General features: G+C 51.7%; 52 protein-coding genes (1 of these 52 running past the window's edge). 39 read left to right on the forward strand and 13 right to left on the reverse strand.

Annotated features, from left to right (window positions below):
* From VF575_00175 to VF575_00190, 4 genes are all read left to right on the forward strand, one after another.
* Positions 1-2,543, forward strand: a 2,543-nt coding sequence (locus VF575_00175; protein HEX8181998.1) for a hypothetical protein, incomplete at its 5' end; no start/stop codon positions are given.
* A gap of 102 nt (positions 2,544-2,645) precedes the next feature.
* Positions 2,646-6,971 (forward strand): hypothetical protein, encoded by a 4,326-nt coding sequence (locus VF575_00180; protein HEX8181999.1) that lies wholly within the window; start codon positions 2,646-2,648, stop codon positions 6,969-6,971.
* 123 nt (positions 6,972-7,094) lie between these two features.
* Entirely contained in the window at positions 7,095-7,862 is a 768-nt protein-coding gene (locus VF575_00185; protein HEX8182000.1) for a ParA family protein, read from the forward strand.
* Positions 7,862-8,752, forward strand: coding sequence for a ParB/RepB/Spo0J family partition protein (locus tag VF575_00190; GenBank protein HEX8182001.1), 891 nt, complete (start codon positions 7,862-7,864; stop codon positions 8,750-8,752). Before VF575_00185 ends, VF575_00190 begins: the two co-directional genes overlap by 1 nt.
* Before the next feature lie 59 nt (positions 8,753-8,811).
* Here VF575_00190 and VF575_00195 read toward each other — a convergent pair whose 3' ends face one another.
* A complete protein-coding gene (locus tag VF575_00195) occupies positions 8,812-10,038 on the reverse strand; it encodes a hypothetical protein (protein ID HEX8182002.1) in 1,227 nt (408 codons plus the stop codon).
* A 152-nt stretch (positions 10,039-10,190) separates the two neighbouring features.
* Positions 10,191-10,928, reverse strand: coding sequence for a signal peptidase I (lepB, locus tag VF575_00200; protein HEX8182003.1), 738 nt, complete (start codon positions 10,926-10,928; stop codon positions 10,191-10,193).
* Positions 10,929-11,149: 221 nt separating this feature from the next.
* On the opposite strand from lepB, the gene VF575_00205 reads away from it, so the two are divergent.
* The 3 genes from VF575_00205 to VF575_00215 all read left to right on the forward strand — a co-directional run bounded on the left by VF575_00205 (position 11,150) and on the right by VF575_00215 (position 15,133).
* Positions 11,150-12,853 carry an LCP family protein gene (locus VF575_00205; protein HEX8182004.1) on the forward strand — a complete coding sequence of 568 codons (1,704 nt, stop codon included), beginning with the start codon at positions 11,150-11,152 and terminating at the stop codon, positions 12,851-12,853.
* Positions 12,828-13,598: a hypothetical protein gene (locus tag VF575_00210; GenBank protein HEX8182005.1), complete on the forward strand. Its 771-nt coding sequence runs from the start codon at positions 12,828-12,830 to the stop codon at positions 13,596-13,598. The genes VF575_00205 and VF575_00210 overlap by 26 nt, the downstream gene beginning before the upstream one ends.
* A gap of 182 nt (positions 13,599-13,780) precedes the next feature.
* Complete coding sequence (locus VF575_00215) at positions 13,781-15,133, forward strand: trypsin-like peptidase domain-containing protein (protein HEX8182006.1); 1,353 nt, start codon at positions 13,781-13,783, stop codon at positions 15,131-15,133.
* A gap of 14 nt (positions 15,134-15,147) precedes the next feature.
* Here VF575_00215 and VF575_00220 read toward each other — a convergent pair whose 3' ends face one another.
* The 5 genes from VF575_00220 to VF575_00240 all read right to left on the reverse strand — a co-directional run bounded on the left by VF575_00220 (position 15,148) and on the right by VF575_00240 (position 19,997).
* Entirely contained in the window at positions 15,148-15,990 is an 843-nt protein-coding gene (locus VF575_00220; protein ID HEX8182007.1) for a HemK/PrmC family methyltransferase, read from the reverse strand.
* A gap of 83 nt (positions 15,991-16,073) precedes the next feature.
* Positions 16,074-17,132 carry a peptide chain release factor 1 gene (gene prfA, locus VF575_00225; GenBank protein HEX8182008.1) on the reverse strand — a complete coding sequence of 353 codons (1,059 nt, stop codon included), beginning with the start codon at positions 17,130-17,132 and terminating at the stop codon, positions 16,074-16,076.
* A gap of 84 nt (positions 17,133-17,216) precedes the next feature.
* On the reverse strand, positions 17,217-17,591 hold the full coding sequence (locus VF575_00230) for a four helix bundle protein (protein ID HEX8182009.1): 375 nt from the start codon (positions 17,589-17,591) through the stop codon (positions 17,217-17,219).
* 79 nt (positions 17,592-17,670) lie between these two features.
* Complete coding sequence (locus VF575_00235; GenBank protein HEX8182010.1) at positions 17,671-18,039, reverse strand: type B 50S ribosomal protein L31; 369 nt, start codon at positions 18,037-18,039, stop codon at positions 17,671-17,673.
* A gap of 221 nt (positions 18,040-18,260) precedes the next feature.
* Positions 18,261-19,997 (reverse strand): hypothetical protein, encoded by a 1,737-nt coding sequence (locus VF575_00240; GenBank protein ID HEX8182011.1) that lies wholly within the window; start codon positions 19,995-19,997, stop codon positions 18,261-18,263.
* A 246-nt stretch (positions 19,998-20,243) separates the two neighbouring features.
* Between VF575_00240 and rpsB the strand changes: the two genes are divergently transcribed.
* Entirely contained in the window at positions 20,244-20,981 is a 738-nt protein-coding gene (rpsB, locus tag VF575_00245) for a 30S ribosomal protein S2 (protein ID HEX8182012.1), read from the forward strand.
* Between the two features lie 296 nt (positions 20,982-21,277).
* Positions 21,278-21,874 (forward strand): translation elongation factor Ts, encoded by a 597-nt coding sequence (locus VF575_00250; GenBank protein HEX8182013.1) that lies wholly within the window; start codon positions 21,278-21,280, stop codon positions 21,872-21,874.
* 65 nt (positions 21,875-21,939) lie between these two features.
* On the opposite strand, the gene VF575_00255 is transcribed toward VF575_00250, so the two are convergent.
* Complete coding sequence (locus tag VF575_00255; protein HEX8182014.1) at positions 21,940-22,911, reverse strand: hypothetical protein; 972 nt, start codon at positions 22,909-22,911, stop codon at positions 21,940-21,942.
* A gap of 216 nt (positions 22,912-23,127) precedes the next feature.
* On the opposite strand from VF575_00255, the gene frr reads away from it, so the two are divergent.
* The 7 genes from frr to VF575_00290 all read left to right on the forward strand — a co-directional run bounded on the left by frr (position 23,128) and on the right by VF575_00290 (position 30,311).
* Positions 23,128-23,691: a ribosome recycling factor gene (gene frr / locus VF575_00260; GenBank protein ID HEX8182015.1), complete on the forward strand. Its 564-nt coding sequence runs from the start codon at positions 23,128-23,130 to the stop codon at positions 23,689-23,691.
* Positions 23,692-23,741: 50 nt separating this feature from the next.
* On the forward strand, positions 23,742-24,491 hold the full coding sequence (gene uppS, locus VF575_00265) for a polyprenyl diphosphate synthase (GenBank protein HEX8182016.1): 750 nt from the start codon (positions 23,742-23,744) through the stop codon (positions 24,489-24,491).
* Positions 24,492-24,493: 2 nt separating this feature from the next.
* Positions 24,494-25,663, forward strand: coding sequence for a M50 family metallopeptidase (locus VF575_00270; GenBank protein HEX8182017.1), 1,170 nt, complete (start codon positions 24,494-24,496; stop codon positions 25,661-25,663).
* Positions 25,664-25,691: 28 nt separating this feature from the next.
* Complete coding sequence (locus VF575_00275) at positions 25,692-26,483, forward strand: CPBP family intramembrane glutamic endopeptidase (GenBank protein ID HEX8182018.1); 792 nt, start codon at positions 25,692-25,694, stop codon at positions 26,481-26,483.
* Between the two features lie 292 nt (positions 26,484-26,775).
* Positions 26,776-28,035: an aminoacyl--tRNA ligase-related protein gene (locus tag VF575_00280; GenBank protein HEX8182019.1), complete on the forward strand. Its 1,260-nt coding sequence runs from the start codon at positions 26,776-26,778 to the stop codon at positions 28,033-28,035.
* Between the two features lie 98 nt (positions 28,036-28,133).
* A complete protein-coding gene (gene greA, locus VF575_00285; protein ID HEX8182020.1) occupies positions 28,134-28,604 on the forward strand; it encodes a transcription elongation factor GreA in 471 nt (156 codons plus the stop codon).
* Positions 28,605-28,787: 183 nt separating this feature from the next.
* Positions 28,788-30,311, forward strand: a complete 1,524-nt coding sequence (locus VF575_00290) for a lysine--tRNA ligase (GenBank protein ID HEX8182021.1) — start codon at positions 28,788-28,790, stop codon at positions 30,309-30,311.
* A 3-nt stretch (positions 30,312-30,314) separates the two neighbouring features.
* On the opposite strand, the gene VF575_00295 is transcribed toward VF575_00290, so the two are convergent.
* Both VF575_00295 and VF575_00300 read right to left on the reverse strand, forming a co-directional pair.
* Positions 30,315-30,836: a hypothetical protein gene (locus VF575_00295; protein ID HEX8182022.1), complete on the reverse strand. Its 522-nt coding sequence runs from the start codon at positions 30,834-30,836 to the stop codon at positions 30,315-30,317.
* Between the two features lie 147 nt (positions 30,837-30,983).
* The gene (locus tag VF575_00300; GenBank protein HEX8182023.1) at positions 30,984-31,697 is read right to left on the reverse strand and encodes a hypothetical protein; all 714 of its coding nucleotides are present in this window, start codon (positions 31,695-31,697) and stop codon (positions 30,984-30,986) included.
* Positions 31,698-31,904: 207 nt separating this feature from the next.
* Between VF575_00300 and VF575_00305 the strand changes: the two genes are divergently transcribed.
* Both VF575_00305 and VF575_00310 read left to right on the forward strand, forming a co-directional pair.
* A complete protein-coding gene (locus tag VF575_00305) occupies positions 31,905-32,207 on the forward strand; it encodes a DUF427 domain-containing protein (protein ID HEX8182024.1) in 303 nt (100 codons plus the stop codon).
* Positions 32,208-32,284: 77 nt separating this feature from the next.
* Positions 32,285-32,518: a hypothetical protein gene (locus VF575_00310; GenBank protein ID HEX8182025.1), complete on the forward strand. Its 234-nt coding sequence runs from the start codon at positions 32,285-32,287 to the stop codon at positions 32,516-32,518.
* Here the strand turns inward: VF575_00310 and VF575_00315 are convergent.
* Positions 32,471-33,268 carry a helix-turn-helix domain-containing protein gene (locus tag VF575_00315; GenBank protein ID HEX8182026.1) on the reverse strand — a complete coding sequence of 266 codons (798 nt, stop codon included), beginning with the start codon at positions 33,266-33,268 and terminating at the stop codon, positions 32,471-32,473. The genes VF575_00310 and VF575_00315 overlap by 48 nt on opposite strands.
* A 168-nt stretch (positions 33,269-33,436) precedes the next feature.
* On the opposite strand from VF575_00315, the gene msrA reads away from it, so the two are divergent.
* The 20 genes from msrA to VF575_00415 all read left to right on the forward strand — a co-directional run bounded on the left by msrA (position 33,437) and on the right by VF575_00415 (position 55,289).
* Positions 33,437-33,919, forward strand: a complete 483-nt coding sequence (msrA, locus tag VF575_00320; GenBank protein ID HEX8182027.1) for a peptide-methionine (S)-S-oxide reductase MsrA — start codon at positions 33,437-33,439, stop codon at positions 33,917-33,919.
* A gap of 30 nt (positions 33,920-33,949) precedes the next feature.
* On the forward strand, positions 33,950-34,573 hold the full coding sequence (locus VF575_00325) for an HAD-IA family hydrolase (protein ID HEX8182028.1): 624 nt from the start codon (positions 33,950-33,952) through the stop codon (positions 34,571-34,573).
* Positions 34,574-34,648: 75 nt separating this feature from the next.
* Positions 34,649-35,932, forward strand: coding sequence for a TRAM domain-containing protein (locus tag VF575_00330; GenBank protein HEX8182029.1), 1,284 nt, complete (start codon positions 34,649-34,651; stop codon positions 35,930-35,932).
* A gap of 79 nt (positions 35,933-36,011) precedes the next feature.
* Complete coding sequence (locus VF575_00335) at positions 36,012-36,968, forward strand: hypothetical protein (protein HEX8182030.1); 957 nt, start codon at positions 36,012-36,014, stop codon at positions 36,966-36,968.
* A gap of 6 nt (positions 36,969-36,974) precedes the next feature.
* A complete protein-coding gene (locus tag VF575_00340) occupies positions 36,975-37,562 on the forward strand; it encodes a hypothetical protein (protein ID HEX8182031.1) in 588 nt (195 codons plus the stop codon).
* A 41-nt stretch (positions 37,563-37,603) separates the two neighbouring features.
* The gene (locus VF575_00345) at positions 37,604-38,395 is read left to right on the forward strand and encodes a PD-(D/E)XK nuclease family protein (GenBank protein ID HEX8182032.1); all 792 of its coding nucleotides are present in this window, start codon (positions 37,604-37,606) and stop codon (positions 38,393-38,395) included.
* Positions 38,396-38,454: 59 nt separating this feature from the next.
* Positions 38,455-39,807: a serine--tRNA ligase gene (gene serS, locus VF575_00350; GenBank protein HEX8182033.1), complete on the forward strand. Its 1,353-nt coding sequence runs from the start codon at positions 38,455-38,457 to the stop codon at positions 39,805-39,807.
* Between the two features lie 220 nt (positions 39,808-40,027).
* Complete coding sequence (raiA, locus tag VF575_00355; protein HEX8182034.1) at positions 40,028-40,408, forward strand: ribosome-associated translation inhibitor RaiA; 381 nt, start codon at positions 40,028-40,030, stop codon at positions 40,406-40,408.
* Positions 40,409-40,511: 103 nt separating this feature from the next.
* Positions 40,512-43,118 carry a preprotein translocase subunit SecA gene (secA, locus tag VF575_00360; GenBank protein HEX8182035.1) on the forward strand — a complete coding sequence of 869 codons (2,607 nt, stop codon included), beginning with the start codon at positions 40,512-40,514 and terminating at the stop codon, positions 43,116-43,118.
* 90 nt (positions 43,119-43,208) lie between these two features.
* Positions 43,209-44,501: a pitrilysin family protein gene (locus VF575_00365; protein HEX8182036.1), complete on the forward strand. Its 1,293-nt coding sequence runs from the start codon at positions 43,209-43,211 to the stop codon at positions 44,499-44,501.
* Between the two features lie 88 nt (positions 44,502-44,589).
* Positions 44,590-45,408 carry a hypothetical protein gene (locus tag VF575_00370; GenBank protein HEX8182037.1) on the forward strand — a complete coding sequence of 273 codons (819 nt, stop codon included), beginning with the start codon at positions 44,590-44,592 and terminating at the stop codon, positions 45,406-45,408.
* A gap of 65 nt (positions 45,409-45,473) precedes the next feature.
* Complete coding sequence (gene prfB, locus VF575_00375) at positions 45,474-46,556, forward strand: peptide chain release factor 2 (GenBank protein HEX8182038.1); 1,083 nt, start codon at positions 45,474-45,476, stop codon at positions 46,554-46,556.
* A 172-nt stretch (positions 46,557-46,728) separates the two neighbouring features.
* Positions 46,729-47,499: a hypothetical protein gene (locus VF575_00380; GenBank protein ID HEX8182039.1), complete on the forward strand. Its 771-nt coding sequence runs from the start codon at positions 46,729-46,731 to the stop codon at positions 47,497-47,499.
* Between the two features lie 64 nt (positions 47,500-47,563).
* Positions 47,564-48,433, forward strand: coding sequence for a cell division ATP-binding protein FtsE (gene ftsE, locus VF575_00385; GenBank protein HEX8182040.1), 870 nt, complete (start codon positions 47,564-47,566; stop codon positions 48,431-48,433).
* On the forward strand, positions 48,430-49,374 hold the full coding sequence (locus tag VF575_00390; GenBank protein HEX8182041.1) for a permease-like cell division protein FtsX: 945 nt from the start codon (positions 48,430-48,432) through the stop codon (positions 49,372-49,374). Before ftsE ends, VF575_00390 begins: the two co-directional genes overlap by 4 nt.
* Before the next feature lie 362 nt (positions 49,375-49,736).
* Positions 49,737-50,915 carry a CHAP domain-containing protein gene (locus tag VF575_00395; protein ID HEX8182042.1) on the forward strand — a complete coding sequence of 393 codons (1,179 nt, stop codon included), beginning with the start codon at positions 49,737-49,739 and terminating at the stop codon, positions 50,913-50,915.
* 94 nt (positions 50,916-51,009) lie between these two features.
* Complete coding sequence (locus VF575_00400; protein HEX8182043.1) at positions 51,010-52,257, forward strand: S41 family peptidase; 1,248 nt, start codon at positions 51,010-51,012, stop codon at positions 52,255-52,257.
* Positions 52,258-52,356: 99 nt separating this feature from the next.
* A complete protein-coding gene (locus VF575_00405) occupies positions 52,357-52,983 on the forward strand; it encodes a hypothetical protein (protein ID HEX8182044.1) in 627 nt (208 codons plus the stop codon).
* Positions 52,984-53,219: 236 nt separating this feature from the next.
* A complete protein-coding gene (locus VF575_00410; GenBank protein ID HEX8182045.1) occupies positions 53,220-54,842 on the forward strand; it encodes a CTP synthase in 1,623 nt (540 codons plus the stop codon).
* Between the two features lie 36 nt (positions 54,843-54,878).
* Positions 54,879-55,289, forward strand: coding sequence for a response regulator (locus VF575_00415; protein ID HEX8182046.1), 411 nt, complete (start codon positions 54,879-54,881; stop codon positions 55,287-55,289).
* Positions 55,290-55,410: 121 nt separating this feature from the next.
* Here the strand turns inward: VF575_00415 and VF575_00420 are convergent, their stop codons facing one another.
* Together VF575_00420 and VF575_00425 are read right to left on the reverse strand one after the other, a co-directional pair.
* Positions 55,411-55,683 (reverse strand): 50S ribosomal protein L27, encoded by a 273-nt coding sequence (locus VF575_00420; protein ID HEX8182047.1) that lies wholly within the window; start codon positions 55,681-55,683, stop codon positions 55,411-55,413.
* A 13-nt stretch (positions 55,684-55,696) separates the two neighbouring features.
* A complete protein-coding gene (locus tag VF575_00425) occupies positions 55,697-56,923 on the reverse strand; it encodes a hypothetical protein (protein HEX8182048.1) in 1,227 nt (408 codons plus the stop codon).
* Between the two features lie 115 nt (positions 56,924-57,038).
* On the opposite strand from VF575_00425, the gene VF575_00430 reads away from it, so the two are divergent.
* Positions 57,039-57,671, forward strand: partial view of a lysylphosphatidylglycerol synthase transmembrane domain-containing protein gene (locus VF575_00430; GenBank protein HEX8182049.1) — the 5' portion only. Its footprint extends 426 nt past the window's final position; 633 of the gene's 1,059 nt are visible here — the first part of the coding sequence; its start codon is at positions 57,039-57,041; the stop codon falls past the right edge of the window.

Below are 57,671 nucleotides of genomic sequence, written 5' to 3' on the forward strand. Positions count from 1 at the left end.
ATCTCTACGTCACCATGAATATTGGTGGTACCACCCAAACAGCTACTCCGTCTTACGACGGTGAAATGAATCCTCGGCTCAGCCTCACCGCTGTGCCGTATGCCTTCCAGGCAGGACAGTTGGCGCAGTTTAATGGTACGACCAACTTTACGAGCAACCTGACTCTCGCTGCACCAACTGGTGGCAACCAGACCTTTGTGGTGCAGGACCAGGGAGCGGCGGGGACGTATAATTTGTTGACACAGACGCAGGCAAATAGCAATTATCTACAGTTTGCGCCAGCAACTGTCCAGGCTGATGCCAGTACGCGGACAACAATAAATATTAATAAAACGTCATTCGCCCCAATTATAGAATTTTCATATCAGTCAGTTGCTGTATGGAGTGTCGATGCCTTTGGGCGGACAACAATCCGGCCGAGTACCGATAATGGTACTGCGTTTCGGGTATCGTCTCGGACAACCAATATAGATGTCCTGAGTGTCGACACCACTACGGAGCAGGTGCAAGTCAGAAACCTGGTGAGTACTTCGGGTATAACAACCGGTGGTGCGCTGGTGTTTACTGGCACGAGTGGTACTTCTAACTTTGTTACACCGCTTGGCGGCACGGTGCAGACAAAGATTAATATACCGTTACAAAATCCGGGCAATTTCGGCCAGCTTCTCGCTCTCGGCGTGCCAAGCACAGCTAGTGCGACGGCGCGCGTTATTAATGTATTCGACGCCAGGGCTGCTGGCCATCAGCCAAGTATAGCTGTCACGAGTCCTGACCAAAACCAAATTTTCGGACTCAGCTATGATGGCTCAAATACCACAGGTTACCTGATGAATAGTGCCGCCAGCATTCGACTGCAAGCAGGTGCAAGCAATATACTGACTGCAACCAGAGATTCTTCAACCCTAGGTACTGTTACAATCGGTGTAGGCGGTACCAATGCAGGCCGTCTGGAACTGGCTAATGCAACGAATAGCTTTGGCGTGTATCTGCAAGCCGGCGTTACCGCTGCCAGCTACGCACTGCAACTACCAACTGCCATTGGCGGCGCCGGCCAGTGTCTGACCATAGCATCTGTTGCCAGTACGACGGCGCAGCTCGGCTATTCTACATGTAATACAGCACCCGGCGTCTCACTACAAGCCAGTACGCCCGGTACTGCCGACACCGGCAATTTCAACATCTCTGGCAGAGGCATTGCCGCTACGCTACAGGGAACCACTAGTGTGCAGACATCACTGCTTGATACGGTCGGTGCCACTACTCTAAATATAGGTACAACTAATGCAACGCAGATTAATCTTGGTTCAGCTGTAATAAATACGAGCGTACTAGGTAACCTAGGTGTGGGTACAACAGCGACAAACCGCTTTAACGTCAACACTCCAACCACTGCCGTAACCGGTGCAGACGCAGTTATTACCGCCAGTTCGGCTACTAATGTCGGTCTTGTGATTCAGACTGCACCCAGCGCCACCAGTAACGCCTTCCAAGTTCGAAGTTCGGCTGGCGGTGTGCAGGCAGGTATAACTGGCAGTGGTCGCATATTTGCTGCCAGCACCGCACCAGTCGGTAATGCCGTATTGTCTGCATCAACCGGGTCGGCATCTAACTCGGGCATCGGCATTCTAGGTTCAGCGGGTCAAACTGCTAACCTAATTGACCTTAAAGATGTCAATAGCAACGTGAACGCTTCATTTGGACCTCTCGGAAATCAGCTTACTCTCGGCCGGATTGCTGCGAGCGGCACCGTAACACAAGGTCAGATCGTCCTGTCGGACGGCACGACCAGTAATTTTGGGATAACTTTACAGTCGGCCGCGCTGACTGCCAGCCGAACGATCATTTTGCCAAATGAAAGCGGCACAATACTGACTGACACGAGCGGTGTAAAATTGCAGGGATTTACCCCAGGGACTGCTCAATCAGGTAGCCTCAATATCTCTGGTACGGCGATTGCGGGAACACTACAGGCCGGAACGACTACCAACGGCGTGAGCTTGTCGGCCACTGGTGTTGTCCTGACAGGTACGGCTCGGAATGCGCAGACAATTTTACTTACGGCTGAATATGCCGGTGCCGTACTAGATGCATCGGGGACAAATAACACTGGCTCAATGACAAGCGGTTTCAATATGACGAACCGCATGAATTACTACAAATGGACTACGGCTCAGACTGGTGCGTCGCAGAGTTATGATGTCGTCACGCAAGTGCCAATACCATCAGACTTTAGTGCCTGGTCGGGCGGTGGGGAACCGTCGATATCTGTCAGCACGTATACGACAAATACGACTAACAGCAAACTGAGCATTGGAGTTCTTGACACGACCGGTGCCGCCACGAGCTGTGTTGCCGATGGCGGCACACCGACATTTATCACACCTGGTTCGACATCAACATGGACTACAATGACACCGTCGTGCGGGACTGGCGGTACGTATACGGCGGGCGGATACATAACGCTCCGCGTGCGCATGACTGCCCAGAGCGGCAGCGTGGCGCAGGTCGGTAATATCACGCTGAATTATCTTAGTAAGTATTAGTCACGCGTCAAGCACTGGGCGGAATCTGCATGGACGCGGCTGTACTACATCCGTCAAAGAGTTTATGCTAAAATATAGATACATCAGAAACTATACATACAGATGAATACAAACTCGCACGCACGGAAAGTTACAAGGGTACTACAATCCGCTGGCCGCCACGCCGGCTATATCGGTCATGGCCGCTTGATACGACTCGGCATGGCGTCGCTAATACTTGTGACCGCCTTGGCTCCGGCGGTTATCGAAATACAAACGCAGCGCTCGTATCTGCTCGATGCCGCTACTAGGAAGCTAGTCGGTACTACCAATCCAAATTTAGCTGATAAAATCTCCTACGACGCCCAAAACGGCCGGTGGCAATTCAACAAATCTGCCATCCCAGCTGATACTGGCACGAATCCTGCTTCTAATGTACCGGCTCCGGCGGCAGCTGCACTACAGGCGCAGATGGGCGGGGGAGGCAGTAAAGATACGAGCTTGTACGCTGTCAATATGCCTGTCGACGGCAAAAAAGGAATTGAATATTACGACGCCAACACTGATCTGTCATTTGGCCTGGTTCCGCAGTTCGCAGTCGGCCAGGGCATAGAGCGAAACGGGCAACTGATCTACGCCATGCCAGATGGCATGAAAATTGTTTATAGTGCCAAGAACAATGGCATGAAGGAAGATATTGTATTGTCGCACAATATCGGCAACGATGTGCAGTTTGCATACAACATGGATTTGCCGGAAACGCTGGAAGCAAAGCTGGAGGCGGATGGTTCGATAGGCGTATACTCGGCTGACCCTGTGCTGTTTACCAACATTACCTTCGGCAGTGACGACGATCAAGCGAAGGTGGAACACGCCCGCAAAGTAGCCGCCAAAGACCATATGCTGTTTAATGTACCGGCTCCAGTTATTGTGCAGAGCGGTGACCGTACGCATGCTGCCAGCGCAAGATTTGAGCTCGACGGGGAAATACTGCACATCCGGGCAAGCGGTATGGACACACTGACATATCCTGTCAGCATAGATCCGACGGTGGTCGTGACCAGCTCCTCGGATTTTACGGCTGGCAATAACGAGGGCAATGTCAGCTACCCTGCAGGACAAATTAGTCGTGGCACTCTATCGGGCGGTACGCTCGCGGCCTGGCCGGGCAGTCCGACGAGCTACTATACGACGCCAAGAGACGGTAATAACGTTATCGCCTACAACGGCTATATGTATAATCTTACAGGCTACAGTAGTACGTATCTAAATGATGTCAGGTATGCAGCCATTAACACAAACGGTACTGTTAGTGCAACTTGGAGCGCTGCGACAGACGTACTGACGGCGCGCAGATACGGTAATGCCGTGACGTATAACGGCTATATGTACCTCTTGGGAGGCCGGACGGCCAGCGGTGTTACGAATGCAGTCGAGTATGCCAAGATCAATAGTGACGGCACGCTCGGTACCTGGGCGGCCACTACGAGTTTTGCGACTGGCCGTGAGTTTGCCAGTGCAGATGTCTATAACGGCTATATATACATCAGTGGTGGAAACGACGGTACGAATGCTATGAGCGACGTGCAGTACGCCCCGCTCAATGCCGATGGTACCGTTGGAACATGGGCAGCAACTACGCCATTGCCTAGTGCGCGACATACCCTCACGACTAGCATGTATAACGGCTATATGTATCTCGTCGGAGGAATGACGGACAGTACTACTGGTACGGCGACAACCTATTATGCCCGCGTTAATACCAATGGCACACTTGATGCTTGGGCGGCGACCAGCAGTCTGCCAGCTGTTACCTTTAGAAACGGCATTATTGTCAGTGGAGGCTACATCTATACTTTTGGCGGTACATTTGCCCATACTAATACCGTTTACTATGCGCCGCTACTGGCAAATGGCGCAATTGGCAAATGGCAAACGACTAGTAGCTTTCTGACGGGACGACGTGAATCGGCTGCCGTTGCCTATAATGGCTACGTATATATTGTCGGTGGTATTCATCCTGCAACTGATCAGGCCTGTACGAACGCCGGCGTCAACACCACATATTGTTCGGACATACAATATACGTCAGCCAATGCCTCTGGTGTGCTCGGAAGCTTCAGTAATACTACCGTTCTGCCTACTACACTGACCCGGCTCGGAGGGACTGTATATAATGGCTATATATATGCAGTCGGCGGCGCCACGGCCGCTAACTTCGGAAGTTCAACGACGCTTGTTCGGTATGCGCCATTAAATGCCGATGGCAGTATCGGCACGTGGACGGTGCAGGGCACGAATAATCTGCCGGTAGCTACTCGCGATGTGACGCTGGTGGCCTACCGGGGAATAATGTATCAAGCGGATCCTGGCGTAAACTACATGCGCTACGCGCCAATAAACAGTAATGGTAGTCTGGGAGGGTTTGTCAACGGCGTGCAGTACAAACCTCCGGGTCCAAACCGGTTTTTTGCCGCATACGCGGCTTACAACGGCTATATGTACATGTCTGGCGGCTACGATAATACCGCTAGCTTAATCGAATACAAAGATGTGCAATATGCCAGGATCCAATCGGAAACCAATGGTTCGCTGGTGGAATGGCTGACGCTCGGCGACTTCAAAAATATAGGAATGCGGGCCCATCAAATGGTTGCAATTGGCGGCTATATGTATATCATGGGGGGCATAAATGAGATTGATGGCGCAGAAAGACTTGTCTACTTTGCCGCTATCAACGCTGACGGTACGCTAGGCACCTGGAATCTGACCACATCCATGTTAATAGACCGGTTTTACTATACTGCCGGTACATATAACGGCTATATATATGCAATTGGCGGCTCAACCGCTATTGGTCAAGCGCTCACGACCGAATATGCCAAACTCAACAGTGACGGCACTATAGGGTCATGGACTAATACTAATAGTTTGATCGCAGCTCGCAATTATCATGGAGGTGGCATATACAATGGCTATGTCTATGCATTGGGAGGAACTAATTCTGGAGGCGCACAAATAAATACCACTGAGTACGCCTCACTCAATGCCGGCGGCTCCGGTATGATTGGTGCCTGGACGACGTCGCCAGCTAGTATTACCACGGCACGGTCCGGCCACGGTACAATCGCCTACAAAGGCTATCTCTACGTACTGGGCGGCAAGAACAGTTCTAATGTTGCGCTGAGCGACGTGCAGTATGCACCTATCAATGGCATGGGAGTTGTCGGCGCTTGGACAACACTCAGCGGGGCGTCGCTACCGGTGGCGCTGTACGGCGCCGGATTTGCTGTCCGTAACGGCTATATATATGCAGCGCAGGGAACGAGTACATTTGTTGGTGCTAATCCAAGCGCAGGTACAAATGCATCGTATTACGCCCGTGTCAACGCTGACGGTACGCTCGGCACCTGGCAGACGGGCACAGCCATGCTGGGAGATGATAATCCGGGCAATGGCCTGCATGACGGCAAACTGGCGGTATACAAATCATATCTCTACCATATCGGCGGTAGCTCTTGTACCGGTAACTGCCCGACCAGTCGCATCCAGTACGCCTCGATTGGTAGCGACGGCAGCATTGGCGCCTGGGCAGCGACAACTTCGCTGCCGGTCGCTACCGAGCAGATGCTAGCTTTTGCTGCCAATGGTTATCTCTATTCTATTGGAGGCTTGGACGCCGTCGGTACCGTGCTGTCGAGTAGCTCGTTTATCGCCATAAACAGCGATGGCACACTGGACGCTACATGGAAAACGGCGCCGAGGTTGCCACTGGGCCGGTACGGTACTATTGGCGGCGTATCCAACGGCTATGTCTATGTGTCTGGCGGTTATGTCGGCCTGCCGTCTTCGGCGCTTACCAATATGACGTATTACGCCGAATTATTGCCCTTTGGCTATATCGGCTCATGGCGCATTTCGCCGTCTGTATTTACGAACCCGCGCCAAAATGCCGGTGGTGCGCTGCACGAGGGCTACATGCATATGACAGGAGGCTCTAATGCGTCAACGCAGTATGCGAGCGTCGAGAGTACTCCATTGTCGTCATCCGCCCGTGTCGCTAAATATTCAAAAGTTATTGATCTCGGCGGGGATTATGCCTTGACGTCTCTATCGTACAACGGCTTGCTGGCGGATGGAGATGCCGCGGTGTCTGTGCGTACTGCCAATGGCAGCGGCGTGTTTGGATCGTCTCAATGGTTGTCAGATGTTGCCGCACAGGGCGCTTTGCCCGTTAACTGTATCAACAACGCTGCTGTGCGATACGTTATGGCAATATTTGATATGGATGACAGTCAGGTCAGCTCAGTGATAGATACGACAGTGGCCAACGTTACCGATTTTACGGTGACATACAATCAGACTCGTGCCAGCCCGGACATCAGGCTTCGCGGCGGTAAATTCTTCGCAACCGAGATTCAGCAGCCGCTTGATACTTGTAATCTATAGGCCGCAGACTGCATCCAAATGCGTAGCCATGAAATAGTCGAGATCGCAAAGCCTGCGGCCGCAGCCGATTCTAGATTGGCGCCAAAAATAGCTAATGGTATACTGTGAATTAAGCAGGGAACTATGACACCAAAAATAATCGCAGTTGCAAACCAAAAAGGCGGAGTGGGCAAAACAACCACCGCGGTTAATGTAGCCGCCTATCTGGCAGACAGCAAGCATCCGGTGCTGCTGGTAGATCTTGATCCACAGGGTAATGCCACCAGCGGCCTGGGGCTCGAAAAGGAAAGCACCGCGACGACCTACGAAGTGCTGCTCGGCTATGCAGAGCTGGCCGATGGTATCGCCGAAACGCACATAGACGGTCTGTATATCTTGCGGGCAAATCCAAATTTAGCCGCCGCCGAGCTGGAGCTGGGGCCACTCGAAAAGCGTGAATTCCGGCTGCAGCAAGCATTGCGTACGGCAGCATATGAATATATCGTTATTGATTGTCCACCGGCGCTTGGCCTGCTGACAATCAATGCCCTCACGGCCTCGACGCACGTATTTATACCAGTACAGACAGAGTATTATGCCCTCGAGGGCTTGGGGCAGTTGCTAGGTACAGTGCAACGAGTCCGCGAAGCAACGAATCCTCGGCTCGATCTGCTCGGTGTCGTCCTGACGATGTACGACAAGCGCACGTCGCTGTCGGAGCAAGTAAAGGCCGAGATCAAAACGCACTTTGGAGATAAACTTTTCGCAAGCGTCGTGCCGCGAAATATTCGGCTTGCAGAAGCGCCGAGCTTCGGGAAAACAATTTATGAACACGATAAATGGTCCAAGGGCGCACGGGCGTACAAACAGGTAGCAAAAGAAGTACAAAAACGAACAGGAGGAATTGGATAATGGCGCTTGGCAAAATGGGCAAAATGACCGGACTCGGCAAGGGCTTTGATTCGCTGCTGCCGCAGAACTTCGATACCAGTATATTGCTGACGGACGACGACCGCATACAAAAGGTTGCTATCGCCAAGGTCGTGCCAAATGCCAATCAGCCACGGACGCATTTCGATGATGAATTGTTGGCACAACTGGCTGATTCCATTAAACGCTACGGGATCCTACAGCCGCTCGTTGTTACACCGCTCGGTAGTGGTGAATACAGTATTATTGCCGGCGAACGCCGCTGGCGTGCTTCGCAACTAGCGGGTCTCGAGACGGTGCCGGTCATTGTTCGGACGACCAAAGAGCTCGAACAGCTCGAAATAGCCCTGATTGAGAATGTCCAGCGGGTTGATCTGTCGCCTATGGAGCAGGCGGTCTCTATCGAGCGGCTGCATCAGCAGTTCAACATGAATTATGACAAAATTGCCGAGCGCCTGGGCAAAGCGCCATCAACGATTAACAATACCGTCCGATTATTACAATTGCCGGCACCGGCCCGCGAAGCACTGCAGGACAAGCAGGTATCCGAAGGTCATGCCCGTGCTATTCTAGCGCTCAAGAAGCAGCCTGAGCTGCAGGCGGAACTTCTCCAGTTAATACTTGCAGAAGGCTGGTCAGTACGCCAGGCAGAGCGCTTTGTAACCAGTCACAAAGACGGCGTGAAGGACAAAAAATCAGTCAAAGCCCGAGTGGAAACAGAGACGCCGCAAACCAAACAGTTATCAAAATACATTGGTGCGCCCGTGGCGATACGGCGTACGGCGAAGGGCGGGCGGCTGGAAGTCAGTTTTGCGTCTGATGATGAGCTGGATCGACTCATTGAATTGCTTGAAAAACTTCGAAGCGAGTAAACGGCGAAAATTGAGAAAGCAGGAGTTTTTTGTTTGCCAGGACGTTCCTGCTAGATGCCTTAGGTTATACGCAGGGTAATTGGATTGCCGTTGTCTTCGTACACATTACCGGTCGTGGAAACATATTTGAAGCCGCTCGACAAGAAGGTAACTGTTGTATCGCCGCCAGATGCCTTATAGTACTGTCCGCGTCCGAATTTGTTGTTGGTAATAGAACCGATCGTGTTGCCAATTACGTCGCCCTTGGAAGCCATATTAAGCGTACCGCCGCCGCCGTCGCACCAGTTGGAGTCGAATATCAGGTTCGTTACCGGCCCGACGTTTTGGGTCACCTGCAGGACTGCGTTTGCGGTCACCGATGGATGGTAAACGTTGTAGCCACCTTGGGCATTTCTGTTGGTCGACGTATACTGGGTATCTCCAACCGTCGTCGAGAAGAAGCCCTGGAAGTTATTCCAGCGAATATCAGTGTTTGAGTTGCCTTGCAACTGAACACAGTCGTTATGTGTCTTTGATACGGGTGTATCACTGGCGTGATTTGGATCGGGAGAGTAATACGTCAGATCGTGCACGTAGTTAGCGTACAGCTTCACATTATTTGGAGCGCTTCGACTTGCAATGTTATAGATCCCGAATCCGTCGACGGTGTGGTAGACATTATTGCGCTGCGCCGTGTAGTCGTGACCGATCATACCATTCCACCAGACGGATGGATGGTCGGGTACCAGCAGGCAATCCTCGACGATGCAGTTCACGACTGCCGCATTGTTGCAGTCGACTAGCGCGCTGTTGTTGGCCAGCGTCGCATTGCCGCGTACCCGGCATTTGCGTATGGTTATATTTGCCGCTCGGATGACAATGCGGGCTGGTATGTCGAAGCCGCTGATGGTCACTCCGGCAGTTGCTAGCGTCAGTGTGCCGTTCACAATGGCTCCGAACTGGCCGCCGTAGGGTGTTAGTGTTATGCCGTATGGAGCATAGCCGGTCGTCGCAGATGACGGCTTGTAGCTCCCAGGTGTGGCTGGAACATAATGAGTAGTAGTAGTGTCCTGCCCGAATTTGATGGCTTTGTCGCCTGATGCTGCCGTATCAGAGACCACCGTTGCGCCATTTGTGGGTGTTCCGGTGTCCGGCTCGGTACTGACGAATGGGGTAGCTGCATAGGATGAAAGCTCGCGGAGTAGTCCGGTAACACCGAATAGCGATACGCATGCTAGCCCAATAACTCCCAAAAATTCTTTGCGGGTTAGCTCTTTATCAAGTAGTCGTTGTAACTTTTTATTCATACCACTTATGATTAACCTATTAGTATATGCTAACACATTATGTAGCTGGCATACAGCTTAAAATATTAACAAGCCTTATGTTTTGACAATTATTGCACAGCGGCCATAATTCAGTATCGTACAAACATTTTCTGTCCCCAGATCGGCCTGATTTAAAACTTTTGAATCTCACTGAGAGGCAGCAGCCGCAGCGCTAATTTGCCGACGATCTGGTGGGCTTCAATCGGACCGAAGGTACGGGAGTCGAGCGAATCGGGACGGTTGTCACCGCAGACAAACAGCTGATCTTTGGCTAGAGTAACATCGAGATTATGGGTATCATTCGACTCGTCGATAACTGAGCCATAGCTCATGGTTTTGTCAGGTTGGAAACCTTCAGGATGTTCGCGGTTATAAACAGTTAGAACGCTATTAGCAAGTACAACTCGTTCGCCTGGCAGGGCGATGACTCGTTTGATGAGTTGCTTGTCATTTTCCTGCCCAAACTGAGCCAAGCCGCTTTCGACAAAGATGATAACGTCACCGCGGTTGGGAATCCAGCTCTTATGTGTGACTCGGGCCACAGTACGGGGTACTTTCCAGACTATCAGGCGGTCATTGTTCATAAGCGTCGTCTCCATGCTTGGGCCTTCGACTTCATATGATTGAAACACCCAGGCGATGAGCCCGAAGGCAACCGCCAGCGCGGCCAGCAGTACGCCAATGGTTGAAATAATCTCTCGGACTGTTTCGTGCCGCGACGGTGGAGATACGTATGGCTCTGGTGCCCCGCCTGAAGTTGGTGCGGGCGAGTACGGAGCGCTACCCGGCATACTATTTGACGAGCCTGGACTCGGTGAGTCTGGAAATTGCGGGCCAGGGATATTATCAGGATTTTGTTGTGGATTCATTCGTGCTCACTATAGCGTATTTTGACCGATGATGCACATGTTTTATCCTGTCTGTACCTTGTATATAGTGAGAAAATTGCTTCAATACTACAATTTAGAAGCAATTAAGCTGACTAAAAAATGTATGCAATAATTTAACTAACTGATGTAAAATGTGACCAAATAATCATAAGAAGGTTTACGGTCATTAGCATTAACGCTATACTGATTTGGACTGAGTTATGGATATACAACGAACACGCACCCGACCACCTGAGCAAAGCAAAGCAATCGATGGATTCTTTGTAAATACAAATCACACAAGGCGTGGTCACACAGCCGCACCGCGGGCTGCCGTCCGCACACCACATACCGGTACGACGAATGCCGGGCAGCGCCGGATCAATGATTTTGGACGGGCAGACGGATTTCATGCCGCACCGCGCCGCTCAGCCGGGAATATGTTCTCTCCAGCACCAACAACATCGCCAAAGACACAAGCGGCTGCTATGCCGTCGACTGAACCAACTCCCAAGCGCGCTAGCATAGGTCGGCGCAGTCGTTCCAAATCCCGGACGCAGCCCGTCAGTAAGTTTCGCCGAAGTTTGAAATGGGCTGTTCGTGGCACGGCAGTTGGTCTCGTGGTCCTGCTGGCGGTCGGCGGGTTATTGTTTGGCAAAGGATATTTCAAACTCAAAAAGGTATTTGACGGCACTGGCAGTGCAGCTGCGCTGCAGGCTGAAGTTGATCCCTCCTTGCTAAAGGGCGAAGGCGACGGCCGGATCAATGTGTTAATGATGGGCATTGGCGGCTCGGATCACAGCGGTGGCGACCTAACGGATACCATCATGGTTGCCAGTATTGACCCGGTCAATAATCAGGCGATTTTACTCAGTATACCGCGTGATCTGTGGACCAAAATGCCAAATAACTTTATCTCGAATTATCAAAAGATCAATGCAGCTTACGAGAGCGGTAAATACAAATATCTCGGCAAGCAGGACAGCACAAATAGCAACAAAAAGGCGATTGAAGCCGGGTTCCAGGGTGCTGACAGCGTAGTCGAACGGGTGACGGGCGTACCGATTCACTATAATGTCCTGGTTGACTTCAAAGCGTTCCGTCAAGCCATCGATACAGTCGGCGGCGTCACCATCAATGCGCCGGAACAACTGTATGACCCAAGTATGGCTTGGGAAAATAACCGCAGCCCGGTGCTCGCGAAGCTCGGTATCAATAATTTTGACGGCAAGCAAGCGCTGAATTACGTTCGCTCGCGCGAAACCAGCTCTGACTTTGCCCGGTCGGAACGCCAGCGCGCAGTGCTAATGGCGCTCAAGGACAAAGTATTGAACAAAGGGACGCTGACTAATCCCGTCAAGCTGTCGCAGCTGATGAGTGCATTTGGTGATAATGTTCAGACCGATATCAGTCTAAACGACATGACACGTATGGCGACGCTGGCTAAGAAAATTCCGAACAATCAGATTCAGTCTGTTGGTTTGGCGGACCCGCCCAATAATTTCCTGACAACTGGTACTATCAACGGTTTGTCGGTTGTCCAGCCACGCGCCGGACTGGAAGACTATTCCAAGATTCAAGCCTTTGTCCGCTCAAAGCTCAAAGACGGCTATATCACCAAAGAAAATGCCAATGTCACTGTACTGAACGGCACCGTTGTGCCAGGTTTGGCGACAGAGAAGGGCGACGAGCTCAAATCCTATGGCTACAATGTCGGTACCGTCGACAATGCGCCGACACCTGATTACGACAAGACGACAATCATCGACTTTACGAACGGTGCCAAAAAGTACACGCTCGGCTATTTGAAGACCCGCTACCACGTCCAGACAGTATCCAAACAGCTTCCGGCCGGAATAGTGCGCGGAAACGCAGATATTGTTATAATACTAGGACAGGATGCGTCCACTATTACACAAAATTAAACCAGCAGCAGGCGTCGCGCCTCTCTTGCACGTCGCTTTTCGTATAGCATTGCCGATAGCGGTCTTCGTGCTGTCGTCGCTCAGCATTGGAATTTGGTTGCCGCTGCTCGTCATATTCCTCAGTAAATGGCGTATATTTGCCGTCCGGCCAAGGTTTTGGCTCGCCAATCTGCGGGCTAATGCTGTCGACATCATGGTTGGCATCGCCATTGTCGTAGCCATGGCGCAGACAGACAGCCTGAGTATACGGCTGATTTGGGCTGTTGTGTACGGTGTTTGGCTGCTATTTATCAAACCCAAGTCTGGCACGTTGCCAGTATCGATCCAATCGGCGATTGGCCAACTAGCAGGGCTGATGGCACTGTTTATAGCCTGGCCAGAAGGCCCGCTGCTCGGCCTAGTGCTGGCAACCGGCCTGATCTGCTACCTAGCTGCCCGGCACTTTTTTGACAGTTATAGTGAGCCGTATGCCAAAATGCTGTCCTATCTGTGGGGATATTTCGGTGCGGCTCTCATGTGGGTGCTCGGGCATCTGCTGGTGGTTTATCCGGGCCGCGACGGCCCGATTGCCCAGCCGACGCTGTTTTTGTCTATTATTGGCTATACACTGGGCGCTACGTACTATCTCGAACACTACGACAAATTATCACTGACAATACGGCGTGAGCTGATATTTGTATGCGCCGGTGCGATGATCATATTGCTCGCCTCACTGTTTTACGAGGGTCTGCACCTCATTTCTTAAATCGAAGAAACCGTAGCATGCGGGCAGGGCTACCGATATTCAAATAGCATGCAGGCCACGGCAAGAGTTCAGGTATTTTTCATTAAATATGATTATAATGGTATCTATCGTTACGTATATGCTTCACGGCATACGTCTCAATACTTATGTAAAACATGGTCAAATTAATGGGAGGAATCTGTATGGCTGAGGTGCCAACCACATCAACGAACGACGACAATAAAAATGCTGGCTCGGCTAATCCTGAGACTGTAGAGACAGCTGCGACGCACGCGGCCGCTATGGATGCGACACCACCATCGACGAATCCTTCGACCGTATCGTCACGCCGCAGCTCGGGTGCACCGAGGAGTGATCGATCGCCAGATAGTCTGCGGCGCTTCAAATTCCTTCTCACCGCGCTCGTCCTGATAGTCAGTCTAGCGACTGGTTTTCTCGGAGGTTGGCTCGGTGCATCCGGCCGGCAAGACACTGCCATGCTGAATGGGACAACAGCCAGTCAGCGCAATCTGGCGGCAAGTGAAAGCCAGCTTATATCATCCATCGCCAAGACAGTCGGCCCAAGCGTAGTGTCTGTCAATGTCGTTAGCACGACATCAGCCGGTCCAACAGATTTCTTTGGATTTTCCGCACCGCCGCGGAGCCAGGAAGCCGCTGGCACCGGTATTATCATATCTTCTGACGGACTTATCATTACCAACCGGCACGTGGTACCGGCTGGGCTGACAAGCGTTAGCGTGACGCTGTCTGACGGCACTGAGTTCGAAGATGTCAAAGTTGTCGGCCGCACTGGTGAGAGCGACAGTCTGGACATAGCCTTCCTGAAAATCTCCGACACCAAAGGCCAAAAGCTTGTCCCGGCCGAAATTGGTGATTCCGGCAAGGTCCAAGTCGGCGATATTGTCGTCGCTATTGGCAATGCGCTTGGCCAGTTCAATAACACCGTAACCTCTGGAATTATCTCCGGCTTCGGCAGGTCAGTCCAAGCTGGCGACGAATCTGGTTCATCCGTTGAAAATCTGAATGATCTATTCCAGACCGATGCAGCCATCAATCAGGGCAATTCCGGCGGCCCGCTCGTCAATAGCAGCGGTCAGGTCATCGGTATTAATACCGCAGTATCGGGGCAGGGCCAAAACATCGGCTTCGCCATACCGATCAATGATGTGAATGGTCTGATCAAGCAGGTGCTCAAGAATGGAACCTTCGAACGGTCATATCTAGGCGTCCGCTATATCCCACTGACACCGGGTGCCGCCAGAGAACTCGACCTTGATGTCACCAGCGGGGCTTATATCGCACCGGCCGAGGAAGGCGGCCAGCCGTCAATCATTGAGGGCAGTCCAGCTGACAAAGCTGGACTAAAGGAAAAGGACATCATAACCGCTGTCGATGGAACGAAGCTTGATCAAAGCCGCAATCTGACGTCACTGGTTGGTCGCAAAGCGGTCGGTGAAACCACTAAGCTGACCGTAATCCGTGACGGTAAGACGATTTCTGTCAATGTAACGGTCGGCGCAGCTCCGCAGAGTTAGGCTACGTGCGTTCTTCAGTTGGCTGCAAACACTTGAATAAAGTCATCAGTCATACTGACATCATACCCGTATCGCGCTGCCAAAACTGACAGCGCCGCATGTTGGGCGGGCAGCGACTCAGTGATAATGTGGTTTGGCTGCCATTCGCGCTGCTGTAGCTGTTTGAACAATGCACGGTAGTGATCCAGACCGTCGCTGCCCCCAAAGATAGCCAGCTTTGGTTCTCGCGTTGCTGCCTGATTGATATGAAACGTGTCAGGTACGTAGGGCAGGTTGCAGAGCAAAACTACTGGATCAGGCCGCTGATTATCAAGTGGTGCAAGCAAATCGCCCGTCAAAAATGTTATCTCAGCCTGCATACGGTCGGCATTTTGCTGGGCAAGCCTTACGCAGGCCGGGTCGATATCAATTGCCGTTACGTCAGACATTGGCAGCTCCAGCTTGGCGGTGATGGCCAGTGCGCCGGAACCAGTGCCAACATCAATAATCGAGACAGGATTTACCGGTAGACTGCAGCCAGTGTAGGCGGCAGCATACAGCTTTTTGAGCACTTCTATGATAGTTTCAGACTCTGGGCGCGGTTCGAGCGCATTTTTATTAACTTCAAAATCTCGACCGTAAAACTCGGTTTTACCCCTGATGTAGGCTAGTGGTTCGTGCCCGCAGCGCCGCTTAATTTGTTCGTCGAGTACAGCAATGTGTTCAGCTGTCAGCTCAGTTTCTGGATAAGCCAGTATTGTTGCTCGGTCTGCACTCAGGCAGTCTTCGAGTAGTACTAGGGCATCCAACCGGGCCGTTTCAATACCAGCGGCACGCAGGCTCGCAGTTGTCGATTTGAGCCAGGCATCTGTCGTCATTATCATAATTTTACCATTTAGAGATGGTCCGGTTTAGTTTACTAGTTAAATCGCTAAGACTATTGTGCAGCTCGTACGGCACGTTACGCCTCGCCGCTGAGCAGCTCGTGTTCGTAGGCAAGTAGCTTTTCAATCATGTCGTCAATGTCGCCCGCCAAGGCGGCTGGTATGTTGCTACGGCTGTAACCAATCCGGTGGTCAGTGATGCGATCCTGCGGGAAATTGTAGGTCCGGATCTTCTCGCTGCGATCACCTGAGCCGATCAGCTTGTTGCGGGCATCAGACTGCTGCTTTTGTTCCTCTTCAATCTTTTGGGCCAGCAGGCGGCTGCGCAGCACGCCCATGGCTTTGGCTTTGTTTTTTATTTGTGATTTTTCATCCTGGTTGCTGACGACAAGGCCAGAAGGGAGGTGGGTGATACGCACCGCCGAGTCAGTGGTATTGACGGACTGGCCGCCGTGGCCACCAGAGCGGTAGACATCGATCCGCAGGTCCTGATCGCGGATCTCAATATCGGTTTCTTCGGCCTCTGGCAGTACTGCGACAGTAACTGTGCTAGTGTGGATACGGCCCTGGCTTTCGGTGGTAGGGACACGCTGAACGCGGTGGACGCCAGCTTCGAACTTCAACTGTTTGTAGGCCTCGACACCACGCAGTGCGTAGGTGATTTCCTTGTAACCGCCGACTTCGTTGGGACTTTCGGTAATTAATTCGATTTTGAAACCATGTACTTCGGCCCAACGGGCGTACATGCGGTACAGTTCGCCGGCAAACAGGCTGGATTCGTCGCCACCAGCGGCGGCCCGTATTTCCATGATGACGTCACGTTCGTCATTTGGGTCCTTCGGTGTCAATGCTTCAGATAGGCTGGCGTCGTTGTCGGCAATTTGAGCCGTTAGCTCGGCAAGTTCCAGATTGGCCATCTCGCGCATTTCGGGATCACCCGACTCGTATAATTCCTGGGCCTGAGCGCGCTTACTGCTGAGATCGGCACGCGCGTCGAACAGGCTGACAATGCGCTCGGCTTCAGCTCGGCGCTTAGCGAGCTTCGGGTAGTTTTTGTCGCTATAAATATCTGGATCCTGCAGCTTGCGCTCCAGTTCAACCAGCTCAGTGCGGTAAGTTTGTTCTTTTTGTTCCATCAGTAATTAGTTTACAGGATTAGTCTAGTAGAGATAAATGAATAGTAATCCCAGAGGAGTAGCTGCCCATGTGTACGTGGTTTGTTATACGGCTTTGCTGGACGCTGCGTGTTCCAGTCGCTTAGCCATGCCGGCCAGCGCAGTCTGAATATCATTGGTTTCTGCCAAGAGGTCATCGACGGATATTGTCTGATAAATCTGCTGAATTATAAGCAGTAGAGTTTCTACTTCGGCGCAGGCCTGACGTCCGGATAAACAGGCTGCGCGAAACCCGCTACGACCGCCTTTGGTGCCGCTGGCAATTGTTGTCGGTATGCTAACGGCAGCTTGCTGCAATGTCGCACCGAGTCCAAGACGTTCGGTGGCGGGCAACTGCGAAGTTAGCTGATAAATATCGACGGCAAGTTGCATGGAACGTTGCCAAATCGGCATGTCTTTGTATGAGGGGGTTGTTGGCATGTCTTCACTATACCTTATTGTCTGCTGATGCAAAATTGCTCACGCTTGAAATAGATGCGATATCGAGAATTGAAACCAGTTACTGGGCTTCTGGAGACGGGGCATCAATCTTAGTTTGAACCTGGTCGGCAGCCTTGGCAGCCTTGGCTTCAGCACGCTTAGTAAGTTTCTGGGCAGCAGCAGCGCGGCGGTCTTTGGCGGCGGCACCAGCGGCAGCGCGAGCTTTGAATTTGTCAACGCGTCCTTCGATGTCCACAATTCGCTCTTCGCCAGTAAAATAGGGGTGCGATGTACGTGAAATGTGAACTTTCACGAGAGGATATTCGACGCCGTCGATGGTAATTTTGTCATCGGCAGCGACAGTTGAACGAGTAATAAAGTTGTCGCCGTTGTTGAGGTCTTGGAAGACCACTTGGCGGTAGCTGGTGGGGTGTAATGCTTTTTTCATAATCCAAACAATAGTATCACATCTGTTGCGGAGCCGTCAACGGCAGTTCGCTTGAATTCCAAAACCTACCCATGAGCCTCGTCAACCTGTCCGCCCCTAAAATTTTTTATCTTTAGGATAAAACAATTTTGGGTCTGCCCCGCAGGTTGCCACTCAAGGCAGAGGTTTTAGATCTGACTTACGCCCTTACGCCAAGTGATGCCCGGAATGACCAGTTCAGCTTAGGTGTCGCTATTTGGCGGCCGATTTGGCTCACTAGCAGGCCGTGGCGGTACTGCCGAATAGTCGTTGCTCGGTGCAGGCGGCGCGTATCCACCGGGCTGGCGCGGTGCCAGGCTTTGAGGAGATACCGGGTTCTGGCTTTGGTTTCTACGAGCCTCGGCTTCTTCGGCCATGCTTCGTAGCACCATTGTTTTGAGCGATTCACCGATGTGGGATGCCTCGACAGGCGCCGCTAGTCCGGCTGAGCTCTGTACGTCAGATCGGTGCGCTTTGCGCTTAAAAATTTTTGATGTATTCGTAGGACCGGCGGCAGGCAGCAGTGCTCCGTCGCCAGCTCCAGCAGCGGCCGAGGTTGCGTTATTCAATGGTTGCGGCGGAAAGGCTAGGCGCGCGCCAGGCGTCTGTTTTGGACGCCGCCGCCTTCGCAGCATAACGATGATGAGCATGACGGCCAGCAGCAGCCCGGCTAGCCCAGCCCAGATAAACCATGACACGCTACGACTATCAGGTTGCGCAACAGGCTTGTTGGCGCTGACGGCAGTCAGCTTGTCAGTATTGATGACAGTGCGCAGCGTCACTGGGGAAGTCGACATGGCATCAGCTTCGCTGGCGTCACTGACTGCCGCATTAACTGTTTGTACGTAGTCTCGTCCGCTATTGCGGAAGGTCAGTTTGTAGGTACCAGCCGGCACGTCCTTGAATGACATTAAACCATCTTTATCAGAAGTGCTGGATGCTTTGAGATTGCCCAGCTGTCCTTTGATACCGGCGACTGGTTTGGACTTATCGTTTGCAAACAATACGGCGATGTTAAAGCCCTGAGTCGTAAAGCTGGCCGTCGTCGATGGTACTGTCTTAGTGTTGTTACTGCGGATGATTTGATAATAATAGGTCGTCCGCGGCGTGAGCCCGGTGAGAAGATGGATCGTATCAGTTCCATTGGTGTCGATGTCTGGACTTGTCTGATCTAGGGCAGTCGCACTACGGCTGTAAACGACGTGCACCTTGGTAGCATTGCCAGCCGGGATTTTTAGCTGGACGGCCAGCGTACCAGCGGTCACGGCAGCATCGGCATCGGCGCCAGGGTCTGCTGGATTTACCGGCGTCGGAGCTGTCGGTATAGGACGAGGTACGGGCCGCGTTACCGGACTCGGCGTCGGTGCGGGGGCAGGCGCCGGTGCAGGCGACGGAGCTGGAGCTGGTCTGTTTGCCAGACAGGCAGCTGGCAGCGTCGCCGTTCCGCCAAAGGTAGCTTTGCTGGTATCGCCGTCCAGGCCACTCGACCGGTTGACGCTGAGCGCCGTATTGGCACCTGGACCGACATTTTCGGCGACACCGGCAACCGTATAGTTTCCACCCTTAAAGAGGTTTGGCAATTGCGCCCGGAATCCATAGGTACCAGGCTTCGGGTCGCCAGGCTTAAAGCTGTCGATATATTTGTGGACGTAGAAATCGCGGTAATTCGCCCGGTTTGTCGCTGCTTTACCGGCGACACCACCGGCACTAATCGTGACATTCGGCAGCGCGAGCGAGCCGGCATTTGGATCGCTGGCCCAGCCGTAAATTGTCGTGACATTGTTCTCCAGTGCGCAGTAGTCGATAGCACCGTAGGGGTTAATGGTAGCTGCGAAGCTGGCATTGAGCATCTTGACGCCGATAAATGCAAACAAGCCCATACCGAGTACTGCGAAGACGATATTGAGTACTGTATGTGACGGTGATATAGATCGAGGCATTGGTGTATACAAAATTTATTATATTTAGGCTAAGGTATATTGCTTATGTTATCTAATAATTAGTATAGCCTACCCATCGATATTTTAAGAAGGGGTAGTGTACTTGTCTGCCGCCGCCGTATCTGTTATAATGAGGGTGTAATAACACGAAGCAGGTAGGGATATCGACCTCTTTGTCATCACCCGTGCAGGGTCGGCAAAGCTCCCACACCGAAGAACAAGGCCGAAGGAAAGGACATATTAATTATGGCTGCAGTACCTGTAGACATCAAGAAATTACTCGAAGCTGGAGCGCACTTTGGTCACCAGACCAGCCGCTGGCACCCCAAGATGGCGCCGTACATTCACAGCAAACGCGGTACCATTCACATCATTGACCTGGCTCGTACCGTCGAAGGTTTAGAGCGCGCACTCGACCTTATCAACCGCCTGACATCCGAGGGCAAGCCGATCTTACTCGTCGGCACCAAGCGCCAGAGCAAGGACATCGTCCTCAAGCTTGCTGAAGACACCAAGCAGCCATTTGTCGTCAACCGCTGGCTCGGCGGCATGCTGACCAACTGGCCAACCATCAGCACCCAGATCAAGCGTCTCAAAGACCTTGAAACCAAGATGGAATCCGGCGAACTCCAGAGCAAGTATCAAAAGCTCGAAGTCCAGCGTTTCCAGGAAGAGATCGATGACAAGAACTTTATCTACGGCGGCATCAAGAACATGCCAGCTCGTCCAGGTGCAGTCTTTGTATTCGACATGGTACAAGAAGTAAACGCTGTCCGTGAAGCCCGCAAGCTCGGCGTCCCAATCATCGGACTTGTAGACACCAATGCCGATCCGTCACTGGCTGACTACCCGATCCCATGCAACGACGACGCCATCAAAACCGTCGAACTCGTCGCTGACTACGTCCGCCAAGCTATTGAAGCCGGCCAAGCAAAGCGCGAGAAAATCGCACCAGCACCTGACAAAGACGCAGTAGCTGCATAAGCAAACACCACGCTAATAGGCGTAGGTATATAGAAGTAAATGAAGTAATTATGCACAGTCCTAATTTTGAGCGAAGAAGAGTTTTCTCTGTAAAAAGTGAATACGCTGAGGATATCCGGCAGATGTATGCGAAGGACAAACACCGAGCACTTGTTTCGGTCGACAATACTTCCTGTGACCCCACACATCGCCCATATTTAAACATGGGGCTCGAAGTTATACATTATACTCTTGAGGCGCCCGGACCTGCACCCGACAATGTCACCTATATGTAAATGTAAACAAGGAATATAACTATGGCAGTAGACATAGCAGAAGTAAAAAGACTCAAAGATTTAACTGGTGTCGGCTTGACTGACGCCAAAGCAGCCCTCGAGGAAGCAAACGGCGACTTTGATAAAGCGCTTGAAGCCATGCGCAAAAAGGGTATGACCAAAGCCGACAAGCGCGGTGAGCGTGAAGCCCGCGAAGGCGTCATCGGCAGCTACCTGCACGATAACCGCATCGGTGTGCTCGTCGAGATCAACTGCGAAACAGATTTTGTTGCCCGCAATGAGATTTTCGCAGCCCTCGTCAAAGACGTTGCCATGCACGTTGCAGCTAGCAATCCACAGTACCTCAGCTCTGATGAAATCCCAGCTGAAGACCGCGATAAAGCTGCGGCCGAATTCAGCGAAAAGCTGAAGGCAGAAGGCAAGCCGGAAAACATGGTTGGCCAAATCGTCGAAGGTCAGCTCAAAAAATATTTCGCAGAACGCTGCCTGCTGGATCAGCCGTTCATCAAGAACCCTGACCTAACCGTTGGCGATTACGTCAAAGAGCACAATGCCCGTCTCGGCGAGAACATCGTCGTCCGCCGGTTTAGCCGCCTGGCTCTCGGTGAAGTAGCCTAAGCACGACATCTCAAATAATAAACCGCCGCATACTCGCGGCGGTTTTATTATGATGCAAGAGCGAACTATGCCGGTAACTGCCGGGATGCAAACGACCTTGCGCCCTTATAGATGTTCAAAATGTTTGGAAAGCTCGGCTGCCGTGGAACTGCCGCGTAGCCGGGCTGCGGATCCGGATATTGAACATTGGTCCACGCGTCCTGTATCGTTTCAACAATCCGGCTTGCTTCGCTGCCGTGACTCGGCGCATTGTGGCAGGCGCAGCCTTCATCGATGATATGGTAACCATCTGTGAACGCATGCGACAAATCGCGCTGCCCCATCAATTTGTCATTGGCAAAATCAATACCGTATAACGACGTGCCATTTTGTTTCATTTGCTTGAGTGTTGGCGCGATGTGCGCGGTCAGGGCATACAAGCCTTCAGATGGAATCTGAACCGGATAATTGCGTAGTTTGTCTTTCATGTTTCCGGTGCCACCGCAAGCGGAGCTTTTGGCACGCAGGGCTACCGGTACTATGTCGCGGCGCCGGAAAAATCCGGACGGAGCCAAGGCTGTTAAACGGCTAATATCAAAGCTCGGCTCGTTTTTGTACAGCTGCGCCGCATCAACCGTACCAAGGCTGTGAGAAATTATTGATAAGCTATCAACGCCAAATATATGGCAGGCTGCTTGGCCAACAACTTGAGCAGACCGAGCCCGCAGCTGTCGGATAGACATCGGATTTGCTTCGCGAATATGAGTCCCAATATCTTTGCGGATGTTTGGGCGAGGAAGGCGCGGTTGTTGCAGTACGATTGCGGCTAGGCCCTGGGTTGCGCTGACCAGCTCAGTAGCAAATGGATGAAGTGATTGCGGTTTCGCCATCCAACCTTGCAGCAGCAGGGCGACTGACGTTACGTCAGCCGGATGGCCGCCGGTATATACTTTGGCTGCGACTTCAGCTTTTCCAATATCGCATGAAAACGTCGGCTCAAAATCTGAGAGGTGTCCGGTCATTTCTGCCGGAGAGACAGTCGTTCTGCGAAATTTCATTACGGAATCAGATAATTAAATTTAATTATATTATACATAAAAACTGCGTAAAGTCAACATTGAGCAATCCGGTCAATGTATCAGTGAGAGCAACAAAGGCAGATAAAATCTTGTCTAACGTAAAAAGGGCAAGGCATTATCAATAGCAACGGCGTAGCTACAGCCAATTTTCGTGTTTTCGTGTAGAATAATAGTATAACTTCAAGAGGTATTACCGTGGATCCAAATCAGTCCGTCAAAGACGCACAAACCAAATTCAATCAGGCGCTTGAACATTTTCAGGGTAATCTGAAAAGCTTGCGTACCGGCCGTGCCAGTTCGGCTATGCTTGACGGCGTTGTAGTCGAGGCATATGGTACGCCAATGCCGCTCAACCAGGTCGCAACCGTGACTGCACCAGAGGCACAACTAATCCAAATTTCGCCGTTTGATCCCAGCAACATCCAGGCGATCGCGACAGCCATACGCAACAATCCGGCGCTCGGTATGAACCCATCGGACGACGGACGGGTCATTCGGGTTCCGGTACCAGCTCTCACTGAAGATCGCCGGCGCGACATCGTCAAGCAGGTCGGGCAAAAGCAGGAAGAGTGTATGATCAGCTTGCGCGGTATTCGTCATGATGCGCTTGATACGATTGAAAAGGCCAAAAAATCCAAAGACATTGGCGAAGATGACGCCAAACGGCTCGAAAAACAGGTTGATGATGCCCTAAACGGCGTCAAGGCGAAAGCTGAAGCTGCGGCCCGGGCCAAAGAAACCGAAATCATGACCGTATAAAGCGCTTATATTCATCCGAACTACAGTAAACATTGATATACTACATCCACATGTCTCATACACCGACCGCTGCCGCACCTGCGGTTACATTGATACGAAAAGGCAATGCCGCCCAACTGACCGTGCCACGGCATTTGGGCTTAATTCTGGACGGCAATCGTCGCTGGGCCCATGAGCACAATCTGCCGCCAATGGAAGGGCACAAACAAGGCTATGAAAACCTGCGCACTATATCCGACGCCGCCTTTGCAGAGGGTGTAGAGTATGTGTCGGCTTACGTCTTTTCAACTGAAAACTGGAACCGGACAGCCGAAGAAGTCAGGTACCTGATGAAATTGCTGCTTTGGGTGCTCAAACACGAAGTTGATAATTTTAACAAACACGGCATACGCCTCCGTACGCTCGGCTCCAAACTACGTCTCGGCAAGGCTCTCGTCAAAGCCATTCATGAAGCCGAGGTCAAAACTGAAAACAACACCGGTGGAACACTATTGCTGTGCCTCAACTACGGCGGCCAGCAGGAAATCGTCGATGCGATGAAACGAATTGTTGAATCCGGCACGCCGGCATCGCAGATCACGCCGGAGCTGATTGCCGAAAATCTGTATGCCCCGGGCGTACCACCGGTTGATCTGATCATCCGGACATCTGGTGAGCAACGGCTCAGTAATTTTATGCTGTGGGAAGGTGCCTACAGCGAACTGATGTTCACGCAGACGCACTGGCCGGATTTTGGCACAGCTGAATTACAGGAAATGTTCGTAAAATATAGTAAACTACAGAGAAGATTCGGGAGTTAGACGTGCTGTTATTAATCGTGGGACTTATATTATTCATTGGCCTGGTTGTCGTACATGAGTTCGGCCACTTCATTATGGCCCGGCGCAATGGTGTCGACATCGAAGAGTTCGGCATAGGTTTTCCGCCGCGCATCTGGAAAAAGCGTATCAAAAGCCCGAAGGGCGATTATGACTTCACGATAAACCTGTTACCGCTTGGCGGCTTCGTCCGAATGAAGGGCGAGCATGATAGCGACACAACACACGGGACGTTTGGTGCCGCCTCACTAGCCGCCAAATCCAAGATTATGGTCGCCGGAGTCGTCATGAACTTGATCACGGCCTTTTTGCTGCTAACGTTCTTAGCATTAATCGGTATTCCGAAAATTGTCGAAAATCAATTTACCGTGGCAAGCGATACTAAGATCGCCAGAAGCGAGATCATTATCGGCGGCGTGGAGAAGGGGTCACCGGCTGCCAAAGGCGGTATTCAGCAGGCTGATCATATAGTATCGCTCGGCCAGTCAGGCCGTGAGCAAAAGATAACATCGTCCAAAGAATTGACGGCTGCAACCAGCAAGAATGCCGGACAGAAAGTCTCAATTACATATACCCGCAAAGGCGAAGTAAGGCAGGGCACAACGACAATCCGTAGTACCAGCGAAGTCGAAGCCAGCAAAAAAACCGATAATCCCAAAGGCTACCTCGGCGTCTATCCAACGGACTACGTCATCCAGCGCTCGACTTGGTCGGCACCGATTGTTGGCGCCGGACTCATCAAACAGTTTACTGTCCTGACATTCCAGGGGCTGGGCAATGCGCTCAAGGGGCTTGGTGGGCTAATTGCCGGTGCGGCGACAGGCAACAGCGAGGCTCGCAGCAACGGCCAGAAAAACGCCTCGGAGCAGGTATCAGGGCCGGTTGGCATCTTTGTCATTCTACGCGACGGCAGCTCACTCGGCTTCCAGTTTGTGCTGATGATCATTGCAATTATTTCGCTGACGCTGGCCATCATGAACATCCTGCCAATTCCGGCGCTTGATGGTGGTCGTTTGTGGCTGACACTAGCTACACGTGGCCTTGGCAGGCCAATTTCACAGGAAAAGGAAGAGCTGATCAATGCCAGCGGCTTCTTGCTGCTGATGCTGCTCATCGTCCTGATTACGATTGTCGACGTCAAACGTTTCTTCTGATACCTAAACGACATGATGGATTAACATAATGCAACAATCACATCCTTCCGATACATCTGATCCGCGCGCGAACAAACTACCGTGGACGCCAATCGTCGCAGTACTTATAGTGCTCGGAATATATTTCGGATCGATGATTATTGGACAGTCGATCGTCAGTATATATCCGGTGCTGCAGGGCTGGTCGGAATCGCAGGCCAACTCCTGGCTGTCCGGATCAGCGGCGATTCAGTTTGGCTACGTGCTCATTGTCGAAGTTGTGACGCTGCTGCTGCTCTATTTTGTGCTGCGCCGCCGCAAACTTGGCTTCAGGCACCTCGGACTGATCCGGCCGCGCCTGCATGACCTTGGAGTCGCGCTGATATCCTACCCGCCGTATTTTGTGCTTAATGCTATTGCCACGCTGGCAGCGACGGCACTATTCCAGCTTGATCAAACCCAGCAGCAACAGACTGGATTCGAGAACGCCACGAGCGGTACAGACCTAATCCTGACATTTTTTAGCCTAGTCGTATTGCCTCCGATCGTGGAGGAGATTGTCATGCGTGGGTACCTGTTCGGCAGCTTGAAATCAGGTATGTCGGTTGTTCGGGCTGCATTGCTGACGAGCGTTATCTTTGCCGTTGCCCACTTGCAGTTCGGCAGTGGGGCACCGCTGCTGTGGGTTGCCGCCATCGATACCTTCATACTGTCGCTCGTCCTGTGCTATATGCGCCAGAAAACCGGCAGCTTATGGCCCGGCATCGGCCTGCATGCTCTCAAGAATTTTTTGGCGTTTTTCGTATTGTTCCTGCTGCCGTATATCCGCGCGATGTCATAAGTACCTGAATCTAAAAACCTCTCCATGAGCCTCGTCAACCTGTCCGCCCCTAAAATTTTTTATCTTTAGGATAAAACAATTTTGGGTCTGCCCCGCAGGTTGCCACTCAAGGTAGATGTTTTTAGATTCAGGCCAAATTACATAGTCTAATCGCGCCATCTCTGCTACAATATTGGGCAATATGACATTGTCACACTTCGCTTTCGCACCACAGATCCCGGCTTGCCGGATTATTATGCATAGCTAATTTACAGACGTATTCCACGAATTTAACAGAGAGAAGGTGACGAACATGAGACTGTCCAATCTATTTACAAAAACCAGCAAAACCACACCTGGTGATGAAACTTCCCGCAATGCCCAGCTGCTGATACAGGCCGGCTATGTTTACAAGGTAATGGCCGGTGTTTACGCCTACACACCGCTCGGTTTGCAGGTACTGGAAAACATCAAGCAGATCGTCCGTGAGGAGATGAACGCCATCGGCGGTCAGGAATTGATTATGAGCAGCCTGCAAAAGCGCTCAACCTGGGAGGCTACTGGACGCTGGGACGACGAAATGGTCGATGTGTGGTTTAAGTCTAAGTTGAAAGATGGCACCGATGTTGGCTTCGGCTGGACACACGAGGAGGCTATTATCGAGATGATGAAGCAATATACCGCAAGTTACAAAGACTTTCCGGTAAATGTCTACCAATTCTCTACCAAATTCCGTAACGAACTGCGCTCCAAATCCGGCATCATGCGTGGCCGCGAATTTGTGATGAAGGACATGTATTCCTGCAGCCTCGATGCAGAGCAGCATGATGCATTCTACCAGGCGACGATAGATGCCTACATGCGTATATATGAGCGACTCGGTATCGGCGACGACACGTACATGACATTTGCCAGTGGCGGGGCATTTACGCAGTTCAGTCACGAATTTCAAACCGTCTGTGATGCGGGCGAAGATGTCATATATCTCGGCACAGACAAAGACGGTAAGACGATTGCCGTCAATGAAGAAGTCGGCGACGATACGACGCTTGCTGGTCTAGGCGTCAAACGGGAAGATCTACGCAAAGTCAAAACTGCCGAAGTCGGCAATATATTCAATTTTGGTACTCAAAAAAGTGAAGATACCGACTTCTGGTTTACCAATGAACAAGGTGAAAAACAATATGTTCATCTCGGCTCGTATGGCATAGGAATTACGAGGGTGATGGGCGTTATTGTCGAGAAACTGGCCGATGACCGCGGTCTGGTCTGGCCAGAAGCGGTTGCACCTGCTAAAGTATATCTGGCTCGCCTCGGCGATACCCCGGATGTTACCGATGTTGCAGATAACATTTATAGGGAATTGACAACCAAAAACGTTGCTGTATTATACGATGACCGAGACGTTCGCGCCGGAGAAAAATTCGCCGACGCAGACCTGCTAGGGATTCCGTATCGAGTAGTGGTCAGTAGCAAAACCGTCGCAGCCGGCACATACGAATGCAAGGCTCGCACGGCACAGGACAGTGAGTACATTAGCAGACAAGAGCTCATGCAAAAGTTCGGTATGTAGAAAACTGTCAGGTATATCCAAGCCTCCGACGCCACATTATGAATTTGTATTAATATCACCGACTGCAAGATAGTCGATAGAAAGAAAAGGGGAGAGACATGAAAAAATTGTTTCATCTGACAGAAGAGGGAGTAAACGAACTGAAGGCTGAGCTGGCACGATTGATCGCTGCCCGCTCTGAGGTCGCGGAGCATATCAAAACCGCCCGCGAATTTGGTGACCTTTCAGAAAATGCCGAATATCAGGTCGCACGGCAAGAGCAAGAGCGCAACGAAGCGCGTATTAGCGAAATCGAGCACATTGTCGGTAATGTTGAAATTATCCAAGCCACCAAGGGCGGAACCAAAGTTCGTTTGGGTTCAAAGGTTACACTCGAAGCGATTAGTGCGCACAGCAAATCTGCCAAGGCATTTCAGGTTGTTGGCACTGTTGAAGCTGACCCGCTGGAAGGCAAAATCTCCGATGAGTCACCAATTGGCAAAGCACTGATGGGCAAAAAACTTGGCGAAGAAGTCGAGATCAAAACGCCTGCTGAAACAGCTGTTTACAAAATCGCGACTATTGGCTAAACCCAGATAATAATTCCAGCGAGCCCGTTCACGCGCGGAGGGTACGTCGCCTGAGCTGCTAGTGTATAGCATCTCCGCGACATACCGCACCGGCTCCACTTCGGCTAAGGCTTGCTATAGTCGTCTGGATTTAACCGAACCAAGCTGTACGAATGAGCAAAACTTGCGTATTATTACTACAACATGGCAACACTCAAAGAACTCCGTGACGAACGGCTGCGAAAATTAGATGATCTGCGCACGCTCGGTATAAACCCGTATCCAGCGGAATCTGGTAGGACGCATGATACGCAGCATATCCAGGTAGAATTCGAAAAGCTGGAAGGCAGTGATGTTACAACGGTTGGTCGTATACTCAGCATCCGCAAATTCGGAAAAATTGCTTTTATTGTTATTGAAGACGACGGCGATGAAATCCAGCTCGTTTGGAGATATGATGTTGATGTAAAGGCTGACCGCTCGAATAGCGAGCTGTTGCTTACAGATATAGCACTGCTGGATGCTGGTGATTTTGTTGAAGCAATGGGAATGGTTATGCGTACGCAAACAGGAGAGAATTCTGTTGAGATCAAACGGTTGCGTCTCCTGACGAAATCCCTGCGCCCGATGCCGACGCGGCAAGAGGGATTTACGAACAAGGAAGAGCGTCTGCGCCGTCGCTACGTTGATATGACTGTAAATCCGGAGATTCGCCAACGTTTTATACGGCGCAGTAAATTCTGGCAAGCGACACGTAATTTCTTGAATCAGAATGGGTTTTTGGAAGTTAATACCCCCGTGCTGGAACATACCACTGGTGGTGCCGACGCTAATCCGTTCGTCACGCACATGGACGCGCTTGACCAGGATTTTTATCTGCGGATCAGCCACGAATTGCCGCTGAAGCGGCTGCTCGGCGCTGGCTTCGAGCGGGTCTATGACATCGGACCGCGCTTCCGGAATGAGAACTATTCTGACGAGCATCTGCCGGAGCATGTCGCCATGGAGTGGTACGCCGCTTATTGGAACTGGCGGGACGGTATGAAATATATGACTGAACTATATCGCCATGTCCTGCAAACTACCTTTGGTACACTACAATTTACACTTAAAGATAAGCAGGGCAATCCGATGGAGGTTGACCTAGCTAAAGATTGGGAGGAATGGGATTATGTGGAAACTATTGAAAGTCGCTATGGTATTAATCCCTTGGATTGTACGATTGAACAAGTTAAGAAAGCGCTCGCGGACAACAGGCTAGAGGTAGAAAAAACCGAAAACATTGCCCGTGGCATCGACAAGCTCTGGAAAAACATCCGCAAAGATGTCGTCGGTCCGATCTGGCTTGTGAATACGCCGCTCTATATCAGTCCACTTGCCAAGATAAACCCTGATCGGCCACAGACAACACAGCGCTTCCAGGCAGTTGTGGCGGGCAGCGAGCTGTGCAATGGCTTTAGTGAGCTGAATGACCCACAGGAACAATTACAGCGGTTTGTAGAGCAGCAACAGATGCGGGCGGCTGGCGACAGCGAGGCCATGATGCTCGACATCGATTACGTTGAGATGTTGGAATACGGTATGCCGCCCGCCTGCGGTCTCGGCTTTAGCGAGCGCGTCTTCTGGATATTCGAAGGCGTCACCGCCCGTGAGGGCGTACCATTTCCACAGCTGCGCTCTGAAATCGACGAAGTAACGAAGACGATTTATCCCGATTTGAAATTTTGATACTTACTCAGTCGCTATGGCTTGTTGCAGATAATGACGGACGCAGCCTGCGCCGATTGCCAATACTTGTCTATAGCCTCCTTGGTCGCGGGAGTCGTTAGCATGTTCTCTCAAATCAGGCACTTCTTGTACGATGTCCAAAAGAGAGTTGAGGTGGGAATCGAGAACATAACTTATCTGATAGGCTTCAGGTACTCCCAGTTCAAGGGCTCGCTCGGCGCCGGTTAATAAACTCCGCGAGTCTACTTCGTGATAGTAGCCAGTCTCATGATAGGCCGCCATGCCAAACGCCGCTCCCATTCGAAGTGCTCTTGAAGGCCATAAACCCTCGTGCGATGCCGCATTAAGTGTTTCGCCTAGTGATGACACATAGCGTGCAAGCGGTCTCTGGGATGCCAGTAAAATAGATAGACCTTCCTTGGCAACGGGCATGACGCCGAGCTCCAATACCTTTCCGACTATTACTTCTTCTGCCTCGGCAGTTACTTGTGGCGGAGTTGTTTCAGCGATCCATATGTTGTTCATAATTTAGTTGATTAAGAATTGATAGTATTGTTTTACGCCAAAAATCTGACTAATGCAAGCTTCTTTATAACGAATAAATATAAATACCCTCCACAAACACAAAATCGTGGAGGGTATTGCTGACCAAAAGATTCAAAATGAAAAACTTTAAGCAGACAAAGCGCGCTTGGTGCGGATCAGAAAGCCGACATATCCGGCGACGCTGGCTACGGCAGCGATAAGTGACGTAGATGCAGGGATGCCGACGCTCGGAAGTACTTCTGGCTGTGCGACAATCTCGGCCGCACCGTTACCGGCAGGCTGCACGGGCGCTGGAGGTGTAGGCGTTACGACGGCTGGCGGTGTAACGACAGCGGGGACTGATACTTTGACAAGGGCGTCGTCACAACCTCTTTGCGGGTTGTCCTTGACGACGCTGTCAGCAGTAAAGCAGGCTTTGTTCAGGATTACGGCACCGTCAGTCGTGGACGTTACCTTGACCTGGTAGTGGATGCTCTTGGACTGGCCGGGCAAGATGGTACCCATTTCTTCTTTGAGCTCACGGGTGCTCGTATTTGTAACTAAGACGACGCCGGCTGGCAGAGTGTCGGTAACAGTCGTGTAGGCCAGATCGTTGTAGTTGTTGGTTGCAGGAGCAGCAACGTTGCTGACGACGATGACGTAGTTGAGGACGTCACCGGGCTTGGCGGCAATGGCAGTTTCAGCCTTGTCAGCCGGCAGTACTGCGCCGTTAGCAGACACGTTTTGGACTGATTTTGTAATCATTCCTTTAGGGTGCCAAGCGTAGACAGGTGCTACGATTGATCCGGCTACGAGAACGCTTAGGGCGCTTGCTGCGCTAAAAGATATAAGTTTATTCATCAGAATCACCTCTTTCTTTGAGGGCTCTCACACGCCTCAAAACTTATCAACCTATACATATTACCATAATAATGTAAATATGTCAATAAAGTAGTATAAATTTAGTATCACGTAGTAAATATATTGTTCAAATGGCCCATGAGTCGCATACTATTTCGTTCTAACACCCCTGAGCGGTATACTCATATATGAAAGAGGAGCAAGACTATGAAAGCAATCTGGAACGACCAAATCATCGCTGACGCACCGAAGGAAGATCTCATATACATCGAAGGAAACTGGTATTTTCCGCCCGCGAGCGTCAATCAGGAATTTCTGCGCAAGAGCGACACGCCGTATACCTGTCCATGGAAAGGTGAGTGTCAGTATTACGATGTCGGTGCGGCAGAGCAATGGAGTGGTGACAATGCCTGGAGCTACCCAGAACCCTATCCATCGGCCTTTGAACGCGTCAAAAAAGATTTCTCGGGTTATGTGGCGTTTTGGCGTGACGTGACTGTTAGTGAATAGCGTTGCGGTGCACTAGCATGTCTTGCTTATTAGGATAAGTATACACCGCTAAACATGGGTGCTAATGGAGGCAACAAATGAGTTATGAATCTGAATTACCATTACAGGCTGAAATTATAGACACTACAAACACGGTGCTGGGCGGGATGGTCCACGAAATATGTGGCTCAGGTTATGACAGCCTGGTCACTGCGCCGATACCCGGCCCAAATGACATACCTGAGATACCGGCGCATCGCCGGGCGCTCGAAACGCGTACCATATCAGGCTTTGGCGCTGTCGCTCGCCGAACTGGCTTGCGCGAGGATTAGTTGCCAGACATGGCGCTGCTGCGTGGCAATCGCTTTATTTATAACTTCCAGACCGTAGACTTGGCCATGCTGCGATAGAAAATAGGCAACGACATCATCGTAGATCACCATACTATGAGTCAGTGGCAATGGCGTTCCATGAATAGTTTGAATGTTCCAGTTTTCCGGTACTGCGCCGCAGCTGCCATTGAGCCAAGTTGTGGATGTGGCTGCACCATCAGTTAGCCAGTCAAAATGCAGTTTAGTATCGTTGATGGCTGCAACCCAACCAATGTAAAAAGCCTTGTCGGCAGGCATGTGCATGTCTGTCTGCATGGTTCCCAGTACGGCGCTCCGCGCTTTGGTTATATTCCACAGAATCTGCTGCAGTCCAGTGTCGCCTTGATATGTCTGCGCCCGTACACCGGCCGTGCTGATGCTGTTACGGGCTAGGACTTGCTCTACCATCTGCAGCTCATCCTGAAGGCTGCGGAGCTCTTCGGCGCGCTTCTCTATCAGTATACGCAGATTTGCTACTGGAGCGGGCTTGAGAATAGCCCGTTTGTGCTGTGTTTCAACCTCCAGGAGGCCGCTCTCCATAAGCTGGTCTATCAAGCGGTAAATACGTGTCCGTTCTACGTGGGAACTGCGCGAAAGCTCGGAAATCGTCTGTGGGCCATATGTATGCAGGGCGTAGTACAAGTCGGCTATTTCCGCTTCTAAGCCAAGCTTGGCAAGGTAGGTTCGAATTGCGATCAGTGTTGTTTCCATAGAGCTAGTGTATAATGTGTGCACTTTTTGCACAACTGTTATTCTTGTTTGTGCACAGGCCTAAATAGTATTGTGCATACTTGCGCACAATTGCATATATTAACGTAATGTATGGAGTGCAAAAATATTTCACTTTTGCTGACAAACGGGTCTGGTACACTGGTGAGTATGGAACAAATTATCTTTGCAGCAGGTTGCTTTTGGGGTGTTGAGTATTACTTCGATCAGGTACCTGGCGTTATATCCGTCACCTCCGGCTATACTGGCGGCATCATCGAGAATCCCACGTACGAAGAAGTCTGCACGCATACGACTGGCCACGCCGAAGCCGTGCTGATTGAATTCGATCCCGACATCGTCCCGCTCACGACGCTTGCCAAGCACTTCTTCCGCATGCACGACCCAACCCAGTTGAACCGCCAGGGGCCGGATATCGGCGACAGCTACCGCTCGGCAGTCTTTTATTTCCAGGACGAGCAGCGCGAACAAATAGAGCGCATCCGTGATGAAGCTCAGACCAGGCTGAAACAACCGATCGTAACGGTTATTGAGCAGGCCGGCCCGTTCTATCCAGCCGAAGGCTATCATCAAAAGTTTGCGGAACGAACGGGCAGGGGCATGTGCCATATACCGTACCAACCTATCGCCTAAGAATTATTTTATCCGGTATACTACAACTAAATGGCAGCAATAATATTCGATTTTGATGGGACGATCGCCGATAGCTTTGATGTTATCGTCGAAATCTTTGAACATTTAACAAGTCGCTCCGAAAAACTCAGTGAGCGGCAACTGACAGAGCTGCGCGGCTACCCAGTGGCTGTCGTTGCCAAACGGCTCAATGTCTCTTGGTGGCGGGCGCCGTGGCTACTGCTGCGTGGCCGGCATCTGATGGGACAGCGTATTCATGACATTCCAGTGTTTGCCGGTATGCCCAAGGTTATCGAGCAGCTCCACGCCGAAGGCCACGAAGTCTTCATACTCAGCAGCAACAGCACGCGCAATGTCAAAAAGTTCATGAAGCAACACCATCTGTATAAATATTTTGTCGAAATACAGGGAAGTCACGGGCTGTCCGGCAAAGCTCGTCTGCTACGAAGAATGGTCGAGCGAAACAATTTGGAGATTAAGGACTGCGTGTACGTCGGTGATGAAACGCGTGACGTTATCGCCTCACAGGCTGTCGGTATGCGGGTCATCGCCGTCAGCTGGGGATTCGCCCAGCGTGAATTCCTGGAAAGTCTGCACCCGACAGCCATGGCCGACAAGCCGCAGGACATTATAACGATCCTTGAAGATTTGTAGCGCTGGAGCTTAGCGATGAGAGACGGCACGGTCGGTTCGCTGGCCGGATCCAGTATAATCATCTAAACTGTAGATATGGATAAAACAGAGGTAGTAGTAATCGACAAACTTGTGCACGGCGGCCAGGGCCTGGCGACGCTGGCTGATGGACGGAAAATATTTGTCTGGAACGCGCTACCAGGCGAAAAGGTCAATGTGCGGATTATTAAGACCAAAAAATCATATGCCGAAGGCATTGCCGAGGAAATACTCGAGCCGTCAGCTGAACGCGTTGAGCCATCAGAACAAAATTATTTGGCAACGTCGCCGTGGCAAATGATGACCTACGAAGCCGAAAATACTTACAAACAACAAATCGTCGAGGAACTGTTTGCTCATGAGAAAGTCACGCTGCCCGGCGTCGGCACAACCGTGCACGATGACCGGCAATGGCACTACCGCAGCAAAATGGAATACAGCTTCTGGGGTGATGACGACGGCCTGCATCTGGCGCTGCACCAGCGCGGCAGTCATGGCAAACAAATCGTGCAGGGCAGCAAGCTGGCAATGCCGACCATCGACGCCGCCGCAAATGCTATTTGTGCGCAGCTGAATACACTAAACAACGGCAAGGGCGCACGGGCAGGCGACCTGAAAACAATTATTATTCGCTGCGATCAGCGTGGCAATGCCGTCGGCGCGCTGTATACGAAGCTTGATACCTTCAAAGAGCTCACGCTGCCAGCAGAACTCCAGGGACTGCGCGTCTACCATTCCAACCCGAAGAGTCCGGCGTCGGTGCCGACGCGGCTCATATACGAGCTTGGCAACTGTCTGCTGCACGACACACTGCACGACACGCAGTTCGTCTACGATGTCGACTCATTTTTCCAGGTGAACCTGCCGGTATTTGAAAAGGCACTGACTGTCATCAAAAACTACGTTGACGACGGCGCGCTGACAGATATGTACGCCGGTGTCGGTTCGATCGGCCTGAGCATAGCCAGCAATCAGGTGACACTGGTAGAGCTCGATCCGGCAAGTGCGCGCATGGCAGCGCAAAATGCCAGCGACAACGCGCTCGCCAGCGGACTGACTGCTCAAGTTATCGAAGCTTCAACAGAAAAAGCGCTGGAATACATAACCGCCGACAGCCCAGTAATCTTTGACCCGCCGCGCGCCGGGCTCCATGACAAGGTGGTTGCAGCCGTTTTGTCGGTACTGCCACCTAAGATCATATATCTGAGCTGCAATCCGGCCACTCACGCCCGCGACCTGGCGAAGCTCCAAGCTGCCTACAAAATAGAACATTTTGAAATCTTTAACTTTTTCCCGCGGACGCCGCATATCGAGACGCTGGCGATACTAAAGCTCAAATAGTATATAGTGCTTGTGCTTAAGTAACTTCGGCGATATGCTACAGGTAAGCATAACTACTTAACTGAAAGGTACCGACCCCATGGACCGAGATTTTAGTAATATCCCGCATTCCGATTACACGCCACCGACAGGCGGGCCAGTGCCGCAGGCTAGCGGTCGTCCAGATTGGCAGCGGGAAGCAGTGGCTGACGCGTATGGAACAGCCCAAGAGACTACGGCCAGCCCACAGCCACAACAGCAGCCGTACGTCGGCCCCCAGGCAGCTTATGACTTTGCAACGCCGCCACCAGCCCCGGCTCTAGTATCTTCGCCGGCCCAGGACAGTTCTGCGCCAGCACCGGCTTATCAACCTGCGGTGAGCCAGGCAGGATGGAGTGCTGATGCTCAGCCTGTCAGCCCGGCCCAACCACCCGTCTACGGCGCTACCGCAGCCAGCATGACTGATCATGGATTCGGACAGTCTAAACAGTCTTGGCGGCCATCTATCAAGAGCAAGCCATGGTCTAACCAGACACTGGCGACGCCGCCCAATGGTTACTCGTCTGATACTATGCCGGCAGACATTCCGTCCCAACCTGTCGAACCGCAAGCTGTCGTTGAAGTTGTCAGCCCTCGTGGTGTGGAATACGCCATGATGACCCTAACACTGTGGATCGGCGCGCTGGCGCTGCTGGCCTTGCTGCTGACAGGTATCAATGTTGGTGCCAATTTTGAGGCCCTCGGCTTCCCGCTGGCGGTGTTAATCATCTCGCTGCCAGTCTTCAGCTGGTTTTTTCTACGGCTCAAACAGGCCGAGCTGACTCAGCCGGCGCTCAAGCTTGATCCTTCCAAGCGCCGCTTCACACAGTTTACTCAGGTCGCGGCTTTCGGCACCTGTCTTTTGACTCTGATCGCGTTCGTGTACTTCCTGATGCTCAAAGTCAGCGGCTCAGCGGACGTGTCTCTGTTCAAAGCAATTCTCGACGTGGTCGCTATCCTGGCTGTCGCCGGTGGCATACTGGCATACTACTGGAATGACGAACGGCAAGGAAAGTAGACGGCAATGCGTACGAGCCTGTTCAAATATCAGGTAGGCCTGGCGGCACTGGGCGGCCTGGTATTGATTGCCCTGATTATCGCGCTGGCCCAAGCGGCTGGCACCCGCAGTGATAAGCTGACAGAAACCAAATCCCAGGAGATTGCCAATAAGCTCAATGACTATACGGGCCAAAAAAATGAAGTCCCGGCAGACCTGGCAACCGCCGGTGTCAAAGATGTTCCCGCGACCATTACGTATAAAAAACTGTCTGACACCCGCTATACGTTCTGCGCAACGTATAAAGCGGCGAGTGACAATAGCTTTACAGTCGGCATTACCGACGTATTAAGCGGCGGTGCATTGTCAGGCACTGGGTCGGATACTAGTTTCGACGAGTCATTTGCGAGTACCGAATCGGAAGGATTGTATATTTACAGCCACAAAAAGGGTGAAAATTGCCAGACTGTCAAAATATACGATCCAGGTGCAAGTACTGCCGACCCAGACATCGGCAGTCTGGATAGCTGTGAATATAATTTTAGCGTATCGGACGCCGACAACCAGGCATATTACGACTGTCTGAGCAGGTCTAGCCAGACACGCTTCAACTGATATCCGGCATTGTCCGCGCCCGGCCTGCTACAATAGTACTAATGGCAAATAATTACTGGAGAGAACGCAGTCAGCCGTATAAGCCTGGCCAAACAGCGCCGTTCAAGGTGTCGCGCAGCAAGATTGAGCTGTTCATGCAATGTCCGCGCTGCTTCTGGCTCGACGTCCGGCTCAAGATTACCCGGCCGAGCAGTCCGCCGTTCAACATCAACAAAGCGATCGATGAACTTTTCAAAAAGGAATTCGACAGCTACCGGCTAAAGGCCGAGCCGCATCCCATCATGCTGGAGTATTCGCTGCAGGCAATACCGTTTGCGCACGACAAACTCGGGCAGTGGCGCGAAAATTTCGTTGGCGTCATTGCTCAGCACGAACCGACGAATCTGCATGTTTTCGGGGCAGTTGACGACCTATGGGTCGGTCCGGACGGCAAGGTGATTGTCGTCGACTACAAGGCTACCAGCAAAGACAAAGACGTCAGCATCGACAGCGACTGGCAAATGAGCTACAAGCGGCAGCTGGAAGTATATCAGTGGTTACTGCGGCGTAATGGACTCGACGTGTCCGACACGGGCTACTTCGTATACACCAACGGCCGTATGGACGGCGAAGGATTTTATAACAAGCTTGAGTTCAAAACCAAGCTGATACCGTATACCGGCAGCGATATCTGGGTAGAGCCCACGCTAAAACGCATGAAAGCCTGCATGGACAGTGACACTATGCCGCCAGTCGGCGACCACATCATGGGCGGCGAATGTGAATTCTGCGCCTATGCCCGCGAGCGCGCCAAACTGACGATCCAGGCTTTGCAAAATAACAAATCCTCGTAAAAATGCCAAAAATCTTTCATCAGCACTGAAGCAGTCCAAAATAGCGTACAATTATATGCATGCTAGACATCCAATTCATCCGCGACAATCCTGACCTGGTCACAGAAAAATCCCAGCAAAAGGGCTACAAAGTTAATATCGGCCAATTGCTGGAGTTGGACACCCAGCGCCGCACCCGCCTGACGCAGGTCGAAGAGCTGCGCGCCCGGCGCAATACGTTGTCTGGGCAGATGAAGGGCGGCAAGCCATCTCCGGAGCAGCTGGAGCAGGGTAAACAACTCAAAGAAGAGATCAGTAGCCTCGAAGCTGAAATCGGTCCGCTTGAAGAGCAGTACGACGCACTACTGAAGGCAGTTCCGAATATGCCGTTGGATGACGTACCAGTCGGCGCCAGCGAAGACGACAATGTTGTCGCCAAGCAAGCCGGCGAGCCGTTTGCGTATGATTTCACGCCCAAACATCACCACGAGATTGCCGAACCGAAGGACCTGATCGACAAGGAACGGGCCGCTAAAATATCGGGCAGCCGCTTCGCCTACATCAAAGGTGATCTCGTCCGGCTGCAGTTCGCGGTTATCCAGTTTGTCATGGAAACACTCGGCGACGAGACGATTCTGCAAAAACTGATCGAAGACAACCATCTCAGTGTCGTCGCCAAGCCGTTCACGCCTGTATTACCTCCAGCTATGCTGCGTACCGAACCATATGTCGCCAGTGCACGCCTGAACGCCGCTGAAGTCACGTACAAGCTCGACGGCGACGATCTGTGGCTCAATGCCTCGGCTGAGCACACCCTCTGCACGATGTACTGGAATGAAATACTACCAGAGGCTATGCTGCCCATCCGCTACATTGGCTATAGCACTAGCTTCCGCCGCGAAGCAGGGACGTACGGCAAGGATACCGAAGGCATCATCCGTATGCACCAGTTTGATAAGCTAGAGATGGAAGTCTTCAGTACTGCCGAAACCGGACTTGACGAGCATAAACTGCTGATTGCAATTCAGGAATATCTGCTGCAACAAATCGGCCTGCCGTACCGTGTGCTCCAGAAGTGCACCTTCGACATCGGCAAGCCGAATGCTCGTGGCGTGGACATTGACTGCTGGTTCCCGGGGCAAAGCGCCTACCGCGAAACGCATACCGCCGACTATATGACGGATTATCAGGCCCGTGACCTGAAGATCCGCGTCCGCCGGTCGCAAACCTCGAAGGGAGAGACTATTAATGGCATCGAACAAGCACCGCAAACATCTGACGGCGCTGTAGAACTGGTACACACCAACGATGCGACTGCATTTGCGCTCGGCCGTATTCTAGCGGCCATCATGGAAAATTATCAGACAGCTGATGGACATGTCATCGTCCCGGAAGTTCTTCGTCCGTATATGGGCGGCCGCGAACAACTCTAGCCGAGGATTGGTAGTAAGTAAACCTGGATCTCAAAACCTTTGCCTTGAGTGGCAACCTGCGGGGCGGCCCCAAAATTATTTTATCCCTAAAGATAAAAAATTTTAGGGGCGGACAGGTTGACGAGGCTCATGGGGAGGTTTTGAGATCCAGGTTATGTAAGAATTCAGCTAACGCACTTTTAGACGCGAGAGTACAATAATAGCTAGGAGGATAACAATAATGATTCAAAAATTTGATATCACCAGTGTCCATATGACTATCGATGACAAATTGCACAGATATCTGAGCAAAAAAATAGGTACGCTTGACCGCTATATTCCGCGGGCTGGCCGCGAGAGCGCGCACGCCGAAGTCCGGCTCAAAGAAAACACATCTCTCAAAAACAACAGTCAGAAAAACGCTTGCACCTGTGAAGTAACGCTGCATTTACCGCATGAGGTCATCAATGTGTCTGAAAGCACTATCAATATGTATGCAGCCATCGATATCGTTGAAGCTAAGCTTAAACACCAGATAGACAAGTACAAGCAGCTGCATGCGTCCGGTGCGCTGCATCGCCGGCTGGCAAATCGCTTTATGCGAAAAACAGCTGTCCAGTAACCGCCTGAAATGACTGTAGGCAAAATTACGTTCGATTTTCCCTGTGATTCAGGTTACAATATAGCCTGACTAATCCACCACTTGACGACAGAGGGAGACGCGCGTGAATATTGTATTCAAAAAGATGTTGGGCGATCCGCAGGCCAGGACCGTTAAGCGGCTGCGCAAGCGAGTCAAAGACGTAAATGCACTTGCAGACAAATACAAAAAAATGGATGACAAAAAGCTACAGCAGCAAACTGCAGTCCTCAAAAAGCGTCTGCGCACAGAATCACTCGACAAGATTTTGCCGGATGCTTTTGCAGTCGTCCGTGAAGCTGCCAGCCGGACGCTTGGCCAGCGCCATTTCGACGTTCAGCTGATTGGCGGCCTGGTGCTGCACGAGGGCAATGTCGCTGAAATGAAAACCGGAGAGGGTAAGACACTGACGTCGACAGCGCCCATTTACTTGAACGCCCTGACCGAAAAAGGTGTTCACGTCGTCACCGTCAATGATTATCTGGCGCAGCGTGATGCCGGCTGGATGAGCCAGGTATTCTATTTCCTCGGGCAGAGTACCGGGGTTATCCTGGCTGACCACTCGTATATTTATGATCCTGAATACGTCAACGAAGATCATGAAGACGAACGTTTCCGCCATTTGAAGCCTTGCACCCGCCGTGAAGCTTACGAAGCTGACATTACGTACGGCACCAACAACGAATTTGGTTTTGACTACTTGCGTGACAACATGGTCCGCGAAACCGATCAGCTACGCCAGCGCGACTTGCACTATGCGATCGTCGACGAAGTTGACTCCATCCTGATCGATGAGGCCCGGACGCCGCTGATTATCTCAGCGCCATCAGTGACAAGCGGTAATGCCTACGCCCAGTTCAGTAAGGTAGTTCGCCAGCTCGAAAAGGACAAACATTACGAAACTGATGAAAAGCGTAAAACAGTCATCCTGACTGATGATGGTGTCGAAAAAATCGAAAAAGCTCTTGGTATCGACGGCCTGTACGGTGCCGAAAATATCCGTACGATTTATCACTTGCAGCAGGCACTCCGCGCCCAGGCGCTCTTCAAGCGAGACAAAGACTACGTTGTTACCAAAGACGGGGAAATTGTTATCGTCGATGAGTTTACCGGACGATTGCTGGCTGGCCGCCGCTACAACGAAGGTCTTCACCAGGCTATCGAAGCCAAGGAAGGTGTCGAAGTCCAGCAGGAATCAATGACGCTGGCTACAATCTCTTTCCAAAACTATTTCCGTCTGTACGAAAAACTTGGCGGTATGACCGGTACGGCTCTCACGGAAGCCGAAGAATTCCATCAGATTTATAAGCTGGATGTCGTGGACGTACCATCCAACCGTCCAATGGCACGTATCGACCGTGCTGACCGGATATATCGTACCGAGCAGGGCAAGTTCAAGGCCATTGCCCGCGAACTGAAAATGCTGCATCAAAAAGGCCAGCCGGTGCTGGTTGGAACCGTCTCTATTGAGAAAAACGAATTGTTATCTCAGCTATTAACCAAAGCCAACATTCCGCACCAGGTGCTGAACGCCAAGAATAATGAGCGTGAAGCCAAGATCGTAGCTCACGCCGGTGAAAAAGGCGCCGTTACACTGGCAACCAACATTGCTGGTCGTGGTACCGACATCGTGCTCGGCGAGGGTGTCAAAGACCTAGGCGGTTTGTTCGTACTCGGATCTGAGCGACACGAATCTCGCCGTATCGACAACCAGCTGCGTGGCCGTTCCGGCCGACAAGGTGATCCAGGTCTGACGCAGTTTTTCGTCAGTACCGAAGATGACCTGATGCGTATATTCGGTGGCGACCGCATTTCCGGCATTATGAACCGGCTTAATGTCGACGACGACACGCCGATCGAAAACCGGCTGATCAGCAAAAGCCTCGAGGGAGCACAGAAAAAGGTTGAAGGCTTCCACTTTGACTCCCGTAAAAACGTCGTGCAGTATGACGACGTTATGAACAAGCACCGCCGGGCAACTTATGCCATGCGCCGCGAAATCCTGATACAGCCGAACATACAGAAGCGTATCAATGTCTATATTGAGGACGAAGTCCGGATGCTGGCGAACTCGCCGCTGCTGACCAGCGATGATTTCGAAGATGTTATCCGAGAAGTATTTCCATTTGACGAAGCGACGCTTGACAGGCTATTCGATAGTGAAACGACCAAGTTCCAACAGGTCTTGCTGACCGAAGCTAAAGAACTGTACGCCAGCCGCGAAGTTGGCCTGACTGCCGATATTATGCGCAAAATCGAGCGCGATATCTATCTGCAGATTCTGGATAATTTGTGGATGCAGCATCTCGAGAATATGGACCACCTGCGCGAGGGTATCCACTGGATGAGCGTCGGACAGCAGGATCCGCTGGTCGAGTACCGCCGCCGTGGCCAACTGCTGTTTGAAGACATGCAAAACCAAATGAGACACGAAGTAATCCGTAGTCTGTTCCACGTCGAACTTGTCGATGAGTCAGTGCTCAACCGTCCGGTAGAAACCGAGCTCACCCGTGCCGCCCGCGGTTCCGTCAGTAACGCCAACCAGCTGTCAGAAGCCGGCGAAGAGTTTGAAGAAGCCGATTTCATAAGCAAAAAAGCTGCCCAGGCAGAACTAAAACAATCCGCTGATAAGCGTAAAAAAGTCCGCAAGGCAGAACGCCAGCGTAAAACACAAGGCCGAAAGCGCAAATAATGCGACTGGGCATAAACGTGAGCAACGTATGACAAGCTCGCGCTACGCTGCAAATTGTTCTACCGAACTGAAGGAAAGGGTAATAGAGCTATGAAACACACCGTTTCCGAACTGATTTTGCACAATGGGATGCGTGGATTGATTATACATATTCCAGATGCCCAAGTAATGACGTACGAGCTCAATTTTCGGGCCGGTGAATATCTGGTCGACGAGCAAATCTGGGAAGTGCCGCATTTGATGGAGCATATTTTGCTCGGTGCGAATACACGGTACCCACGGGCTCGGGATTTTCAAGCTGAAATCGAAAAAAACGGTGCCTACAGCAATGCATCGACCAGCGTCTATGACATTACCTACGAAGCCGAATGTGCCGATTTTGAGTGGGAACGGGTACTTGAGCTGCTTATCCTATCAATTACCGAGCCGCTGTTCCTCAAAGAAGAATTTCAGGCTGAATTCGGCAATGTCCGCGAAGAGCTGACCGCTCGTGCCAACAATCATTTCCGTCACCTCAGCCTCGCTCTGCGGCAGAGTTATGGCTTTCTGGCCAAAACCGACCAGGAACGCCTTCGACTTATGAAAAACGTCAAACTGAAAAATATTAAGGCACACTACGAATCTACGCACACCAGCTCGAATATGCGCTTTGTCATCGGCGGCAACATCACACCCAAGCGCCGCGAGGCTATCGAGCAACACTTTGGAAGTATTGGACTGCCAAAAGGGGACAGCCGGATCGATCTGCCCGATGAACGGCCACAGCGTCTGGAGCGGCCACTCTACATTCATAATGCGACGGTCAAAAATATGTATTTCTACATTGATACCTTTATGCGCAGGCGACTAACTGAACCAGAACAAGATGCCCTCAATCTGTCGAATACCATCCTGACCGAAACACTCCATTCAAAAATACTTGGTACGGCCCGTGAGCGAGGGTTGGTATACGGTATGAGTTCCGGCATTGGACAGGCCAAGCTGAACAGTAACTGGTGGTTTGGGGCGCAAGTATCACCGAAGAATGCAACCGCCTTGTTCGATATTGTCGTCAGTGAACTGGAAAAAATCTTTGCTGGCGACCTTGATAAGACTGATATCGAAGCGGCTCAACAGTACTCGCTGGGACGATTCCAGCGCGGCGCCCAGACCGTCAGCGGCACGACTAATGGCTATAGCGGCCGCTATTTCTTTGACGAGGAAATCGATGATTATTATCAGGTGCCGAAGCGAATCAAAGCCGTTACCAAAGAGGCGATTGTCGATGTTGCCCGCGAGCTGTTCAAAGAAGACGTGCGCGGATTCGGCGTGCTCGGCAACTGCGGCGAAGACTATGCCACCGGGCTGCAGGAACACATAGATCATCTTTGGTCTTTCCGCTAAGCTGCCGACGTGTCCATTCATGCAGTAATTTTTTCTGCTTCAGGTTAAATAGCATATTTAGGCATAAGCAGCTTATAATAGATATATCATGGTCGACACAACTAATCCGCCGCTGCAACCTGGTCAGCAATCTGCTGTACCATTGACTCGCGCCGCTACAGCAACGATGCGTAGTGTTCGGCCAGGCGTGCCCGGGCAGGAGGCGACAGGTACAGTCATTCGACAAAAGCTTATTCCGATTGGCGAAGAAACAATTCAAATCGTCCCGCACCCGACGACAAATCGCTTTCCATGGTCTCCCGTTGAAAATCCAAAAGTTCAAGTATTCCAAACTGTCATAGAGGTTGAACCAGGCGCTACGCCGGTACCACCGCCATCGTTACCTGTCGCCAGTGTACCGATTCCGGAACCACTGCCAAGTCCCACGCCAGTCGTACCGCCTGCGCCGCCGCCAGTTCCAGATCCGACGCTGCCTGCCGTTACGCAACCAAAGCCCGCTGTTATGCCAAGTGCCGCCCCAGTGCCGCCCCGGCCAGCACTAGCCGTTCGACCTGTCTCACCGGCGCCAGCATCTCTTTCCGACATAACTCCTATGACCCAAACGGTTGATATACCGATCAGCCATCCGGTCAGCGAGCCGGTCGCGTCAGTAATGCCCGCGCCCACCCAACCGCAGGCAGCAGAACGCACGATCGAAAAGAGCAAGCAGAATCGAACTGAGCATATTTATAGCGAATACACCCGTAAGGTCTGGCACGTGTTCCGGCCAAACATAATCATCGCCCACGCACTGTTCGTGGTAGTACTGTTACTCATTGGCGGCGTCGTTTGGGCCTGGCTGCAAAGCGGCGCTTCGACGGATATGATGACGTATCCATTTATCAAAAATTTCCTCAGCGCCGAATAATCTAAAGAACTGAATAACACTCGCATAGCCGCGGTCCGAGACTGGCAACTGGTATAATGTTACAGATGCAAGACCTACACAATCAGGCCCAAGAACTCTCACGGGATATTACTGCCTCCGCTGAACGTATGCACATAACAGAGCTGGCAGCGCGGCGCACGGAGCTGCAACTGGCGAGCGAACAAGCTGACTTCTGGTCTGACAACGACCGGGCGCAGTCCACTATGAAAGAAATTTCCAAGCTGGAAGTCCGCGTCACGCCTTGGCTGACATTACAGCAGGGTGCGGCTGATCTGCTGGAAATGATCGAACTCGGCGACGAAACCCTGGCTGCCGACTTGCAGCAGCAACTCGATGAATTACGCACAGCCTACGCGGATTTGAAGGAAGAACTCAAACTGGCCGGACCATACGACGATTATGATGCGATTCTCAGCATTCATGCCGGCGCCGGTGGCACTGACGCCCAAGATTGGGCCGCTATGCTGTTGCGCATGTATGTCCGTTACGGCGAGAAAAACAAATGGAGTATCCAGACAATTGATGAATCAAGCGGTGACGAAGCCGGTATCAAAAGTGTGACACTCGAGCTGAGCGGCGCGTTTGCATTCGGCAAACTAAAGAGCGAGAACGGCGTCCATCGTCTGGTGCGCCTCAGCCCATTTAATGCTGAATCCCGCGAGACGAGCTTTGCCAAAGTCGAAATAATGCCCAAGATCGACACGCCGGACGATGTCGACATCGACGAAAAAGACCTGCGGATTGATGTCTACCGCAGTGGCGGCAAGGGCGGTCAGTCGGTCAATACAACAGATAGCGCCGTTCGTATTACGCACCAGCCGACGGGTATTGTCGTGGCAATCCAAAACGAACGCAGCCAATTACAAAACCGGGAGACGGCTATGACAATCCTGCGCTCGCGGCTTGCCCAGCTACAGATGGAACAACACGCTGCCGATATCCGCGAACTCAAAGGTCCGAATGAGCAAGCTGCCTGGGGCAATCAAATCCGTTCCTATGTGCTGCACCCTTACAAACAAGTCAAAGATCTGCGCTCGCGCTACGAAACCAGCGACATCGACGGCGTGCTGGCCGGAGACCTCGATGCTCTCGTCAATGCCTACCTCGAGCACACGCTCAGTTCGTAGCTCATCTCAAAACCTACCCATGAGCCTCGTCAACCTGTCCGCCCCTAAAATTTTTTATCTTAGGATAAAACAATTCTAAGGGCCGCCCCGCAGGTTGCCACTCAAGGCGGAGGTTTTGAGATTCAGAACTCAATCATTTGACTTCTTTTAGACAAAGCGTGCATCATGAGATATGAATAGAGAGCAGGGAACAATTCGGCAGCTTCCGGAAATTAAAGATCAGGACGCCAATGAATTGTTCGCTCGCCTGGTGTCGAACGAAGCATGGACACCACAAGATCAAATCCGCATTACCGAAGCCTTTTGTCTGGCTGCCAAGCTGCATATCGACGACACGCACCGTGCCAAACCCTATGTTTATCATGTTCTCCGTGTTGCAAACCGTCTGGCCAGTCCGGACCACCTTGATCGGCCGGATGCCGACCTGGTGATTGCAGCTCTGCTGCATGACTGCGTTGAAGACCATGCCGAAAGACTGATCGAGCTGTTGCCGCGTGATGTGCAGCTGTCAGAGCCGCTCGGCAGAATTCCGCTGCAGCAGACTGTTGGTCATCAGGCCGTAGCCCTGATCTATATTGCTAGAGGGTTTGGCCAAAACGTCGCGAGTTTAGTCGGTATTGTCACTAACCCGCCAGATATGTACCGCGGCCTGACCGGCGCCGCAAAGACCGACCGATACGCCGAAAAAGTCGCTGAGGTTATTGTGCACCACGATGCCTGGTTCCTGAAATTCGCTGACTTTATTGATAACGCAGTCGGCATTATCCACTCCGTTGGCGAAGACCCGGTCAAGATAGAATACCGTAAAGCGAAATATCTGCCCGTCATCGCTATATTGGAGGCCCGCTTTTACGAACCTGACATACAAGCCATGCTCAGCCCGGCAGCCCGTCAATACGCCTACAACAAATTAAACCGCGCCAAAGTCGTTCTGGCTGCTTAGCGACACATCTCTATCGCCGAAAAGCTTCATCATAGTTTAAGTTCGATTTGCTATACTAAGAGTAATGATTTTGCTTGATCGGGTAACCAAGACATATGGGAAGGGTACAGTGCCGTCGCTCGACCGCATTAGCCTTCATGTTGAACCAAAAGAGTTTGTTATCGTCGTCGGCCAGAGCGGTGCCGGCAAAACAACACTACTCCGGCTGCTTACCCGCGAGGAGCGACCCTCTAGCGGTAAGATTATCATCGGCGGCGTTGATTATGACAAATTGCGCGACCGCGACATACCGCTGCTGCGCCGCAAGATCGGGGTGGTTTTCCAGGATTTCAAGCTGCTCCCTAACAAAACCGTTTTCGAAAACGTCGCTTTCGCGCTCGAAATCGTCGGTATGGGCAAGCGTGAAATCCAACACACCGTGCCGCGCGTGCTCGACATCGTCAATCTTAAGGGCAAGGAAAAGAACATGCCGCTCGAACTATCCGGTGGTGAACGCCAGCGGGTAGCCATCGCCCGTGCTATCGTCCGTCAACCTAAGATATTGATTGCTGACGAACCGACTGGCAACCTCGACCCCAAGCACGCCTGGGATGTCATCAAAATCCTGGAAAAGGTCAATCATTATGGAACGACTGTGCTGTTGACGACGCACAATATGGAGATCGTCAACCGTCTGAAGCGCCGCGTCGTCACCATGGAACATGGCCGGATCGCCAGTGACCGGGCTAGCAGCGGCTCGTCGGTTTCCGGTAATCGTCAACCGAACCAGGCACAGGCGCGCTCGCAGCAGACCCAGCCGCAGTCTCAGCAGGCAAGCGACCGGCAATCCGCTGCCCGGACGTCAGGTCAGCAAGGACAACAGACTCAGCAATCAGGGCAGCCGTCCAAATCCCAGGATGTGAACCGCTTATCGAGTGAGCGTTTTCGCCGATGAAACGTAAATACATAACATTTTGGCGCATCGTCCATGCTGGTGTTGTCAATTTCATCCGTAATGCCACACTGGCTATTGCCGCCATGGCAGTTATGGTTGTGACGCTGACCATCGTGCTATTTTCGATCGTCGCCAACGCCACATTTACCAATACCATCCAGCAAATTACCGACAAGATAGACATATCGGTGTTCCTGCAGGATACCGTTACGCCGCAGCAAACAGATAAGCTGGTACGCGAGCTGAAGGCATTACCCAATGTCAAATCTGTCGAATACCTCAGCAAAGACGAGGCCGCTCAGCGGTTTATCAAAGAAACACCAGGCAATGCCAGCTTGCTATCGTCCGCCAGTCTGAGCAGCAACCCGATTCCGGCAACTATCCGAGTCAAACCGCGCGACCTCAACCAGCTCGACAGTATTAGAAATTATCTGAGCACCGCACCCAACAAAGCATTGCAGACTGAGCGCTCACCGTCATATTCTGGCGACCGCAAAGAAGCTATCGATAACATCACCCATGCTACCAATATTTTGCGCCGGGTCGGTGTGATCGGAGTTGTCGTCTTCGCGATTATCTCCGCGCTGATCATATTTAATACAATTCAGATGGCAATATTCAACCGCCGTGACGAGATTACCATCGAACGGTTACTCGGGGCGGGTTCGTGGTTCATCCGCGGGCCGTTTATCGTAGAAAGCATCATCTACGGTATTTTATCGGCTGTCATTTCATTGTTACTGATCCATTCGATATTCGTCGCCGCCAGCTCGGCGCTGCAGGCCAGCAGCCTCGGTCTGCTCGACATTGCATACGCGCATGATTATTTCAATGAACATTTTCTCTTGCTCTTGCTACTCCAGCTTGCCGTCGGTATACTGATAGGTGCTGCTTCATCTGTCATTGCCACGCAGCGCTATCTCAAATTTAAAACGAAATAAACACGGCCGTCCTCACTGGAGGCGCCACTCGCCCAACAACGAAACAGCAACGAACATGTATGTATCGCCGGCTTTCGGTCCGACAAACTAATCGGCCAACTGATCGAATGAACTGACCGGCCAAGATAGTATACACAGTAGTACAACGGGGGTAGTAACGGGGTATAAGGTTAGCGTAGTTGTACGATGCCGCCATGCCGATACACCGGTAACACTAAGAGAGGGTATTTACAAAGCACATGCGGTATGATATATTGAATTTGTCTCTCATAAAATCAAAAGACAAAACCAAAAACAACCAAAAAGTCTCGCAACCCCGGTCAAATAGTACCGGTAGCGGGCCAGCAAACAAGACAAAAACAATGCACATACAAAAACAATTTACCTCTCGTATATTGAGCCGCACGACCGTTGTGGCTATTGTCGCTGTCATAGCAATCACGGGCGTAGCCGTACCAATCGTACAGGCCGACCAGTATGACGATCAAATTCGAGCCCTGCGCGATCAGAATGCTCAAGCGGGCAGTGCCGTTAACGACCTGCAGTCACAGGCCAACAGTTATCAAGATGCCATCAATCAATTACAAGTTCAGATAAATGGTATTCAGGCGCAAATTGCCACCAATCAAGCAGAGCAGGCACGACTGGTAGCCGACATTGCCGACAAGCAAATCCAGCTCGATGCGCAGCGCGCTGTCCTGGCTGCTGACATCAAGTCCATGTATGTCGACGGCCAGATGAGTCCGATTGAAATGCTGGCAACCAGCAAAAACCTCAGTGATTACGTTGATAAAGAAGAGTATCGTAACCGCGCTCAGACAGCTATCCAGGATACGATGACAAAAATTACCAAACTCCAGAGCACGCTCAAAGGCCAAAAAGAACAAGTTGAGCAGCTACTGGCCACGCAAAAAGCCCAAGAAGCACAGATTGCAGCCGATCAAGCCCAGCAAAGCCAAATGCTGGCCTACACTGAAGCCCAAAAGAACGCCTTCAATCAGCAAATCGCTGCCAACAGCTCGAAAATTTCTGATTTGAAAAAACAGCAGGCCATTGAAAACGCCCGTAAGTTCGGCAGTAGCGCTGGTATGGTAGGCGGTGGTGGATATCCTTGGGGCAATGCACCATGTCTGCACACCGGGCAAGTCACCGGATACTGTTCTGATTATGATTGGGCTGTCAATGGATCTATATGGAACCCAAGCACCGGCGGCTACGGCTACCGTAACTGTACTGACTGGGTAGCTTGGCGCGCTGGTGCACCCGGCGGCCTTGGCCACGCAAATACTTGGGCTGTACGAAGCGAGGGAGTGCGCTATGTGGGTACGACTCCTCACGCTGGAGATGCGGCAGTTGACGAGACGGGCAAGTACGGACATGTCATGTACATCGAGGCAGCTGATGCCAATAGTATCACCGTCAGCGACTACAACCGACTTGGCGACGGCCTGTACCGCATGTCTACATTGACCCGCGTCGGTGACGGCGCTTACCGCAGTTCAACAGGCGTAACCAGCTACCTCCGGTTCGTCAGCTTTTAATGCCCGATTCTTATCTCGTTACATCTGTTTCATTATGAAAAGCACAACGGTCTTTTCAGATAAGTATAAGAGTTGTTTGCTATACTAGATCGTAATGGTACAACTCAAAGAGCGAAAAAGAGGGCTGTTCACGCGTCCCTGGATGATCCTGCTGTTACTGGTCGGGGCGTTTGGTCTAGGCAATGCTATTGGTACTGGCCGGCTTGATTTGCAGGGCGGTACTTCGAATTTCAAATCTGTGTCCGGCTTGCCTGAAAATCTTGATTATAAAAACGTTGAAGATCTGTACGACACGCTGCGTACCAATTACGACGGCAAACTGACTGAAGAGCAGATTCAAACTGGTCTCAAAAAGGGCCTGGCTGAAGCTACTGGTGATCCGTACACCGAATACTTTACCGCTGCCAAGGCCAGCGAATTTCTGGATCAGCTGAATAACTCGTTCAGTGGCATCGGCGCAGAGCTCGGTAAAGACAAAGACGACAACATTATCATCGTTTCACCGATTGCAGGCTTTCCGGCTGAAAAGGCTGGGCTAAAGCCGCAGGATATCATATCGACGATCAACGAGACAACAACACGAAATATGTCGATTGACGACGCCGTCAGCAAGATACGCGGCGAAAAGGGCACCAAGGTCACATTGCAGGTGGTGCGCAATAAGTCGGAGCCGCTGTCGTTCACCATCACCCGCGACACTATCAAGATCGAAAGCGTCAAAACGGAAATGCTGGACAACAATATCGGCTATGTCCGCATCAGTACGTTTGCCGAGGACACCAGCGATTTGATGCAGAAGGCCGCTACTGAGTTTAAGGACAAAAACGTCAAAGGAATTGTGCTCGATATGCGTGGTAACCCCGGCGGACTGCTCGATGCATCAGTAAATGTATCTGGCCAATGGCTGCCAAACGGCAAAACCATATTGCAGGAAAAGCGCGGCGGTAAAGTCGTCGTCAAGACCTATAGCTCATCCGGCCCGGCAACACTGGACGGCATACCGACTGTCGTGCTGCTCGACCAAGGCAGCGCCTCGGCCTCAGAAATCACCGCCGGAGCGCTGAAGGACAACAAAGCAGCCTATATCATCGGTGAAAAGAGCTACGGCAAGGGTGTCGTCCAGCAAACGCTGTGTGTGCAAGGCTACCGCCAGGATAACGGCGGCTGCAGCGCCGATATGTTGAAGGTGACGGTTGCCAGCTGGTACCGCCCGAATGGCCAAAACATCAACAACCAGGGTATCAAGCCAGACAAAGAAGTCAAACTCGACGAAGCCGTTGTTGAGGCCGGCGGCGACAACCAGAAGCAGGCCGCCATCGACTATCTGCTGTCCAATCGATAATCCGGCTGACTGTCGCGGCTGAAGTGTTTTGAATTGTAGTTGTCTGCTACGTGGTATAGAATAATCATTTACTATCTATATAGACGTAGAGGCAAACTTATGGCACAACGCTCAGTTGTTGGCAGTATCGTACGATCGGCGCTACCGGAATCACAGTTGATTGCAGACCGTGAATTTGTGGCACTTACGCTGAAATATAGCCGGGAAGATGAGCTGATAAACTGGGGCGATTTGATCGATCATGCCGTAGCGTCTCTACTGCAGCCGAATCAAAAGATAACCACATACCAGACAGTAAAACATCTCGGCTGCATGACCGTGTCGATTGAAAATTCTATGCCAGTCGAGGCTGTCGACCATGAAAACGACGTCAGGCTGGCCGCCTGTGAAAGTGATCTAATTGGGATTCATCTGGGCCCAGCAAAAGGTGTGCACGACGTCCAGCGCAGTCTAGCGCAAGCGGCTGATTATATTAAAACTCACGAAAGCTTTTATGATCGGCCATATGTCGTCGGGACTACCTACGAGGAGGTCGGGGCGGCAGCTACTAGATTTGGCTTTATTCCTATGGAGCTGGCCGGATCTATCGATCCGGATTTCGAAGCAGCCTTAGCGGTCGACCACCGGGCGTATCTGGCGATCAACGGCAAACCAGTCCATGCGCCCGAGCTCGTCGTAACCTATCTACCGACTGAAGAATTTATTGATAGATTTGAAACGAAATAAGCTGAGTTCTGAATCTCAAAACCTCCGTCTTGAGTGGCAACCTGCGGGGTGGCCCTTAGAATTGTTTTATCCTAAGATAAAAATTGATAGGGGCGGACAGGTTGACGAGGCTCATGGGCAGGTTTTGAAATTCAGATTACAATAAGTTGTCACCTGCGTGTCGCAGAATGCGGATTTTGGTCTAATTTGTTGATCCATGCTACTATTTAACTATAAATAAGGGGAAGGTGAGAAGCGTGGCGACAAAGCCGACGAAGTATATCTTTGTAACTGGTGGTGTGCTTTCCGGGCTCGGCAAGGGTATCACCGCCGCTTCTATCGGAAATCTCTTGAAGGCCCGCGGGCTGAAGGTCAACATACAGAAGTGTGACCCGTATCTAAATGTCGATGCCGGGACGCTCAATCCCCGCGAACATGGCGAATGCTTCGTTACCAAAGACGGCGCTGAGACAGATCTGGACCTGGGGCACTATGAACGCTTCCTGGACGAGGAACTGACGCAGTCCAGCAGCCTGATGAGCGGCCGCGTCCTACTGAAGGTAATCGAAGATGAACGTGCCGGTAAATACCAGGGACGCAGCGTGCAGATCATTCCACAGGTCACTCAGGCTATCCAGGGCGAGATAATCAAAGCTGGCAAAGGCTATGACGTGCATATCGTCGAAATCGGCGGTACCGTCGGTGATTATGAATCACTGAGTTTTATCGAAGCTATCCGCGAACTCGGTATGAAGGTGGGCCTGGCCAACTGCCTGTACGTCCATGTGGTGTACTTGCCGTACCTGAACACCAGCAAAGAGATCAAAACCAAACCGGCTCAAAACTCATTCCGCGAAATTCGTGGGCTTGGAATCAGTCCGGATATTTTGGTTGCCCGCAGCGAAGAACCGGCCCCTGTCAGTGTCAAATCAAAACTCAGTTTATACTGCGGTGTCTCCGAAGAGGCGATTGCGCTGCTGCCAAACGCCAAGAGTATATATGAAGTACCCCTGACACTGGAAGACACTGGTATTACCGACGTCCTTTGCCGCCGGCTCGCACTAAGCACCGGCCATCCTGACGGCCATTTGGCTGCCTGGCGCGAAATGACAGCTCGGGCGACAGGCGAGCGAACGCACAGTGTCAAAGTTGGCGTTATCGCCAAATACCTCGATAATCAGGACACTTACATGTCCGTGTTTGAGGCGCTGCGCTCAGCTGCCTGGGCCAACGACGCCAACATCACTATTGACTGGATTGATGCTGAAGCGCTCGGTAAGTCTGCCGATGTATCCAAGAAGCTGGCGGCGTATGACGGCGTGGTCGTGCCTGGTGGCTTTGGCAGCCGCGGTGTCGATGGCAAGATCAAAGCCGCGCAGTATGCGCTGACCAACAAATTACCGTACCTCGGGCTGTGTTATGGCCTGCATATGGCAGTTATTGCCGCCGCCCGTAACGCTGGCCTGAGAGACGCTAACACGACTGAGGTCGACCCGGATACCAAGCATGCAGTTATCGGCACTATGGACGGCCAGAAGGGCAAGGAAAACACCGGCGGCACGATGCGCCTTGGTAATTATAACTGCGACCTGGCAGCGGGCAGCATGGCGGCGACAATCTATGGAGCTAAGCACATTGTCGAGCGGCATCGCCACCGGTATGAATGTGCTGCGAAGTACCAGGATCAATATGAGTCATGGGGTATTCGCGCCAGCGGTATCAATCCCGACAATAAACTGGTAGAAATTATCGAAGCCGATCCGGCGCTTAAACATCCATTTTTCATGGCCAGTCAGTTTCATCCGGAGTTCAAGTCCCGGCCGACAAGGCCGCATCCGATGTTTGATGGCTTCATTCGCTGCTTGCTCGGTACGGACTGATTGCATTATAGGCATAAATAGGATAATCTCGGCAGTATGGATACTACACAAAATCAGGATTTTACTTCACCAATGCACCCTAAGCGTATTCTACTCGTCGAAGACGACGATGCGCTTGCCAATGTCTATCTTGTACGCCTGCAAGCCGAAGGCTTCGATGTACGCCGTGTCGCCAACGGGGAGGATGCCCTCGCAACTGCGCTGAGCTATAGCCCGAATTTGGTGCTCCTCGATGTGATGATGCCCAAGGTCAGCGGCTTCGACGTGCTCGACATACTGCGTAACACGCCCGAAACGCGCAACCTGAAAATCGTCATGCTGACTGCGCTGAGCCAGGAAAGCGACCAGGCCCGCGCCAAAAGCCTCGGCGTCGACGAATACCTTGTCAAATCACAGGTTGTTATCGCTGATGTCGTTGACCGCATCAAGCAACAGTTAGTTAGTTAGTTAGTTAGTTAGTTAGGCTGTACGTTATAAAATATAAAACCCGCGAGATAATCGCGGGTTTTATATGTAATCGATGCTTTAAGTTAAGTCGCTACCAAAATGTACGAGTTTAGTAGATGTGCTATACGACGGTAACTTCGGTGCGGCGGATGCTGCGGCCGGTGAAGCTGCGGACTTTGCGGCTTTGGAAGGCGACAACGCCGTCACGGGCGGCGTGAATCGTGAAGTTGCGGCTCAGTTTGGTGCCGTCTCCAGCACGCTTGGTCAGGCCGATCTGGCGGACGATGATTTGTCCGGTGTAGACCTTTTGGCCACCTGAAACCTTGACGCCTAAACGCTGGCCGGGTGAGTCTCTGGTATTTTTGGCGGTACCGCCAGCTTTCACGTGTGACATGGAATAACCTCTTTTACTTCTTTTCTAAAATGAGTAGTTCGCGGGCGGTGACTTGGTCTTCGCGGTAGTAGATCAAATCATCATGCCGGACGTGCTCAAAACTTATACGATTGTACCCCAGTTCTGCCAGTGAGTCAAGGAGCCTCAGGTGTTTGAACTGCCCGTGGCGGACTTGCCAGGCAGGCACTGCTAGGCAGAGGCGAGTGCCGGGCTGAATTTGGGCATAGAGATTGCGCAAAAATTTGGTAATGATGAGATTACATTCGCCGATGGTCTGCTGCAGTATCTCAGGATTCGGCAGTTCGGTGAACGGTCGTCCGAGGTAGGTTTCGCAGGCCACGATATTGAATATTGGCTGCCAGGTGTGCTCGGTAGCGTCAGCGACTTCGCAGAACACCGGCTGATTTGTTACGTTATACGTATGGCTCAGCCATTCCAGGTTAGTCTGGGTGTATTCAATCATACGCGGCTCCAGGTCGGTCCCGTAGATATCGTAGCCCATCAAGCGAGCTTCCTGCAGGACGACGCCCGTACCGCAGAATGGATCGAGGATGCAGGCGGCGAGGGCCTGTTTGTTGGTGGGGTGGTTTGGGTCTACGACAGCTCCCGTGGGGATGATGTGTTTGCCAGCCAGATTGATAATAATCTGTGCCAGTTTCGGCGGCAGCATGCCGACCCGGGCATCGCGTTTCGGTCTATCGCGGTCGCGTACGGTGTAGCTGTCGATATCCTGGACGTGTACCGTCTGGGCTATGATGGTTTGCTGGCCGCTGCGCACGATGACGAGTTCCCAGCCAGTTGGGCCGGTTAGATCATTGTGCAGCACGGAGGCGCTATTGAGTTCAATATCTTTGTTTGGTACCAACCGCACGGAGCGGCCGGATTTTTTGATGACTTTTTTGAGGCTAAGGCCTGTCGCCAACATGCTCTGTGTGTTGATACGAATGCCGTAGGCGCTCAGGCCGAGCTGCACTTTGCCCTCTGGTACATACTGCAAATGATCCGTGATAGTACGCAGTAAATATTTTTCTATATCGCCCCACGAGGTCGTGTTGAGAATGTTTAAGACTCGGCAGTGCTTGATGCTGCCGCCGAGACGGGCAAAATTAACATCGCCCGGCTCGACATCGAGTAGGGCGGCCGTTGATTCGACCCGGTGTACCGCAGTAGCACCGTACAGACTTTCTAGCTCCGCAATTCCAAGTGCCGGCTGTCGTCCAAGTATAAATAAGCTCTGCATTACCTATGTAGTATACGGCATTATGGCCCATCTATGGACTGGGCGGTATTCATGAAACGGATTTAAACATAGATTCAGGAATGGTTCGCATATTTCGCGTATACTGCATAGTATTATGCCGACGACCGATGCCGCCCCAGCCAACTTTTTTGTACGGCGCTGGAAACTTATTTTAAATATTGTCACCGTGATCGCGCTGCTTGTGCTGGTGTATGCTATTCGGGATCAGCTTGTTGAGACGATTGCCAATTTGAAGTACGTCAATTTGTGGATATTACTGCTGATTATCCCGATTGAAGCACTCAATTATCATTCACAGGTCAAGCTGTATCAGCAGCTGTTTGCCATCGTTGGCAACAAATTATCCTACAAATTTTTGTTCAAAGCGTCTCTCGAGCTAAATTTTGTCAATCACGTGTTTCCGAGCGGTGGCGTATCTGGGATATCCTACTTCGGTCTTCGTCTCAAAAACGGGCAGGATATTACCGCTAGTAAGGCGACGCTGGTGCAGGTTATGAAAGTTGCCCTAGTCGTTCTGACATTCGAAGTGCTGCTGGTACTCGGTCTGATAATACTTGCTGCAGCCGGGAAGGCGAGCAATCTGACCATGTTTGTAACTGGATCATTGTCAACGATGCTGGTACTCGGGACCATGGCGTTTAGCTATATTATCGGCAGTAAACGTCGTATAAATAGGTTCTTTGGTGCCTTTACTAATATCGTCAATCGTTTGATTCAAATTGTCCGG

The sequence above is a fragment of the Candidatus Saccharimonadales bacterium genome (assembly GCA_036388415.1).
Taxonomy (GTDB): Bacteria; Patescibacteriota; Saccharimonadia; order Saccharimonadales; family UBA4665; genus UBA4665.

Bases quoted from the DNA above. Each gene is read 5' to 3' on its own strand.
- rpsB (HEX8182012.1), top strand. From the start codon at position 20,244: ATGGCTGCAGTACCTGTAGACATCAAGAAATTACTCGAAGCTGGAGCG.
- VF575_00345 (HEX8182032.1), top strand. From the start codon at position 37,604: ATGGCAAATAATTACTGGAGAGAACGCAGTCAGCCGTATAAGCCTGGC.
- VF575_00300 (HEX8182023.1), bottom strand. From the start codon at position 31,697: ATGAATAAACTTATATCTTTTAGCGCAGCAAGCGCCCTAAGCGTTCTC.
- ftsE (HEX8182040.1), top strand. From the start codon at position 47,564: ATGATTTTGCTTGATCGGGTAACCAAGACATATGGGAAGGGTACAGTG.
- VF575_00230 (HEX8182009.1), bottom strand. From the start codon at position 17,591: ATGCCAACAACCCCCTCATACAAAGACATGCCGATTTGGCAACGTTCC.
- prfB (HEX8182038.1), top strand. From the start codon at position 45,474: ATGCAAGACCTACACAATCAGGCCCAAGAACTCTCACGGGATATTACT.
- VF575_00325 (HEX8182028.1), top strand. From the start codon at position 33,950: ATGGCAGCAATAATATTCGATTTTGATGGGACGATCGCCGATAGCTTT.
- VF575_00310 (HEX8182025.1), top strand. From the start codon at position 32,285: ATGAGTTATGAATCTGAATTACCATTACAGGCTGAAATTATAGACACT.
- VF575_00340 (HEX8182031.1), top strand. From the start codon at position 36,975: ATGCGTACGAGCCTGTTCAAATATCAGGTAGGCCTGGCGGCACTGGGC.
- VF575_00420 (HEX8182047.1), bottom strand. From the start codon at position 55,683: ATGTCACACGTGAAAGCTGGCGGTACCGCCAAAAATACCAGAGACTCA.
- VF575_00275 (HEX8182018.1), top strand. From the start codon at position 25,692: ATGCAACAATCACATCCTTCCGATACATCTGATCCGCGCGCGAACAAA.
- VF575_00380 (HEX8182039.1), top strand. From the start codon at position 46,729: ATGAATAGAGAGCAGGGAACAATTCGGCAGCTTCCGGAAATTAAAGAT.
- lepB (HEX8182003.1), bottom strand. From the start codon at position 10,928: ATGAATCCACAACAAAATCCTGATAATATCCCTGGCCCGCAATTTCCA.
- VF575_00235 (HEX8182010.1), bottom strand. From the start codon at position 18,039: ATGAAAAAAGCATTACACCCCACCAGCTACCGCCAAGTGGTCTTCCAA.
- VF575_00180 (HEX8181999.1), top strand. From the start codon at position 2,646: ATGAATACAAACTCGCACGCACGGAAAGTTACAAGGGTACTACAATCC.
- VF575_00280 (HEX8182019.1), top strand. From the start codon at position 26,776: ATGAGACTGTCCAATCTATTTACAAAAACCAGCAAAACCACACCTGGT.
- VF575_00220 (HEX8182007.1), bottom strand. From the start codon at position 15,990: ATGACGACAGATGCCTGGCTCAAATCGACAACTGCGAGCCTGCGTGCC.
- VF575_00240 (HEX8182011.1), bottom strand. From the start codon at position 19,997: ATGCCTCGATCTATATCACCGTCACATACAGTACTCAATATCGTCTTC.
- VF575_00415 (HEX8182046.1), top strand. From the start codon at position 54,879: ATGGATACTACACAAAATCAGGATTTTACTTCACCAATGCACCCTAAG.
- VF575_00215 (HEX8182006.1), top strand. From the start codon at position 13,781: ATGGCTGAGGTGCCAACCACATCAACGAACGACGACAATAAAAATGCT.
- VF575_00405 (HEX8182044.1), top strand. From the start codon at position 52,357: ATGGCACAACGCTCAGTTGTTGGCAGTATCGTACGATCGGCGCTACCG.
- VF575_00205 (HEX8182004.1), top strand. From the start codon at position 11,150: ATGGATATACAACGAACACGCACCCGACCACCTGAGCAAAGCAAAGCA.
- raiA (HEX8182034.1), top strand. From the start codon at position 40,028: ATGATTCAAAAATTTGATATCACCAGTGTCCATATGACTATCGATGAC.
- VF575_00315 (HEX8182026.1), bottom strand. From the start codon at position 33,268: ATGGAAACAACACTGATCGCAATTCGAACCTACCTTGCCAAGCTTGGC.
- greA (HEX8182020.1), top strand. From the start codon at position 28,134: ATGAAAAAATTGTTTCATCTGACAGAAGAGGGAGTAAACGAACTGAAG.
- VF575_00365 (HEX8182036.1), top strand. From the start codon at position 43,209: ATGAAACACACCGTTTCCGAACTGATTTTGCACAATGGGATGCGTGGA.
- VF575_00290 (HEX8182021.1), top strand. From the start codon at position 28,788: ATGGCAACACTCAAAGAACTCCGTGACGAACGGCTGCGAAAATTAGAT.
- uppS (HEX8182016.1), top strand. From the start codon at position 23,742: ATGTCTCATACACCGACCGCTGCCGCACCTGCGGTTACATTGATACGA.
- VF575_00390 (HEX8182041.1), top strand. From the start codon at position 48,430: ATGAAACGTAAATACATAACATTTTGGCGCATCGTCCATGCTGGTGTT.
- VF575_00255 (HEX8182014.1), bottom strand. From the start codon at position 22,911: ATGAAATTTCGCAGAACGACTGTCTCTCCGGCAGAAATGACCGGACAC.
- VF575_00425 (HEX8182048.1), bottom strand. From the start codon at position 56,923: ATGCAGAGCTTATTTATACTTGGACGACAGCCGGCACTTGGAATTGCG.
- VF575_00195 (HEX8182002.1), bottom strand. From the start codon at position 10,038: ATGAATAAAAAGTTACAACGACTACTTGATAAAGAGCTAACCCGCAAA.
- VF575_00185 (HEX8182000.1), top strand. From the start codon at position 7,095: ATGACACCAAAAATAATCGCAGTTGCAAACCAAAAAGGCGGAGTGGGC.
- VF575_00335 (HEX8182030.1), top strand. From the start codon at position 36,012: ATGGACCGAGATTTTAGTAATATCCCGCATTCCGATTACACGCCACCG.
- VF575_00210 (HEX8182005.1), top strand. From the start codon at position 12,828: ATGCGTCCACTATTACACAAAATTAAACCAGCAGCAGGCGTCGCGCCT.
- VF575_00295 (HEX8182022.1), bottom strand. From the start codon at position 30,836: ATGAACAACATATGGATCGCTGAAACAACTCCGCCACAAGTAACTGCC.
- VF575_00250 (HEX8182013.1), top strand. From the start codon at position 21,278: ATGGCAGTAGACATAGCAGAAGTAAAAAGACTCAAAGATTTAACTGGT.
- VF575_00370 (HEX8182037.1), top strand. From the start codon at position 44,590: ATGGTCGACACAACTAATCCGCCGCTGCAACCTGGTCAGCAATCTGCT.
- VF575_00330 (HEX8182029.1), top strand. From the start codon at position 34,649: ATGGATAAAACAGAGGTAGTAGTAATCGACAAACTTGTGCACGGCGGC.
- VF575_00190 (HEX8182001.1), top strand. From the start codon at position 7,862: ATGGCGCTTGGCAAAATGGGCAAAATGACCGGACTCGGCAAGGGCTTT.
- VF575_00305 (HEX8182024.1), top strand. From the start codon at position 31,905: ATGAAAGCAATCTGGAACGACCAAATCATCGCTGACGCACCGAAGGAA.
- msrA (HEX8182027.1), top strand. From the start codon at position 33,437: ATGGAACAAATTATCTTTGCAGCAGGTTGCTTTTGGGGTGTTGAGTAT.
- VF575_00395 (HEX8182042.1), top strand. From the start codon at position 49,737: ATGCACATACAAAAACAATTTACCTCTCGTATATTGAGCCGCACGACC.
- prfA (HEX8182008.1), bottom strand. From the start codon at position 17,132: ATGGAACAAAAAGAACAAACTTACCGCACTGAGCTGGTTGAACTGGAG.
- VF575_00400 (HEX8182043.1), top strand. From the start codon at position 51,010: ATGGTACAACTCAAAGAGCGAAAAAGAGGGCTGTTCACGCGTCCCTGG.
- serS (HEX8182033.1), top strand. From the start codon at position 38,455: ATGCTAGACATCCAATTCATCCGCGACAATCCTGACCTGGTCACAGAA.